The organism is Clostridium yunnanense, from assembly GCF_016595795.1.
GTDB lineage: Bacteria > Bacillota > Clostridia > Clostridiales > Clostridiaceae > Clostridium_AR > Clostridium_AR yunnanense.
Window position 1 is genome coordinate 1 of record NZ_JAENHN010000032.1, and the last position, 40,411, is coordinate 40,411.

General features: G+C 31.3%; 35 protein-coding genes and 1 other annotated feature. Of the genes, 30 read left to right on the plus strand and 5 right to left on the minus strand.

The window, feature by feature from the left end; genetic code table 11:
* Positions 1 to 226 precede the first annotated feature (226 nt).
* Positions 227 to 3,364 (minus strand): DEAD/DEAH box helicase, encoded by a 3,138-nt coding sequence (locus tag JHL18_RS10520; RefSeq protein WP_200268889.1) that lies wholly within the window; start codon positions 3,362 to 3,364, stop codon positions 227 to 229.
* A gap of 629 nt (positions 3,365 to 3,993) precedes the next feature.
* On the opposite strand from JHL18_RS10520, the gene JHL18_RS10525 reads away from it, so the two are divergent.
* The 10 genes from JHL18_RS10525 (at position 3,994) to JHL18_RS10565 (ending at position 16,116) form a co-directional block, all read left to right on the plus strand.
* The gene (locus JHL18_RS10525) at positions 3,994 to 5,385 is read left to right on the plus strand and encodes a PTS mannitol transporter subunit IIBC (RefSeq protein ID WP_200268891.1); all 1,392 of its coding nucleotides are present in this window, start codon (positions 3,994 to 3,996) and stop codon (positions 5,383 to 5,385) included.
* A 23-nt stretch (positions 5,386 to 5,408) separates the two neighbouring features.
* Positions 5,409 to 7,463 carry a BglG family transcription antiterminator gene (locus tag JHL18_RS10530; protein ID WP_200268893.1) on the plus strand — a complete coding sequence of 685 codons (2,055 nt, stop codon included), beginning with the start codon at positions 5,409 to 5,411 and terminating at the stop codon, positions 7,461 to 7,463.
* Positions 7,464 to 7,907, plus strand: coding sequence for a PTS mannitol transporter subunit IIA (locus tag JHL18_RS10535; protein ID WP_200268895.1), 444 nt, complete (start codon positions 7,464 to 7,466; stop codon positions 7,905 to 7,907). It begins immediately after the preceding gene.
* Positions 7,907 to 9,064: a mannitol-1-phosphate 5-dehydrogenase gene (locus JHL18_RS10540; RefSeq protein WP_200268897.1), complete on the plus strand. Its 1,158-nt coding sequence runs from the start codon at positions 7,907 to 7,909 to the stop codon at positions 9,062 to 9,064. Before JHL18_RS10535 ends, JHL18_RS10540 begins: the two co-directional genes overlap by 1 nt.
* Before the next feature lie 1,153 nt (positions 9,065 to 10,217).
* Positions 10,218 to 12,050 carry a glutamine--fructose-6-phosphate transaminase (isomerizing) gene (glmS, locus tag JHL18_RS10545; RefSeq protein ID WP_200268899.1) on the plus strand — a complete coding sequence of 611 codons (1,833 nt, stop codon included), beginning with the start codon at positions 10,218 to 10,220 and terminating at the stop codon, positions 12,048 to 12,050.
* A 1,144-nt stretch (positions 12,051 to 13,194) separates the two neighbouring features.
* Positions 13,195 to 13,641: a MarR family winged helix-turn-helix transcriptional regulator gene (locus tag JHL18_RS10550; protein ID WP_200268901.1), complete on the plus strand. Its 447-nt coding sequence runs from the start codon at positions 13,195 to 13,197 to the stop codon at positions 13,639 to 13,641.
* A gap of 18 nt (positions 13,642 to 13,659) precedes the next feature.
* The gene (gene arsM / locus JHL18_RS10555; RefSeq protein ID WP_200268903.1) at positions 13,660 to 14,478 is read left to right on the plus strand and encodes an arsenite methyltransferase; all 819 of its coding nucleotides are present in this window, start codon (positions 13,660 to 13,662) and stop codon (positions 14,476 to 14,478) included.
* A 177-nt stretch (positions 14,479 to 14,655) separates the two neighbouring features.
* A complete protein-coding gene (locus tag JHL18_RS10560) occupies positions 14,656 to 14,973 on the plus strand; it encodes a GNAT family N-acetyltransferase (protein WP_200268905.1) in 318 nt (105 codons plus the stop codon).
* 89 nt (positions 14,974 to 15,062) lie between these two features.
* The gene (locus JHL18_RS26230; protein ID WP_274600951.1) at positions 15,063 to 15,185 is read left to right on the plus strand and encodes a hypothetical protein; all 123 of its coding nucleotides are present in this window, start codon (positions 15,063 to 15,065) and stop codon (positions 15,183 to 15,185) included.
* Positions 15,175 to 16,116 (plus strand): ATP-grasp domain-containing protein, encoded by a 942-nt coding sequence (locus tag JHL18_RS10565; protein ID WP_200268907.1) that lies wholly within the window; start codon positions 15,175 to 15,177, stop codon positions 16,114 to 16,116. Before JHL18_RS26230 ends, JHL18_RS10565 begins: the two co-directional genes overlap by 11 nt.
* A 65-nt stretch (positions 16,117 to 16,181) precedes the next feature.
* Here the strand turns inward: JHL18_RS10565 and JHL18_RS10570 are convergent, their stop codons facing one another.
* Entirely contained in the window at positions 16,182 to 16,595 is a 414-nt protein-coding gene (locus JHL18_RS10570) for a hypothetical protein (protein WP_200268909.1), read from the minus strand.
* A gap of 388 nt (positions 16,596 to 16,983) precedes the next feature.
* Between JHL18_RS10570 and JHL18_RS10575 the strand changes: the two genes are divergently transcribed.
* Together JHL18_RS10575 and JHL18_RS10580 are read left to right on the plus strand one after the other, a co-directional pair.
* Positions 16,984 to 17,268: a type II toxin-antitoxin system prevent-host-death family antitoxin gene (locus tag JHL18_RS10575; protein ID WP_338025464.1), complete on the plus strand. Its 285-nt coding sequence runs from the start codon at positions 16,984 to 16,986 to the stop codon at positions 17,266 to 17,268.
* The gene (locus JHL18_RS10580; RefSeq protein ID WP_200268911.1) at positions 17,258 to 17,563 is read left to right on the plus strand and encodes a type II toxin-antitoxin system RelE/ParE family toxin; all 306 of its coding nucleotides are present in this window, start codon (positions 17,258 to 17,260) and stop codon (positions 17,561 to 17,563) included. Before JHL18_RS10575 ends, JHL18_RS10580 begins: the two co-directional genes overlap by 11 nt.
* A 260-nt stretch (positions 17,564 to 17,823) precedes the next feature.
* On the opposite strand, the gene feoB is transcribed toward JHL18_RS10580, so the two are convergent.
* Together feoB and JHL18_RS10590 are read right to left on the minus strand one after the other, a co-directional pair.
* The gene (feoB, locus tag JHL18_RS10585; protein ID WP_200268913.1) at positions 17,824 to 19,944 is read right to left on the minus strand and encodes a ferrous iron transport protein B; all 2,121 of its coding nucleotides are present in this window, start codon (positions 19,942 to 19,944) and stop codon (positions 17,824 to 17,826) included.
* Positions 19,945 to 19,976: 32 nt separating this feature from the next.
* Entirely contained in the window at positions 19,977 to 20,198 is a 222-nt protein-coding gene (locus JHL18_RS10590; RefSeq protein ID WP_200268915.1) for a FeoA family protein, read from the minus strand.
* A gap of 167 nt (positions 20,199 to 20,365) precedes the next feature.
* Here JHL18_RS10590 and JHL18_RS10595 point away from each other — a divergent pair, with 167 nt between their 5' ends.
* From JHL18_RS10595 to JHL18_RS10680, 18 genes are all read left to right on the plus strand, one after another.
* Positions 20,366 to 20,860 carry a metal-dependent transcriptional regulator gene (locus JHL18_RS10595; RefSeq protein WP_200268917.1) on the plus strand — a complete coding sequence of 165 codons (495 nt, stop codon included), beginning with the start codon at positions 20,366 to 20,368 and terminating at the stop codon, positions 20,858 to 20,860.
* Positions 20,861 to 21,251: 391 nt separating this feature from the next.
* Positions 21,252 to 22,232: a DUF5692 family protein gene (locus JHL18_RS10600; protein WP_200268919.1), complete on the plus strand. Its 981-nt coding sequence runs from the start codon at positions 21,252 to 21,254 to the stop codon at positions 22,230 to 22,232.
* 433 nt (positions 22,233 to 22,665) lie between these two features.
* On the plus strand, positions 22,666 to 23,337 hold the full coding sequence (gene hypB, locus JHL18_RS10605) for a hydrogenase nickel incorporation protein HypB (protein ID WP_200268921.1): 672 nt from the start codon (positions 22,666 to 22,668) through the stop codon (positions 23,335 to 23,337).
* A gap of 35 nt (positions 23,338 to 23,372) precedes the next feature.
* Entirely contained in the window at positions 23,373 to 26,060 is a 2,688-nt protein-coding gene (locus tag JHL18_RS10610; RefSeq protein ID WP_200268923.1) for an FAD-dependent oxidoreductase, read from the plus strand.
* 24 nt (positions 26,061 to 26,084) lie between these two features.
* A complete protein-coding gene (locus JHL18_RS10615; RefSeq protein WP_200268925.1) occupies positions 26,085 to 26,426 on the plus strand; it encodes a hydrogenase maturation nickel metallochaperone HypA/HybF in 342 nt (113 codons plus the stop codon).
* Positions 26,427 to 26,591: 165 nt separating this feature from the next.
* Positions 26,592 to 27,308, plus strand: a complete 717-nt coding sequence (gene uppS / locus JHL18_RS10620; RefSeq protein ID WP_200268926.1) for a polyprenyl diphosphate synthase — start codon at positions 26,592 to 26,594, stop codon at positions 27,306 to 27,308.
* 182 nt (positions 27,309 to 27,490) lie between these two features.
* A complete protein-coding gene (locus JHL18_RS10625) occupies positions 27,491 to 27,994 on the plus strand; it encodes a hypothetical protein (RefSeq protein ID WP_200268928.1) in 504 nt (167 codons plus the stop codon).
* Between the two features lie 383 nt (positions 27,995 to 28,377).
* A complete protein-coding gene (locus JHL18_RS10630) occupies positions 28,378 to 29,154 on the plus strand; it encodes a phage replisome organizer N-terminal domain-containing protein (RefSeq protein WP_200268930.1) in 777 nt (258 codons plus the stop codon).
* A gap of 75 nt (positions 29,155 to 29,229) precedes the next feature.
* The gene (locus JHL18_RS10635) at positions 29,230 to 29,619 is read left to right on the plus strand and encodes an ArsR/SmtB family transcription factor (RefSeq protein ID WP_420839222.1); all 390 of its coding nucleotides are present in this window, start codon (positions 29,230 to 29,232) and stop codon (positions 29,617 to 29,619) included.
* Between the two features lie 111 nt (positions 29,620 to 29,730).
* Positions 29,731 to 30,159, plus strand: a complete 429-nt coding sequence (locus tag JHL18_RS10640) for an arsenate reductase ArsC (protein ID WP_200268934.1) — start codon at positions 29,731 to 29,733, stop codon at positions 30,157 to 30,159.
* Positions 30,160 to 30,392: 233 nt separating this feature from the next.
* Positions 30,393 to 30,743 (plus strand): ArsR/SmtB family transcription factor, encoded by a 351-nt coding sequence (locus tag JHL18_RS10645; protein WP_420839220.1) that lies wholly within the window; start codon positions 30,393 to 30,395, stop codon positions 30,741 to 30,743.
* A gap of 17 nt (positions 30,744 to 30,760) precedes the next feature.
* Positions 30,761 to 31,132, plus strand: a complete 372-nt coding sequence (gene arsD / locus JHL18_RS10650; protein WP_200268938.1) for an arsenite efflux transporter metallochaperone ArsD — start codon at positions 30,761 to 30,763, stop codon at positions 31,130 to 31,132.
* 20 nt (positions 31,133 to 31,152) lie between these two features.
* Positions 31,153 to 32,898 (plus strand): arsenical pump-driving ATPase, encoded by a 1,746-nt coding sequence (gene arsA / locus JHL18_RS10655; protein ID WP_200268940.1) that lies wholly within the window; start codon positions 31,153 to 31,155, stop codon positions 32,896 to 32,898.
* A 94-nt stretch (positions 32,899 to 32,992) separates the two neighbouring features.
* On the plus strand, positions 32,993 to 34,042 hold the full coding sequence (gene arsB / locus JHL18_RS10660; protein ID WP_200268943.1) for an ACR3 family arsenite efflux transporter: 1,050 nt from the start codon (positions 32,993 to 32,995) through the stop codon (positions 34,040 to 34,042).
* Positions 34,043 to 34,382: 340 nt separating this feature from the next.
* Complete coding sequence (locus JHL18_RS10665) at positions 34,383 to 35,705, plus strand: amino acid permease (RefSeq protein ID WP_200268945.1); 1,323 nt, start codon at positions 34,383 to 34,385, stop codon at positions 35,703 to 35,705.
* A gap of 248 nt (positions 35,706 to 35,953) precedes the next feature.
* Positions 35,954 to 36,013: a sequence feature (sodium ion sensor (DUF1646 type); this cis-regulatory element may regulate processes involved in with the transportation of sodium ions), on the plus strand.
* A 160-nt stretch (positions 36,014 to 36,173) separates the two neighbouring features.
* Positions 36,174 to 37,391 (plus strand): Na+/H+ antiporter NhaA, encoded by a 1,218-nt coding sequence (gene nhaA / locus JHL18_RS10670; protein ID WP_200268947.1) that lies wholly within the window; start codon positions 36,174 to 36,176, stop codon positions 37,389 to 37,391.
* Positions 37,392 to 37,633: 242 nt separating this feature from the next.
* Complete coding sequence (locus JHL18_RS10675) at positions 37,634 to 38,161, plus strand: PadR family transcriptional regulator (RefSeq protein WP_200268950.1); 528 nt, start codon at positions 37,634 to 37,636, stop codon at positions 38,159 to 38,161.
* A 5-nt stretch (positions 38,162 to 38,166) separates the two neighbouring features.
* Positions 38,167 to 39,531, plus strand: a complete 1,365-nt coding sequence (locus JHL18_RS10680; protein ID WP_200269164.1) for an MFS transporter — start codon at positions 38,167 to 38,169, stop codon at positions 39,529 to 39,531.
* Positions 39,532 to 39,740: 209 nt separating this feature from the next.
* Here JHL18_RS10680 and JHL18_RS10685 read toward each other — a convergent pair.
* On the minus strand, positions 39,741 to 40,411 hold a 671-nt coding region (locus tag JHL18_RS10685; RefSeq protein ID WP_207753005.1), incomplete at its 5' end, for a DDE-type integrase/transposase/recombinase.

Genomic DNA, 40,411 nt, shown 5'->3' on the forward strand with positions numbered 1-40,411 from the left:
CCAATTAACTTAAGCAGTTTTTAAAACAAAGCAGCTGATAAAACTAAAAACTCTTAGTTTTATCAGCTACTTTTAAACTATTTAAATAAATCGCTCCTGAAAAACTAAAGTTTTTCAGTGCCCTCAAATATTTGTGGGTGTTTTTATATAAGGTTAAATTTTTAAATTAAGCTATGTTCAAAAATATTGTTTAAATAAAGTAATCTATTCAATTTTATTTTAGCGTTTACTCAGTTCTATCGAAAAGTTTAATAAGGTCTTCTGTACTTAACCTATCGAAAGAATCGCTATCTTTTAATTCGCCTGTTAGAATTGAGTCTATCAATTGTTTCTTACTATGCTGAAGAGTTAATATCTTTTCTTCTATGGTTCCCTTAGCAACTAATTTAATCACCTCAACAATATTCTTCTGACCGATACGATGTGCTCTATCTGTAGCTTGATCTTCTACAGCGGGATTCCACCAGGGATCAAAGTGAATAACTAGATTTGCAGAAGTTAAATTAAGTCCAGTTCCACCAGCCTTCAAAGAAATTAAAAATACACCAGTGGTATCACTTTCATTAAATTCATTTACAAGTCGCAGTCTTTCCTTTGCAGGAATTGAACCATCTATATAGTAGTAGGATATGTTTAGTTTTTTAAGATCATCAGCTATCTTTCCTAGAGCAGAGGTGAATTGTGAAAATAAAAGAACCTTTCCTCCAGTTTTAATTTGATTTTCTATAATATCCATAGCTGCTTTTAATTTACCACTGCCGCCAGCATAATTAGGTACTACCAAAGAAGGATCTAAGCAAATTTGACGAAGCCTTGTAAGGTAAGAGAATATTTCAATTTTCCCTTTCGAAGCATCCCTTAAACTTTGTCTTATGTCTTTTATATAGGAACTATATATTGATTTTTGCATTGATGTCATCTCTATCAGCAACTTCTTTTCGGTTTTATCAGGCAATTCATCTATAACTTCTTGTTTAGTTCTCCTTAAGATAAAGGGGGAAATAAGAGTTTTAAGAAGATCAATGCTTTCATTATCACTAGCTGAAAACTTCTTTTCAAAACTTTCTCTAGAGTGAAGATAATTTGGCATTACAAAATCGAAGATAGACCAAAGTTCTGTTAAAGTGTTTTCTAATGGTGTTCCAGTTAAAGCAAAATGAACTTTTGCTTTTATACTTTTAACTGCTAACTTAGTTTTTGAGGCTGAATTTTTTATATTCTGAGCTTCATCAATTATACAGTAATCAAAGTAAGAATCTATATAGTTATGCACGTTATTTTTTAGTGTACCATAAGTAGTCAAAATCACTGTATTAGCTTCTATAAGTTCAGATAAGTTTTCGGTTCTATTTTTATTTCCGTGTATTATGTTAAATTTAATATTAGGAGAAAACTTTTCTAATTCATCCTTCCAGTTATATATTAGCGAAGTAGGGGTAACTATAAGGAACTTTTTATCTATTTCTGAAGTTATAAAAGCTATGGTTTGCACAGTTTTACCTAGTCCCATTTCATCTGCTAAAATGCCACCAAATCCTAAACTAGCTAAGTTTTTGAACCACTTGAAGCCCTTGATTTGGTAATCTCTCAAAGATGCCTTAAGTTCGATAGGTATAATGATTCTATCGGTTTTTAAATCAAATAAACTCTGCTCTATGTTTTGTAGCTGCTTTGAAAAGTTATTCATTACATAGTTGTTATTGTTAAGTAAATGACTTGCATATGGAAGTTTATCTTTATCTATATACAAGGTTCCATCATAGGTTGTTTTATTAGTTGATAGTAAATCAAGTAAATTGAAAAATCTTAAAACTCCTTCATCTCTAAAATCTAGAAAGTTATTATTGCTATCTTTGTAGAAGTTGTCTCCAGATTTGTATGCCTCCTGAGCAGAATTAAGCTCTGATATGGGCATATCACCAATTTTATATATTATCTTCACATAAGAATCTTCATCATAAAAGTCGATCTTTACATTAGTAGAATTATATATCTTCACTGTTTCAAAACCCTTGCCGAAAGTAACCTTGCCAAGCTTATGAATATTATTTTCTTTATTAGCTAATAGATCGAATAGATCATGATCTTCACCTATGAATAGTAACTTATCCTCTCTGCATATAAATCGTAGAGCTTCTAGCTTCATTAAAATTTTATTTTCCTTAGTATAATCCCTTATATTGTTTAAAGTATTTTTCTTTTCAGCAAGTATATCAATTTTATTGCCAAAATATAGACCGTAAACTTTGCAATATATAGTTGTAGCTTCTTTAAAAATGACAAATTCAAATTTCAAATAATTTAAGCTAAAGTTCTTCACTCCTTCACTTAAGCTTATATCTTTTGATATACTAGTAACCTTAGAAATCAGCATATCATAGTTTTTTTGAGTTTTATCAAAGATTAAAGTATATTCTTCAGTAAATCTATTATACAAAGGTAAATAATTAAAAGTCTGATTTTTGCTAGGCAAATATATATTGCTATTAAAGAAAAATACATAAGCTTCACTATCAAGCATAGTTGGTAGCTTTTTATGAGTCGTTAATAGAAAATGCTTGTTATCATCTTTTAAAGTGAAGCTTAGTGGCAAATCTTCATTTAATATAGTAGGAAAGTAGTCTATACTTTTATATTTAAATTGTATTTTCTCATTGACCAATGCTTTAAAAAACTCTTCAAGTTCTGACGAATCTAATAAGATAGAGCGTCCATTAAGAGAAGTGTAAGCATTTAGTTGTAGGCGCAGTTTTAGATAGTTTAGTAACTTTCTATGATTTTCGCTGATTTCATATTCTTTAAGGTCATACCTAATATGATCATCTATATAGATATAGTCTTTATTATATATAGAAGAAATAAATTGATTTAAATTAGTAATTAAATATTTATGTTTTATCCCAATACGGAACTCAGCCTCATATGTTGAGTATTCTTTAAAGGATTTAGAAATAAGTGAAACTTGTATTGTGAGAATCGATTTATCTTTAGTGTTTATATTAGGTTGATTCTCAGAATAAGCATGTGTTTCATTACGCTTTTTTATAGAATCTATAAATTTGTATGATGTAGCAGTTAAATGATCACACATAAACAGTGGTTTGTTTTGAGAAAAATCTTTAAAAAGATTGCAATTACATCTGGTGCTTATCACAGTTCCTTTTGCTAAATCTATTTTTATGTGTGTACTAAATTCAGTTGTGTTATCCTTATTTTTTATGTCACCATAAATATGATAAATAGCATCTATTCTTTTTCCTCTAACTTTTCTAACAAAACCTTCTTTGAATAATTCATTTCCTTTTGCTTTCATTAAATTAGAAGAAGGCTTGAATACTATTTGCTTTAAACTCATAATATCCATTATCTCACCTCGTTTTGCAGAGTATTTTGGCATATTTAGTAATTATGTGGTATTATTAGTATTGATTTTAAAGATGAACTACTTAAATCCGAAATCTATTAGTTTTAAATTCTCTCTTTAAGTATTGAAGTAATTCATCCATTGCTATATGAAGCAGGTAATATTATAACATATTTTTATAAATTATTTTTATCCACTATGTGTCAGTTTATATCTTAAAGATTATGTAAACTATATATATAGGGTTCAGTGATTTAATAGTTTAGTTAGGAACTCTAGAACGATAAATTACTTCATATTTAAACCTATCTGAGTGGAGTTTAAAGAATTAAGTATTACATCAATGAAATAATTAAATAATACATAAAAAATGCAAGTTTATTTAATTTAGATTTCAAATTTGTCGTAAATGTTCTTTGTCAAAAAAATATAAAAAAAGAGGCATGTCTTGTGAGGCTAGTATTTAAGCCGTTTTTGACAACTTTAAAATTGTCATTGAAAACGTACCACAAAATTGAAGTTAAATGAATTGAAAACGAATACTTTTTATTTTATTATAAGTACATAGCAATTAAACATTATAACATTATAAAAAATAATAAAAAATTTTTTAAACAGGAGGTCTCATAATGGCAAATAATTCATCAGCAAAAGCCAAAGTTCAAAGATTTGGTAATTTCCTTAGTTCAATGGTTTTACCAAACATCGGAGCATTCATTGCATGGGGTTTAATCACAGCATTATTTATCCCAACAGGTTGGATGCCAAATGCATACTTCGCAAAATTGGTAGGTCCAATGATCACTTACTTACTACCATTACTAATAGGTTACCAAGGTGGTAAACTTGTATATGATACAAGAGGAGGAGTAGTAGGTGCTATAGCAACAGCAGGTGTTATAGTAGGAGCTTCAATCCCAATGTTCTTAGGAGCAATGGTAATGGGTCCACTAGGTGGATGGGTAATCAAGAAGTTTGACAAACTAGTAGATGGAAAAATCCCAACAGGATTTGAAATGTTAGTTAACAACTTCTCATCTGGTATATTAGGTGGAGGACTTTCATTATTAGCTTTCACTTACATAGAACCACTTGTTGCAGGAGTTTCAACTGGTCTAGGTAATATAGCTCAAGCAATTACTGATGCTGGATTACTTCCATTAATTGCTATAGTTGTTGAACCAGCTAAGATTCTTTTCTTAAACAACGCTATAAACCACGGAGTATTATCTCCTTTAGGAATTCAACAAGCAGCAGAAGCTGGAAAATCAATATTCTTCTTATTGGAACCAAACCCAGGTCCAGGACTTGGTATACTTCTAGCATTCTGGTTATATGCTAAGGGAACTGCAAAACAATCAGCACCTGGTGCTATCATAATCCACTTCTTAGGTGGTATACATGAAATTTACTTCCCATATGTATTAATGAAACCACTTTTATTATTAGCTGTAATAGCTGGTGGAATCGCTGGAGACTTAACATTTGTAGCTTTAAATGCTGGTCTAGTAGCAGCTCCATCACCAGGAAGTATAATTTCCTTAATGGCAATGTCTCCAAGAGGTGGACAATTACCAGTATTAGCTGGTGTTGCAGTAGGAACAATAGTATCATTCTTAGTTGCTGCAGTAATAATTAAGAGAGATCCACAAGGTGGAGAAGACATTGAAAACGCTCAAGCTAAAGTTAAAGAAATGAAAGCTGAAAGCAAAGGTCAAACAATAGCAGAGGCAACAACTGGCGACGTTAAGTTAATAGTATTTGCTTGTGATGCTGGTATGGGATCTTCAGCAATGGGAGAATCAATACTTAAGAAAGCATTAAAAGATGCTGGAATAACTGGTGTTGAAGTTAGTCACTCTCCTGTAGATAGTATTCCAGGAAATGCTGATGTAGTATTTACTCAGGAAAACTTATACGAAAGAGCTAAAAAATCAGCTAAAACTAATAGAATCCTAACTGTGAAGAATTTCTTAGATCGTGCTAGATATGATGAATTTATAAGTCAGTTAAAGAAATAAACTAAAGCTAGGTGTTTAAGTTAATGGAGAATTTCACTCCTAGGCAACAGTTTATATTAAGTAGAATTTTAAATGAAGGCTCTTTGAATATAAAGAGCCTTCTTAAACAATTAGATGTCAGCACGAGAACAATTCTAAGAGAAATCACAGCGATAAATAAGGAACTGAAAAAATACAGTGTTACCATATTTTCGCATGAAGATATGGAATTATCTATTTCAGGTAATAAAAAGAGTATTGAAGAATTAAAAATATCCTTAAATCAAGTTCCTATGCAATGGCTATTTAGCAAAGAACAAAGGCAGATAATAATGGCTTGTGAGCTGCTTATAACAAAAGAACCATTAAAAGCAAGTTATTTTAGTCACAAATTCAATGTTGTTATGGGAAGTATAAGTTTAGACTTAGACAATATTGAAAAGTTATTGCTTAGTAAAAATTTATGTTTATTAAGAAGAAGAAATCAAGGCATAAGTATAGAAGGTTCTGAATGGAATATAAGAATAGCATTAGTTGAGTTTTTATTAGAACTTAAACCTTATGAAGATCTCTTAGCAATATTATATGATGAAAAGGTTGATCAAACAGTTCAAGCTTTTTTTGAGATAATATTTGGAACTAAGCTTATAAATCTTGTAAAAGCAATATTCAATGGTTCTAAGTTTAGCTATATAAGAGTAAATGATGTGAAGTATTTTACATTATTTATACAACTTCTTTTAGCAATTAGGAGAACAGAATCTGGTGACAGTATTAAGTTGCCGGAAAAGATGAAGAATGAAATAATTAACTCCGAAGCTTATGAAAAGATAAAGATTATTGATGAAGCTTTAAGAGAAAATGAAATAGCTTTACCTGAAGAAGAGTTGGTATATTTAACTTTGTATTTAAGTGAATATAACTATTTTCTAAATAATAGTAATAATCTTATGCAATCAGATGTTAATTATGAAGATATTGCTTTAGAATTAATAGCTGATGTATCAAAAAAAGTACAAGTGGATATCACTGGCGATGTACAATTAATTAAGGATTTATCACAGCATTTTAAGCAAACTTTTTATATGCTTAATATAGGACTTGTGGTAATAAATCCGTTAGTAAATGAAATAAAGGAGCATTATAGTGAGCTATTTAAGATTATAAAAAATAGGTGTAAGCTCATTTTTTCAAGATATAATTTGAAAATTCCTTCTGATGAAGTAGGATATATTGCTATGCATATAGATGTGGCTCTTCAAAGGCAGCAAGAAGCCTCTAGAAAGATAAATGCCTTAATAGTATGTCCTGGTGGAATAGCTACAGCTAGGATACTTTCAAGCAAGGTGAACTCGCTTTTTCCAGATATAGGCGAACTTACTGTTTCATCTATAAATAATATGAATAACAAAATTGAAGAGGATTTATATGATTTAATCATATCTACAGTAGCTATTAATTCTCATACTAAAGGGAAGGTTATTGTTGTTTCGCCATTTATGTCAAAAATAGATATAGAAAAGATAAGTAATTTCATATTTGATTTTAAGGTGAATGGGGAACAAAGAACCAAAACACTTTCCAGTTCTTTAAAAAATGAGGAAGTCACAAGTTTAGATTACGAGCTTGCAGATGATCTTCTTAAAAACTTTCGTTTGGATAAAACAAAAGTTGATAATTTCTTAGAACTAATAGATTTTGTTGCAGAAGATGTATACAAAAGTAATCTTACTAATGATAAGCAAGCTATTAAGTTTGGGATACTGAAAAGAGAAGAAAAAGGAAATGTAGTTGTTCCGGGAAGTAATATTGCATTGCTTCATACGAGAACTGACAAAATGATAAAGCCTTTTATAGGCGTATATAGAATTACTGAACCATTAAGCATGACCAGTATTGGTTTTGCAACAGAGCAAACAGGAACTTTTCTTGTACTTATTGCAAGAAGAGATGAAAGCAATTATATCTTGCAGCTTTTAGGTAAGATAAGTGTTGCGTTAATAGAAGATAAAAATTTTGTAAAAATATTAAAACTAGGTGGAATAACTGATATAAGAAACTATCTAGTTAATATCGTAAATAAAGAGGAGGACATTTGAATGAACAAAAACGTTTTAGTCGAAGAAAATATTGTATTAAATCTCCCATCAGAAGGTAAATATGAGGCGATAGAAAGAGCAGGAAGATTACTAGTAGCGAACGGATATGTTAATGAAAATTATATCCAAGGAATGAGAGAAAGAGAAGATGAAGTTTCAACATTCATGGGAAATGGAGTAGCTATTCCACATGGAATGAACGAATACAAAAAACAAATATTAAACTCAGGAATAGTTATATTACAATACCCAAATGGTGTTGATTTTGGTGACGGAAATACTGCATATATGGTAATAGGAATAGCAGGTGTTGGTGATGAACATATGGCTATACTTTCCCAAATAGCATTAACTATACAATATGAAGAAAATGTAGAAAAATTAAAAGAAGCTAAAACTCCAAAAGCAATAATGGAGATTATACAAGAAGAAGGTGAAATGTAATGAAAGCTATACATTTCGGAGCTGGAAATATAGGTAGAGGCTTTATAGGATACCTATTATCAAAATCAGATTATCAAGTAACCTTCGTGGATATATCAGACTTTTTAGTTGATGAAATCAATAAACACAAAGAATATACAGTAATTACTTTAAGTACTTCAGAAAATAAAGAAAAGATAAATGGCGTTGATGCTATTCATCTTAAAGATTTAGAAAACTTAGAAAAGGCTGTAATAGAAGCAGACTTAATCACTACTTCAATAGGTGCTAACAACCTAGGCAGCACTGGAAAGCTATTAAAAGGCTTACTAGAAAAGAGAATGGCAGCAACTGATAAGAAAGTTGACATAATTGCTTGTGAAAATGCAATAATGGCTACTGATATGATCAAGAATGCTATACTAGAAGATGCTAGCGAAGAACTTGCTAAGTATTTAGATACTTATGTAGGTTTCCCTAACAGCGCAGTTGATAGAATAGTTCCTAATGTAAATATAGAAAAAGAACTTCCTATAGACGTTGCAGTTGAAGACTTCTATGAGTGGGATATAGAAAAAGGTAAAGTAAAGGTAAATGGATCAGTTGCTGGTGCAGAATACGTTGAAAACCTAGCTCCATATCTTGAAAGAAAGTTATTCCTTTTAAATGGAGCTCATGCTACTACAGCATACCTTGGATATTTAATGGGATATAACTTCATACATGAAGCTATAAAAGATGAATATATAAGAGCTGTTGTTGTTGACTTCCATAAAGAAGCTGTTAAAGCTTTAAGTGAAAAACATAAGATGGATTTCAATGCACTTACTGAATATTCTCATAAACTTATTGGTAGATTTGAAAATCATTATCTTCAAGATGAAGTTTTCCGTGTAGGACGTGATCCAATAAGAAAGCTATCAGCTAACGATAGATTAATAACTCCATTAAAGCTTTGCTATGAGTTAAATTTAGAGTGTGGCAATATAGTTACTGGTGTAGCAGCAGGTCTTTTATTTGATGCTAAGGATGATGATAAAGCACAAGAAATCCAAACTGCTATAAACACTAAAGGTATAAAAGAAGCTATCGTTCAATTTACTGGTTTAGAAGTAAATAGTCCTTTAGTTGACTTAATTGCTAAGAAGTTCGAAGAATTAAAGAAATTAAAAAAGTAGTTATATAATGAACAATTATATATAGATATAGCCCTATATTCATAATATCTTTAGTTAGATGCTATAGATATTAAGCTACTATATCATTAATAGACCTACAGAAACTATATTTATAGTGACTGTAGGTCTATTTGTTACGTCTTTCAACCAAGTCTTGAAAAACTGTGTTGAAATTAAGTGGTTAGTTATCCGATGCTTTAATGAGCTTACGCAAAGAATTAATATGATTTTGTCATATTCCATGGCTAAAAATGTAAACTCACTACGTTCGAACAGTACATTTTCTTAACGCCATTCCATCTGAAAAAATCATTTAATTCTAGTAGCTCGCTCATATAGCATCTCCTACATAACCACTTAATTTCAACAATGCTATTAAACCTATGTTGAATATTATGATCGAAAATTAAGTGATTTTGCATAAAAAACTAGTAGATTTATTGTGATTATATATAATTATAGTTGACTATACCAGTGAAATTTTGTTTATCAATCAAGAAAATTTTTCCGTAAAATGGATAGCTTATATCCGTTTATAGTACAAAAAAATGATAGATTTATAAAAATAAATTGATGCTTGTCTAAAATGTAACAAACAAATTGACTTTAAATACTATATAGTATAATATATAAAATTGTGAAGGCTGAAGAGACCATAATTATATAAATATAGTAAAAAGGAGGATAGAAATACAATCAGTATTAAATTAAGCGCTTGGGGTTAAACATTTGGGACGTGCAGTGTTTAACCAGACGAGGATGAGGAGTATCGGAAATTCAGCGGGTGCCTCACGGTATGATACTACCGTTAAAGCCTGGTAAACCTAAAAAGTGATTTTTAGAACAAATCCAGTCAGGTATCAAGATATTTAAATATATCTTTATATAGGAATCCTAACTCAACTATATAAGTTATACATGCTCAATAATCCCCAAAATCCGGGATTATCAAACAAGTATAACTTAAGTTTCGATATAGGAATCCTTAGCTTCAGCTTTAGAAAAGCCTAATTTTTAAAAAAAATTGAATATTAAAATTTTGCTTCTAAGGTTGAGCTGAAACATTAAATATATTAAGCCTTCCATGGATAAAATAACTCATATAATTATGGTTGCAATAAACGAATAATTGATATGAAAGGAAGATTTTTTTATGTGTGGAATAGTAGGATATTTAGGAGAAAAGAAAGCAACACCAATATTAGTTGAAGGTTTAAGCAAACTTGAGTATAGAGGTTATGATTCATCAGGAATAGCTGTTGTTGAAGATGGAGAAATAAAGATCGAGAAGTGCAGAGGAAGACTTTCAAACCTTAAAGACAAAGTTGCAGGTAAAGAGTATGCTGGTAGCATTGGTATAGGTCATACAAGATGGGCAACTCATGGAGAACCATCTGATGTTAACTCACATCCTCATAGCAATGAAGATGAAACTATAGCAGTTGTTCATAACGGAATTATTGAAAACTATATAGTTCTAAGAGAATGGTTAATATCAGAAGGATACAAATTTGTTTCTGAAACAGATACAGAAGTTATACCTCATTTAGTTGATTACTATTTTGATGGAAACTTAGAAGATGCTGTAATAAAAGCAACTAAGAGAATGGAAGGAAGCTATGCATTAGGAGTTGTTGCTAAGAATGATCCTGGTAAAATAGTAGCTGTAAGAAAAGACAGTCCACTCGTAATTGGTGTAGGTGAAGACGGAAAAGAAAGCTTCATAGCTTCAGATATTCCAGCTGTATTAAATATGACAAGAGACGTTTATCTTCTAGAAGATAAAGAATTTGTTGTTATGACTAAAGATGGAATAACAATATATGATGAAAACAAGAATAAAGTAGAAAAACAAATATTCCACGTAACTTGGGATATAGACGCGGCTGAAAAAGGTGGATATGACCACTTTATGCTTAAAGAAATATATGAACAACCAAAGGCTATAAAAGATACTTTAACTTCAAGAGTTGTTAAGGGAGAAAAGATTAAGCTTGATGGTATTCATTTAACAAAAGAGCAAATAGAAAACTTCGATAGAGTTTATATAATAGCTTGTGGAACAGCTTATCATTCAGGTGTAGTTGGTAAGTACGTAATCGAAAGATTAGCAAAGATACCAGTAGAAATAGATGTTGCATCTGAATTCAGATACAGAAATCCACTTATAACAGATAGAACTCTTATGATCTGCATCAGCCAATCAGGTGAAACAGCAGATACTTTAGCAGCTTTAAGACTTGCTAAAGAAGAAGGTGCTAGAATAATAGCTATAACAAACGTTGTAGGAAGTTCAATTTCAAGAGAAGCTGACGATGTATTCTATACATGGGCTGGTCCTGAAATAGCTGTTGCTTCAACAAAAGCTTATATAACTATGCTTATAGCTCTTTATATAATAGCTTTATACATGGCTGAAGCTAAGCACACAGTAAGAGAAACTGAAATAGAAAAGATAAAAGATGGTTTATTAAATCTTTCTGAAAAGACTGCTGAAATATTAAATGATGTAGATACAATAAAATCATTTGTAGATCATTTATACAGCAAAAACGATGTATACTACTTAGGAAGAGGTCTTGACTACGCAGTAGCAATGGAAGGATCATTAAAGCTTAAGGAAATATCATACATCCATTCAGAAGCATATGCAGGTGGGGAATTAAAGCACGGAACAATAGCTTTAATAGAGGAAGGCACTTCAGTAATAGCTCTTGCAACTCAAAGCGAGTTATATGACAAGCAAATCAGTAATATAAGAGAAGTTAAAACAAGAGGGGCAAACGTACTAGGAATAGCAATGGAAGGACAAACAGAAATCGAAAAGACTGTAGACCAAACAATCTACATTCCAAAGGTTATGTCAATACTTGCACCAGTACTTTCAGTTATACCGCTACAAATATTAGCTTACTACACAGCTGTTCAAAAAGGCTGCGACGTTGATAAGCCAAGAAACTTAGCAAAATCAGTTACTGTTGAGTAATAGATAATATGAAGACCCATGAACATTATTAAGTCAATCTTAATGTGTTCATGGGTCTTTTTTGCACGTGGTAATATTATAGCCATAAGTTAGATATTTATTCATCTATAGAGTTATTATGTAATAAATTATTTAAAAAATATTATAAACTAGATAGCTTAACCATTTTAGATATATTGGTATTGAGGTTGAATATGTTCTTTTTACTAAAATAGAAGTAAGCTATAGTTAAGAAAAGAAAAACTTCACACCCTTAAGTTAGGTGAAGCTGCTTATAGAGAACTTATAGAACTTAATCCTCCTTTTAACTAAATATCTTATAGGTAATAAGCTTGGAAAATCAGCTAAGATAGATAAATGGTTAGATAAATTGCCAAGCACGCAAGTGTATTTAAAAGAAAAATGTGAAACTGTAGAAGAATTTCAACTCAGAATGTAAGGATGATTTAAAGGCTCTCTATGCCGGAGCTTTATTCCCAGCAATTATAGAAAGGATTGAATTAATAGAAATTAACTCAATCCTCTTGGGGTAATAGATAATAAACTTGAGATTATCAATAAGAATTGGAAATCTGCCTCAAGTATATTTGAATGGCTGAAGATACTAAAAGATTTTCTAGATGGTGAAGTGACTGGTAAAGTTCATCAAAGGAAATTCCTGTACCGTCTGAAGAAAGAGACAGTAAAGTGTTAAAAGGACAAATTTTCTGGTTATGATTCTCATCAACAAATAGGTATCAGTTATTTAATAAGGAATTTGATATAGGGAAACAAATATTTATAATAACTAATGCAGGGGTTATAGATGTGACTAATGAGAGCATTAAGGTAAGAGGTACCGTAGATTCTATTAACTTGCGGTATCGCGTAAATATTATGGTAATTACTCAGTTGGAGAAATAATTGGAAAAGAGTGTAGATATTTCATTTTAAATTTAAATATAACTAGTTACTCAATTATATTACTTATTAAAATATCTGTTAGAGTGATTAAGCCTATTGAAGAAATTGTAGTACTTTCAATAGGTTTAATTTTTAAAAAAATATTTATTATTTTAAGTAGATTGGGATACAAAAAATTTTAAAATAATAGTTAAATATTACAACTATTGTGTAATACAATAGTTGTAGGAGGTAATCAAGTATGAACTTTATAGATTATGCAAAACAATTAAGAGAACTAATAAGGGTACTTGAAAGAAAGCTTGGTATATTAGAGGATAATGGTTTCTCATGTTGTGGAATAACTATATCTCAATGCCATGCTTTGGTAGAGATAGGTCGTGCAAATAGTATTTCGTTAAATCAATTAGCAGAATTATTAAACTTAGAAAACAGTACTATGAGTAGAACAGTAAATAATCTTGTTTCCAACGATTTAGCTAAGAGAGATATTGATCCACAAGACAGAAGATATGTAACCATATCGCTTACAGATAATGGACAGAAGGTTTATGAAGGAATTGAAAAAGATATGAATCTATACTTTAAGAAAATCTATGATACAATTCCCCAAGATAAGAAAAAGCAAGTTTTAGAAAGTATTGAAATACTTCTTGAAGCTATAGATAAAAGTGAATGCTGTAAATAAATTTAAGGAGGATTTTATATGGAATTTGATGTTAAAGGAAAAGTAAAAGAATACTACGGTGGAATAGCAAGAAAAGTGAACAATGGTAGTGGAAAAAGCTGTTGTTCTGGTACTTCATGTTGCAATGAAGTAAGTAAGACTTCTTTAATTTACAATGGAGAGAGCCTAACCTATCTACCTAAAGAAGCATTAGAAGCATCATTAGGATGTGCAAATCCTGTAGTTTTTGCAAAGCTTAAAGAAGGCGAAACAGTACTAGATCTTGGAAGTGGCGGGGGAATAAATGTACTAATGGCAGCAAAGCACGTAGGTACTACTGGTAAAGTTTATGGTCTTGATATGACTGATGAGATGCTTAATTTAGCAAATAGTAATAAAGCTAAAATGGGAGTTACAAATGTTGATTTCTTAAAAGGATATATTGAAGATATCCCACTAAAAGACGAACTTGTAGATGTAATCATGTCAAACTGTGTTATAAATCTATCTGAAGATAAGGAAAGGGCATTATCAGAAGCATACCGTGTATTAAAAGAAGGTGGAAGATTAGCTATAGCTGATATCATTACACTGAAAGAAGTGTCTACAGAATTAAGAGCTGAAGCCAACATGTGGTGTGGATGTTTAGGAGGTACACTAACTATTGCAGAGTATAAATCTATTCTTGAAAATGTCGGATTTAAGGATATAGAAATAGAAGTAGCTCATATATATACTAAATCAATTATTGAAAATACCTACCTTAAAGATAAAGATTTAGATGATGTAGCGAATAAGCTTAATTTAGATGAAGTAGATGGCGCCTTTGCAGGGGCATATATCAAAGCTCGTAAATAAGGAGGTATTTATGATGTTAATAATCGGATTAATAGTTGTAGCTATAGCTTTATAAGTATAAGTATAAGTATAAGTAACACTGAGGAAAAAGCAATGGAAGAGTTCTGCAAAATTGATTGTAAGAAAAATATACTAAGTAAATATCAATTTTGTTGTTAGCAAAGAAGGAGAGCATAAATGGAATACAAAATTGAGGAAATGAAACCATCAGATTGGGATCAAGTAAGAGAAATATATTTAGAAGGTATTAGAACAGGTTTAGCTACCTTTCAGACAGAAGCACCTAACTGGGAGGAGTGGAATAAGGGCCATCTTGAATCCTGTAGATTAGTTGTAAGATTAGAGGATGAAGTAATGGGATGGGTTGCTTTAAGTCCAAGTTCTATTAGCTGTGGTATTACTTATACTAGGAGAAGGTCTTGGAGGAGTGTTTATTCCAATCATGGTCTCTGCATATATGGGGCTTCATTACAAAATGGTATTATATTGGGATAAATGATATAATTGTTATTGAAATACTGTAGCTTATAGTATGTATGTAAGATATTGCAAGGGTATTTCTAGTTTTGAATGAGGCTTTTGCTATGGATATAATATTTGAAGATTTAAAAAACTGGATTAATAGTAAAATAGATTTATGGAAAGAGCAAGGCTTGATTATAGATGAAATTCAATACGGGGACTGGGAGGCATTAAATGGAAAATAATTTTGTGTTAAAAGGTGAAGATATATTTGACATCAAAGAGCTGGGAAGATATAACACTATTTTTCTATTTTGTAGTGATCCACTAAATAGAAATAAGCCTGATATGGATTATTTAGATGAATATGAACAAGCAAAAAGTCTTGGATTTAAGGTGCTTTTATTTAGTTATGAAGACTTAGTAGAGTTTAAGAAAGTAAAGCTTCTTATGAGTGAAGAGATAAACAGGGTAATTTATAGGGGATGGATGCTCAAACCTAAGGACTATGAATGTCTATATAATAACCTTGCGGATAAAAACTATTATCTTATAAACACTCCAGAGGAATATGTAAATACTCATTACTTACCAAACTGGTATGAGCATCTTAAAGACTTAACGCCTAAAACAATTTGGAGTGATGGTATTCCTGAACAGGAAGAGATAATAGATATGCTGAGAAAGTTTAATGAAGATCCATTAATTGTTAAGGATTATGTTAAATCTCGCAAACATGAATGGTTTGAAAGTTGTTATATTGGCAATTCTAAAGAGACAGAAAAAGCACTGCAAGTAGTAAATAACTTTATTAATAGACAAGGTGAGTATCTAAATCAAGGTGTTGTTTTTAGGCAATTTGTTGAATTGGAGCCAACAGGGTTTCATGAAAAAAGCGGAATGCCTATTTCAAATGAATTAAGATTATTTATATTTAATCATAAAGTAGTGTGTACAATTGGATATTGGAATGGTGAAAATATGAATCAGTATCCTAAATTTGTTGATGATATAATAGGGGAATTGATGAACATAAAAAGTAACTTCTTTACGGTTGATATTGCTAAAAAATCAGATGGGCAATGGATTGTAATGGAATTAGGAGATGGTCAAGTATCGGGTCTTCAAGAATACGATGTTGAGTCCTTTTACTCAAATTTAATGAAACTTTTATAAGATAAAATTGACAAAACCATAAAGGAGTTATCTTGAGATAAATGTTAAAGGGAAGACAATAATTATTAGCCTTCCCCAATGTCTCTTATAATCCATCTATTATTTTCATTGTCTTTAAATAAAGTTATAAATTTTGAATTAATACCATTCTCGCCAACCATATCTTTACCCTTTTTTAACTGCAAGCTGTATTTTACCCTAAAGGTAACTTTTTCATCTGTGTAGGTATATTTATTTAATTCTAAAAGTTCAGCACTGACTAAATCAGATGTTTTTGTTCTTATATGACTATCTTTATCTGTTATAGTTGTTTCAATAAACTTACTATCTTTATTATTTAATGCTAAAAAATAAACTTTTACTACTGCTTCTGGAGACGATATATCATAAGTTGGTTGTATATTATCTTTTCTTAAATACATCCCTATTGTTATTGCTAATATTATTAATATTGATGAAAATAAAATCAGTTTTTTCAATAACTCACCTCTTAAAATAAGATAAAATTATAGTTTAATATATAGATAACTATAACATGCAATTATTATTTATCCCAATTATATATAATACGGATAATTATGTAAGAAAGTTCGTCTTAAGATAATCATCTAATAAAGCAAATAGTAATATAGAAAAATTGATATAACAAATACAAAAACAAGTTTCAAGTTTTTAGGATTAAGAAAAGATATTAAATACAAATATAGACACTTTAAATAATAAACTTAATAATCTTGATGAATATAATATTAAGGTTAATATCATAAGACTTTAATTTAAATAAACAACAGGGATTTTCTGTGAGGTCTTCCTATGGAATAATGACAATATACAAATAATATGATATGATTATATCATAAAAGAGATATGGAGGGAGAGTTTAATATGATTATTAAAGCATCGGCAGCTCTTCGAAACGACTATTCATTAATTTCTAATCTAGCGAAAAGCACTAAAGAGCCAATTTTTATAACAAAAAATGGTGAAGGCGATGGGGTTTTTATGAGTTTAGAAGCTTATGAAAAAAGAGAACAAACGTTACAACTTAGAGCAAGAGTTTTGCAAGCGGAACAGGAACGACTTGAAGGTGCAAAGACTAGAAGTATTGCGGAAGCAAGAAAGGAATTAAGAGAACGGTTTAATGAAATATAAGCTAGAAATATTACCTACTGCCTGGGAAGACTTAAAAGCTATTGAGGATTATTATGCAGTACAATTTGATGTAAAAACTGCATTTAAGGTTAGTGAAAGTATATTAGATGCAATTGAACGATTGGAACAGTATCCGGATTCTGGATCTTTGACGCCAGACTCTTGGTTGAATGATATGGGATATAGAATGATTATTAGTGGAAAATATGTTGCAATTCATAGGCATATAGGTGATTCTGTATTTATTTATCATATCGCAAATACGCAGACAGAATATACAAAACTGTTTTATTGAATTGATATTGAATAATTCAAGAATTATTGAAGTATGTTTTTAGATATATTAGAATAAATCAACTAATGGGTAATTAAAGTATAAATCAAAGTTTAAAGATTTATAATAAACAATAAAATAAAAAAACAAATATAAAAAATGAAAGTGTCAATTATTGATATTTTCATTTTTCTTTTGACAAAAATATTAATACGAACGATATTCATAAAAAAGCATAAAACGCCTATAGCTGCTATTTGTAGATACAGGCGTTTAATTTTCTAACTTAATCCTAATATCCTAAATATTGTGGTAGTAAAAAAACATACTATGAAAGCCACGGCAGTAGGAATAAGCATAGCAAGAAGTGTCCACTTAATGCCTCCAGTTTCTTTTTTTATGGTCCATAAGGTTGTTGAACATGGCCAATGTAATAAACTAAATAACATTGTATTTAAGGCAGTTAGATAAGTCCAACCATGTGAGATAAGAGTCTGGCGCAATGAATCTATGCTTTCAAATTCTGTAAGTGTTCCGGTAGATAGATATAACATCAAAAGTACAGGTAATACTATTTCATTGGCTGGAAGCCCTAAAATAAATGCCATTAGGATAAAACCATCTAATCCAATTAATTTTCCTAATGGGTCTAAGAAATTAGACACATGTGTAACTATACTCATATCACCAATATAAATATTACTAAGTATCCATGTAAATGCACCTGCTGGTGCTGCTACCAGTATTGCTCTTACGAGAACAAACATGGTTCTATCTAAAATCGATGTATATAATACTCTTCCTACCTGAGGCTTTCTATAAGGCGGAAGTTCTAACGTAAAAGTAGATGGTATTCCTTTTAAGAGTGTTTTTGATAATATATAAGATACTAATAAGGTTATACAAATTCCAATCACAACAAGAAGAGTTATCGAGAGTGCAGGTATAATACTGGTCATATATTTATTGGAGGCTACAGCAAAGAATACAGTGGAAATGGCAATGAGTGTTGGAAATCTGCCATTACAGGGAACAAAGTTATTTGTTAAGATTGCAAGTAGTCTCTCACGAGGTGATTCGATAATTCTGCATCCAATAACTCCAGCGGCATTACATCCAAACCCCATGCACATAGTAAGGCATTGCTTTCCATGGCAACAGGCTTTTTTAAATAAATGATCAAGATTGAAGGCTACTCTAGGCAAATATCCTAAGTCTTCTAGTAAGGTGAATATTGGGAAGAAAATAGCCATAGGGGGAAGCATTACTGATACTACCCATGCCAAAGTTCTATATAAACCTAAAACGATAATACCATGAAGCCATGAAGGTGCATTTATTTTTACAAACCAATCTGTAAGTGTATCTTGAAATTTAAATAATATATCAGCAAGAATTGCTGAAGGAACATTTGCTCCTTGGATCGTAAGCCAGAAAACTGTTCCAAGAAGCAATAGCATTATCGGAATTCCAAACTTTTTTGATGTAATTATATTATCAATTTTTTGATCCCTATTAGAGTTTCTCACATTTTCTTTTACGTATTTGTCTCTAATATATTCAGCCATTTTATAAATTTCTTCTGTTATAAGCTCTCTGATTTTTTCCTTAGCAATATTTAAGTTAAGATCTTGAATTAATGATTTTATCAACTCTAAATCAGTGGTATCTAAATATTGCCTCATGGAGGTATAAATACTTTCATCACCATCAATAAGTCTTAGAGAAAGCCATCTTGAGTTTGTTACTGGTATCTTTTCTTTAAGAATAGGCTGAATTATATCTACCATTTCTTCAATTTGATCACTGTATTTTATTATCTTCTGGTTAAATTTGTATTCATCAGATATTACAGTATCTAATACCTGCTTTAAATCTTTTAGACCTATACAATTTCTTGCTGCAGTTAATACAACTGGTATTCCAAGTTCGTTTTCAATCCCTTTGGCATCAATTATGATATTCTTTTTCTTTGCTTCATCAATGAGGTTTATGCATAATATAACCTTGTCGCTTAACTCCATTACTTGAAAAACAAGATTGAGATTTCTTTCAAGACAAGTTGCGTCAGTTACTACAATTACTGCATCAGGACTACCGAAACAAATGAAGTCTCTAGCAACTACTTCTTCTACCGAAGTAGCAAAAAGTGAATATGTTCCTGGAAGGTCTGCCAGAATATATTCTTTATCTTTGAACTTAAAATCACCACGGGCATTTACAACAGTTTTTCCAGGCCAGTTTCCAGTATGCTGATGAAGTCCTGTTAATGAATTGAACACTGTGCTTTTACCTGTATTAGGGTTTCCGGCCAAAGCTATAACATATTCATTATCTTTCTTATCTATATTAAACATATCTTTCATTGAACCTTTTTGTGTACAATTACAAGTTAATCCCATTTAAAAATACGCTCCTTATTGATTACTATCTTTTAAAGCACTGTTATTAGGGAGGCTTCTTCTTTTCTTAAAGCAATCATTGCTCCTCTTATTTTATAAACTGTAAGGTTATCTTTTGGGCCTTTTCGCATAACTTCTACAGAGACACCTTTTGTTAGTCCTAGAGCAAGTAATCTTTCTTTTAATAAGTCTTTTGCGGATAAGTTATATACTTTAACAATGTTACCAACTTCAATTTCATATAGTTTTTTCATCATATTCACCTCGTAATTAAATTCTTAGCTTAGGCTATAACTTTTAGCCATGGCTAACTTAGGCATAATATATAGTATGAATTTATATATTTATATGTTACAAGTGACTAATATTTTTAAAAATAAATGAATATGCTTGAATATATAATTAAAAAGGGGAAAGCGATATGTCAGAAGAGTTTTATACATTCCGTGAATATATGAATAGTGCTAGAAATTCTCTAAGTGCATGTGAAGAGGATTATATAGAAATGATATATAGACTTTGTTCGCAAAATAATGGATATACAAGAGTGAATGATTTAGCAACGGCTCTTAACGTAAAACCTCCCTCTGTGACTAAGATGATAAAGAAATTAGGAGGAAAGGGTTTGATAATATATAAAAAATATGGAATTATTGAATTAGAGCAAGGTGGAGAAAATATAGGAAAGATACTTTTAAATAGACATAATACCATAGAACGTTTTCTTCTGCTATTAGATATAAAGAGTGGATTGTTAGAAGAGACTGAAAAAATTGAACATACTATAGATACTGAAACTTTATTGGAAATAAAAAAATTAGTGAATTTTTTTTATGATAACCCTGATATAAGACGGAAGTTTGATTTGTACAAAGATACGGCTAAGGCAGAAACTGCTGAAAATTTTGGAAAGTAAAGCGTAACCAGATTAAATTTCCAACCTAATCTATTTTTAAAACTCTCATGGCTTCTGGTGAGAGAATTTAAGTATAATAAGTTAATTATGAAGTGGTACATCCATAATAGCCTAAAGATGAGAATTATTTAACTCTTAATCACTATTTATGTGAAAATAAAATTAAAAAAGAAACGACAAAAAAGTGAAAGTGTCAAATGTTGACGTTTTCATTTTTATTTTTATTGAAGAATAAATGGTTGAGGTGTGAAATAGATTTTACTAAGGAGTTCCGTATAGAGACTTAATTTATGTTCGAAAATCTAGATTTTTTGGGATTTTGAGGCATGTATAAATTAATATTTGAGTGTGGAGCTCTAGAAAATTAAATATATATTAGGGGGAAGGTATCATGTTTGTTTTCAACTATGCAGATGGTGCGTCTGCATTAAGTGTATGGGGAGTTTGGATTATTGTTTTTATCGCACTTTTTACCTTTAATGAGGTAGCCCGCAGATGGAAATATGTTGGTTTCTTATGTTTTATTGTTTTACCACTAGTACTTTCAATATTATGGTTTACGGTATTAAGTGATACAACTTATACAGATTGGTTTCATTTAGCAAAGGTGTATTCGTCTACAGCTGGATGCATTGGATTTTGGTGTATCAGACATGTTAAATGGAAGAATAAATCTACAGGTAAGGAATGGATATTATCAGATAAAAAGTGGGCGGTGTGTTTTCCTCCACTTATCCTTGCAGTAAATATTTTAGAGGCAGTATCTCGTGATTTTCAAGTTGGTATTCAATATGCAGGAGGAGGAACATTAGCTGATGAAGCTATGTATGTACTTGGAGGCTCCTGGAATTTCATGAATGGGATAGCTGGTATCTTAAATATTATAACTATAACTGGTTGGCTAGGGATTTGCATAAAAAAACAGACTAATAAAGACGGCAGCAAAGATATGCTATGGCCTGATATGCTATGGTTTTGGATAATAGCTTATGATTTATGGAATTTTGCTTATACTTATAATTGTTTACCAGGACATGCTTGGTATTGTGGTTTTGCTTTACTATTAGCACCAACAATTTGTTCCTTTACTGTGGGAAAAGGAGCATGGCTACAACATCGTGCACAAACTTTAGCAATATGGTGTATGTTTGCGCAGACCTTTCCGTACTTTATTGATAAAGGAGCCTTCGCTGTTGCATCATCTTATAACACAGCACCGCTATTTGGATTTAGCTTTGCAGCATTAGTTTCTAATATAGCAGTGTTTGTTTACATGATTTATAAAGTTGTTAAAACAAAAAAAAATCCTTACGGTGGGGAGCTTTATACAGATTTAAAAGGATATAAGGAAATTAAAGCACTTGCTGAGTAGATATTGAAATAGGAGAAATTTGTATAAAGTAACAACTTGTGATCATAACTAGACAAACAAGCCTTTTTGTCTATTGCTATGTTTTCAAAACGTTTTATAATTAAATCGTAAGATTATTTGGGATTATTTTACAGATGACAACATGCTGTAATTCGTGGAGCATTTACTTAACTTTAAAAAAATATAGGTTCTATTTATTTGTTAAATAAATGTTGGTGATGATTAATATTTAACAACATTTAATTAATATATAACTGTATGAAGAAAAAATACGCTATACCCATATAACTTCTACTAATATTAGTGTAGTTATTATGATGATTCTATGAATTAAACCTATATAAAGAAATCTAGCATAAGTTAAAGGTTAATTTATTATATTTTTAAAATAAATATAAAGTTAAAAAATTAAGATTAAGAAAGGGTAAATACTATGGAGGCATATAAGGTTCTTGAAATTAAGAAAAGTGTTTTTGAAAATAATGACCGAGAAGCAGATTTACTTAGAGAACAACTAAAAAAAGATGGGACGTTTTTATTAAATTTAATGTCATCACCTGGTTCAGGTAAAACAACAACTGTTTTAAGGACTATAGAGGCTTTAAAGGATCAAATGAAAATTGGTGTTCTAGAAGCGGATATCGATTCAGAGGTTGATGCAAATACGGTTGCTAAAACCGGTGCAAAGGTGATACAACTACACACTGGTGGTATGTGTCATCTTGATGCTGGTATGACTAAGCAAGGACTATTAGGGCTTGGAACTGAAGATGTTGATCTTGTTATCTTAGAAAATGTGGGGAATTTGGTATGTCCAGCAGAATTTGATACTGGAGCATCAAAAAATGCTATGATTTTAAGTGTACCAGAGGGAGATGATAAACCTCTTAAATATCCACTAATGTTTTCAATTGTTGATGTTTTACTTATTAACAAGATAGATGCAATAGCTAGTTTTGATTTTGATTTCGAGGCTGTAAAGGATCGAGTAACGAAATTAAATCCTGATATTAAGGTTATTCCAATCTCCGCTAAAACAGGTGAGGGAATTAAAGAGTGGGCTGAATGGCTAAGTACAGAAGTGAAAGATTGGCAGGCTAAATAGCACCTTAATGATATTTTATTTGGGAGGTAATTAATATGGTCAAGCAAAAAGTGCTTCAACTAGCAAATAAGATTGCTGCTGGGATTACTGGCGGATTAGTTAAAGTAAAACCAACAGATCCAGAGTATAGAATTCTTGAACCAGTTACTACAGATGAAATGGCAGAAATAGCACTGCACTTAGAGGTACGTAAACCTAAAAGCTTAAAGGAAATTGCAAAACTCAGTGGCAAATCTGAAGAATATGTAGAAAAAATTCTAGATAAAATGGCTGTTGATGGCTCAATTAAGTTTGAACGTGAAAATGATGCTAATATGTATTTTCTTGAACTTTTTGTTCCTGGAGTAATGGAGTATATGGTTGCAAATAAAGAAAATGTTGAAAAATATCCAGTAATCGCTGAATGTTTTGAAGAATATACAAGAAGATTAAGTGGCTTGATGGCAGGAAACCTTCCTGTGGGAATGGGAGTAATGAGAGTTATTCCAATTGAAAGTGCAATTGAAGGAGATACAAGAAAAGCTTCTTATGAAGAAATTGCATATCTACTTAATACCCACGAAATTTTTTCTGTTGCGGATTGTGCCTGTCGTACATCCATGAGAGTTAAGGGTGAAGGATGTGGACATACTGTTGAGGAAATGTGTATTCAGCTAGGACCTGCTGCAGACTATTATATTCGTACAGGAAGAGGTAGGAGTATTACTAGAGAAGAGGCTATTGAGATTTGCAAGCAAGCAGAAAAGGAAGGTTTGGTTCATCAGATACCTAATCTTTCAGGACCTGGAAAAGCACTTGCCATTTGTAATTGCTGTGGATGTTCTTGCTTTGGACTAAGAAATACCACATTATTTAGAAATCCTGATTTTTCTAGATCAAACTATGTAGCACAAGTGGATACAGATAAATGTGTTGCTTGCGGAGAATGTGTAGAAAACTGCCAAGCTAATGCATTAACACTAGGACAAAATTTATGTACAAAGAGACCGGTTGAGGCGCCAAAGGAAATGGATACTCCATACGATACGAAGTGGGGAGAAGAAAAATGGAATATTAATTATCGCCATCGTAAAGTTGTTGCTGAAAGCGGAACAAGTCCATGTAAAACTGAATGTCCGGCTCATATAGCTATCCAAGGGTATATCAAGATGGCTTCTCAAGGAAGATATAGAGATGCTTTAGAGCTTATAAAAAAAGAAAACCCACTTCCAGCAATTTGTGGACGTATATGTCCTAGAAAGTGTGAATCTGCTTGCACAAGAGCAGGAGTAGATGAACCACTTGCAGTAGACGAAATCAAAAAATTCATTGCTGATCAAGACTTGAAAGCTGAACATAGATTTGTACCAGAAAAAAAGGCACAAAGAGAAGAAAAAATAGCTGTAGTAGGTGCAGGTCCAGCTGGTCTTTCTTGTGCATATTTCCTAGCAGTAGAAGGATATCAAGTAACAGTTTTTGAAAAGCAAAAGGTGCTTGGGGGTATGCTAACGCTTGGAATTCCATCCTTTAGATTAGGAAAAGAGATAGTAAACTCAGAGATAGAAGTCTTAAAAGAATTAGGCGTAGAGTTTAAAACAGGTATTGAAGTTGGTAAAGATGTTACTCTAAATGGACTTAGAAACTTTGGCTATAAAGCTTTTTATATGGCAATTGGTGCTCAAGGCGGCAGAAGGCTTGGACTCGAGGGTGAAGAAGCTGAAGGAGTAATAACAGGTGTAGACTTTTTGAGAAAGGTTAACCTAGGGGAAAAACTAGAAATGGAAGGTTCAGCAATAGTAATTGGCGGAGGAAATGTGGCCATTGATGTAGCTAGAACCGCTGAAAGAGTTGGAGCTTCTAAGATAGATATGTATTGTTTAGAAAGTAGAAAGGAAATGCCAGCACTAGAGGAAGAAATTGAAGAAGCATTATCTGAAGGAATTGCAATAAATAATTCCTGGGGACCAAAATCAATTCATTATGAAAATGGTAAAGTTGTAGGGGTAGAATTTAAAAAGTGTATTTCTGTTTTTGATGAAAATGGAAGGTTTAATCCTAAATTTGATGAAGAAGAAACTAAGTTCGTTAAGGCTGAACATGTGCTAATTTCAGTAGGACAAGGGATAGACTGGGGATCACTATTGAAGGATTCTATGCTCACTTTAAATCCTAATAAAACTGTAAAGGCAGATCCACTTACCTTCCAGACCGGAGAAAAGGATGTATTTGCTGGTGGAGATGCATTAACAGGTCCTAAGTTTGCTATTGATGCTATTGCTTTAGGAAAACAAGGTTCTATCTCTATTCATCGTTATGTACATGGCGATAATTTGTCTATAAGTCGAGAGAGAGAATATCATGCTTTAGATAAAGAAAACCTAAATATGGATGGTTATGATCGTCTACCTAGACAAAGAGCACTTCATGTAGATGGAAGCAAGTCGAAAGAAACCTTTAAAGATTTACGTAAGACTTTTACAGAAGAGCAAATAAAGAAGGAAACAGAAAGATGTCTTGGCTGTGGAGCTGTAGTTGTGGATCAATATCAATGTGTGGGTTGTGGTGTTTGCACTACAAAATGTAAATTTGATGCAATTTCGCTTACAAGAAAATATAATAGCGCTGGTGCAGAGCTCAATGAAATGAAACCTATAGTCATTAAACATGCCATAAAACGTCAAGGAAGAATTGCAGTGAAAAATGCGAAAAAATCCTTAGGATCAATCTTTTCAAAGAAAGAGTAAGAGTAGTGGGGTGAGGTGAGGTTTTTGCATGAAGTTGGAGTTATGATTGAAGTGGTAAAAACTGTGGAGAATTTCGCGAAAGAAAATGGATTAACTAAAATAGATAAGTTGGTTATCCAAGTTGGTGAACTTTCCTCCATGATCCCAAGATATTTAGAAGCTTGTTATCCAGCTGCAGTAGAGGGTACTTTATTACAAGAGACTGAATTGAAAATTGATATATTGCCTGGCAATGCTTTCTGTAAGAAATGCAATAAGGTTTTTAATCTTATCGACAATAATAACAAGTGTCCTAAGTGTGGAGGCAGACAATGGGAGATTTTATGTGGAAAAGAGTTCATGATTAAGGAAATTGTTGCTTGCTAAAAAGGCGTGCATTTATCAAAAAGGATTGAGTTATAAATTCTTAAAGAATAAAATAGCTCAATCCTTTTTATTCAGCTATATACCAAAAGTTGACAATGATTATGTATTTGGGTAATAATAGAATAAAATATTTATATTGGAAAAACAAGAGTGGAAGTGAGTCTAATGTTGAAAAATCAAATAGATAAAGAAAAAGATATTATACCAAGGCATATAGCTATAGTTTGTGACGGAAACGGAAGATGGGCTAGAAAAAAAGGACTTCCACGAACTTTTGGACATAGAGCTGGTACCAAACCAATTGAAAACACAATTAAAGAATGCTTTGAACTAGGGGTTGAGGTGCTCACGTTTTATGTTTTCTCTAGTGAAAATTGGAATAGATCTAATGAAGAAGTTTCTTTTTTAATGAAACTTTTCGTAGAATTCTTTACAAAGCTACGTAATGAGGTAGGAGAAAATATTAATGTTCGTCATATCGGTAGTAAGAATAATCTTTCTAAAGAACTGTTAAATGAAATTAAAAAAACAGAAAAGGAATCTGAAAAAAATTCTGGTTTTGTCCTAAATATAGCATTGAATTATGGAGGACGTTTAGAAATAGTAGATGCTATGCAAGAAATGATGGAAGATATTAATGAGGGAACACTTGATGCTGATAAAATAGATGAAGCTTTAATTAGCAATTATATGTATACTTCAGGATTGCCTGACGTTGATTTAATCATAAGAACAAGTGGAGAGAAGAGAATAAGTAACTTCCTACTTTGGCAATCTGCCGAAGCAAGGCTATGGTTTACTAATGATTTTTGGCCTGATTTTAATCACAACCATTTAATAGATTCAATTAAATATTATAATAAAATTACCCAAGAAAAATGATAAAGATGAACCACTTCAATCCGAAATCTATTTTCAAAACTCCTCTGGGTTCTGAGAGGAGAATTTGAAAATATAAATTCAATTATGAAGTGGTTCATCTATATAAGAAAGTTATTTGAAATTAGAATATATAAATAAAAGATTATATGAGTGTAAAATGATGAATTTATAGTGGGGATCGTATGGACAAATTAATAAAGTTTATAATTTATTCTGTAATTGCAATTTGTGTTTTATACGTTAGCTTTAATATTATATTTTTTATCGGTATGGTTAGTACCAATGGCCGTAAGGAAGTTGATAAGAAGTTTGTATTAGAATGTAAAGATGATTTAAAAGCTATGGATAAAGATTTTAATCTATCTAGGTTAGAAATTTATTATCAGCAGGGAGAATATAAGTTTACCATAGATTATAAAAAAAATTTATCTGAAGAAGATAGTAAAGTAATAGTAAATCATATGAAAGAACTATTACTGAAAGATAATGTAAATAAGTATTTGGAAAGCAAATATTCATCTGCATGTATATATTTAAAGATTATAGGTAGCAATAACCAGTATCATTATCAAAGCCCGTACTATTTACCATCAGATTCTAATGCCATAAATGAAGTGAATAATTACAAGTTTTGGTATTTTGTTAAAAGTACAGGAGAAACAATTAGTACTATTGAGGTTGATTAACTATAGCTTTGACATGCAAATAATTTTTGTTTTTTGCTGATATCCATATGAAAAACTTTAAAAAGCTTTGGAGACTATAAGCCTTGCTAGCTTGAAAATTTTATAAAGCTCTATATAGTTAAAAAGGATTGAGTTAATAGAAAATAACTCAATCTTTTTTGCTGTTTAATTATGATAAAAAGTTAAAAAAATATATAATGAACCCTGTAATTTTTCTTACTACGGCATATATATCTTTTAGAAAACAAAATAAAGATGTACCACTTCGAAACTAAATCTATTTTTAAAACTTTCACGGCTTCTGGTGAGAAAATTTAAGAATAATAAATTCCATTACGAAGTGATACATCCATAAAAATAAAGTGTTAGGGAGAATGAGAGATATGAGAGAAAGAAAATATGTAAAATTCAGAGCTGATATGTATGAGGATACTAAATTCAAAATAATAGATATGAAGCCAGAAAGAGATACAATTCATTATATATGGAATAGGATTGTGCTACTTGCAGGCAAGGTTAATTTAGAAGGGAACTTGTTTCTTTCAAAAAGCCTTCCATATACAATAGAAACTTTAGCAATAGAGTTTAATAGAGAGGTTCATCAAGTTAAGCTTGCTTTAGAGCTTTTTATTGAGTTAGAAATGGTTGAATTAACTGATGATAACATATATATAGTGAAAAATTTTGCTAAGCATCAAAATATTAAGGTGAAAGAAAAAGAAATATCTAAGGATAAAAAAGCTGAATTAAAGGCTATAGATGTTCCATTAAATGAGGCTTGTGACAATAAAGTTGATACTGAGAAGGCTGAAGAAAAGAATAATAAAGAGTTTGAGGATAACGCTTTGCTTAAGATGGAAAATAAAGAGGAGGGTAGTGCAGGAAACTTAGAAATTATAAATAAAGACCTCAGTACTTCTAAGAATAGTGAAATAGATAACAGTAGTGACAATATAGGAGGATATAGCACTGATGTAATAGAAGTTAAAAAGAGTAAAAGGGGTAGGAAAAAGAAGAAAAACAGTAATTTAAATGCTGAAGTCATTGGCGAAATATTTACAGATGATGAATTTACTGATGATACAATTGGATGCGTATATGAAGGAGAAAGACCTTTAGGTAAAGGTGAAGTTAGTGTTGCACAATGGTCCTTTGGTTGATAGTTGTTTTAAACATTGACATGTGAACATATTTAAATTATCATATGATTATATTTGAATATGTTCATATATGAGGTGAGAAATTTGGATTTAATACAAGTGATGAAAGCTTTATCTGATGAGACACGAATAAGAATATTAAATATTTTAAAAGATGGGGATCTATGCGTATGTGAGATTGAGTCTATTTTAGATATAAGTCAATCAAATGTATCAAGACATCTAAATAAACTCACCAGTGCTAAAGTTATTGATTATTATAAGGTAAATAAATATGTATATTACAAAATTAATAGTGAAGCCATGGAAGAATTTAATTTTATAAAAGAATTAATTCAAACTCAAACAATGAAATTAAAAAAATGTCAATCTGATATGGAAAAGCTAAAAATATATAAAAGTAGCGGGTTAGGGTGTGAAGACCTAAAAGAAGGTAAAGTGTGTTTTGAAATTATAGATAAATAGACCTAAATTGAAGCACCAAATACCGTGCTTTTAAAGTTAGATTCATATTTAAGAGAAAATATTTTATTTATATCTAAAAATAACTAAGAGTTAAAAGATGGAGGAATAATAATGAAACCAAAAGTAGCGTTTATATGTGTGCATAATTCTTGTAGATCTCAGATGGCAGAAGCCTTGGGAAAAATGTTTGCTTCAGATGTATTTGAATCTTATTCAGCAGGAACTGAATTAAGACCACAGATAAATCAAGATGCTGTGAGAATAATTAAGGATTTATATAATATTGATATGAATGAAACACAAAAATCGAAGCTACTTACGGATATACCAGAAGTAGATATTGTTATAAAGATGGGCTGTAATGTAGTTTGTCCTTTCTTGCCTTCAAAGCATGAAGAAGATTGGGGCTTAGATGACCCATCAGGTAAAAGTGATGAGGAATTTATTAAAACTGCTAAAGCTATTGAAGAGAAAATACAAGATTTAAAAAGAAGAATTGAAAATAATAAAATTAATTTAAGTACTATAGGGGGAATTTAGTAGCATATAACTGAATAAATATGATTTTAAGCCAGTGAAAACTGGCTTTTTTGTTTTATCTCTTGGATATCTAATAGAATATTAACCAGCATCAATATTTCTATATTTATTCACATTATTTTTATGAAATCATAGTATGAATATAGATGAATACATATGTTTGTGTTAAAGAATTGTGATGATTACAAAGCAGATGTTGACTATACATAGATAATCATCTATATTATATATAGATGATTATCTATGTAGGGAGTGATAAATTGAAAATTGATTATAATGAAAATGCAAAAATAATTAAAGCTCTTTCTGATGCAAATAGATTAAAGATAATTGATATACTATCTTGTGGAGAAAAATGTGCTTGTGATATATTAGAAAACTTCGATTTTACTCAGCCAACACTTTCTCATCATATGAAGGTTTTGATGGAGTGTGGTCTTGTAAATAGTCGAAAAGAAGGTTTATGGAATCACTATTCATTAAACGCTACTAACTGCAACAAATTAATGTTATTTATAATGAATCTTATTACTGATACTGAGGATTGTATATGTAAAGATAAATCTAAATGTGAATGCAAATAGAAAAGGGGATATATATTATGAAGAAAATGATTATTTTTGATCCAGCAATGTGTTGTTCTACAGGAGTTTGTGGTCCGAGTATAGATCCAGAGCTATTAAGAGTGTCTACTGTTTTAAATAATTTAAAAAGTAGAGGTATTATAGTTGATAGATTCAATTTAACTAATAATCCTCAAGCTTTTGTAGATACCAAAGTTGTTAATCAGTTATTAAACAGTGAAGGAATAGAATGTTTACCTCTAACTATTGTTGATGGAGAAGTGGTTAAGACTAAAGCATATCCAACAAATGTGGAATTCTGTGCTATGCTTGAAGTTCCTGAAAATTACTTGAAACTTCAAATTAAGAAAAAAACAAATGACTGTGGATGTAAAGGCGGATGTTGTTAGCGAAGGAAGGATATTTAAATATGTGGAAATTATTTAATCCAAATCATATAGAATTAACTAAATATTTATTTTTTACTGGAAAAGGTGGAGTAGGGAAAACATCAACTGCTTGTGCTACAGCTATGACTTTAGCTGACCAAGGTAAAAAAATCATGTTGGTAAGCACAGATCCAGCTTCAAATCTCCAGGATGTATTTAACAGAGAGTTAAACAATAAAGGAGTTAAAATAGAAGAAGTACCAAACCTTACGGTTGCTAATTTTGATCCTATAGAAGCTGCAAATGAATACAAGGAAAGTGTTGTTGAACCGTTTAGAGGTAAGCTTCCTGAAGTTGTTATTAAAAACATGGAAGAACAGCTTTCAGGTTCATGTACAGTTGAAATTGCAGCTTTTAATGAGTTTACTAACTTTATAACTGATGATAGTATTCAAAAAGAATTTGATCATATAATTTTCGATACAGCGCCTACAGGTCATACCTTAAGAATGCTCCAATTACCTTCAGCATGGAGTAATTTTATAAGTGAAAGTACTCATGGAGCATCTTGTCTTGGACAGTTAGCAGGACTTGAAGACAAAAAGGAAATTTATAAAGAGGCAGTGGACACATTAGCCGATGGAAGTTCTACAACTCTTATTTTAGTATCAAGACCAGAGATAACACCTTTAAAAGAAGCAGAAAGAGCATCTATGGAGCTTAGAGAAATAGGGATAAATAATCAGATTTTAGTTGTAAATGGAGTACTTAATAATGCAGATGATGAGTTATCCCAAAGTATTTATAATAAACAACAAAGGGCTCTTGAACATATTCCAGAAAAACTAGAAGGTCTAAAAATCTTTGAAATTCCATTAAGACCTTATAATATTACTGGTCTCGAGAATGTAAGAGCTTTTTTAAAGGAAGATAATATTAAGATAAGCAATGAAGAACTTAAGGTAAGTACGATGTTAAGTCTTAAGGATATCATTAATGATTTATATAATTCAGATAAAAAGGTCATATTTACAATGGGAAAAGGCGGAGTTGGTAAGACAACAATAGCTGCTACAATTGCTTTAGGATTAGCTAATAAAGGCAAGAAGGTTCATCTTACTACTACTGATCCAGCAGCTCATTTGAAATTTGTGTTAGATGAAGGGCAAGGGATAACCTTGAGTAATATAGATGAAAAGAAAGAATTGGAAAAATACAAAGAAGAAGTATTAAGTAAAGCTAGAGAAACTATGACAGAAGAGGATATTGAATATATTGAGGAAGATTTAAGATCTCCATGTACTCAAGAAATTGCTGTTTTTAGAGCTTTTGCTGAGATAGTTGAAAAATCAGAGGATGAAGTGGTTGTAATTGATACAGCTCCAACAGGACACACTCTTTTACTTTTGGACTCAACAGAAAGCTATAATAAGGAAATATCACGCTCTCAGGGTGATACTCCAGAGTCAGTTAAGAAGCTTTTACCAAAGCTCAGAAATCCAAAGGAAACAGAGGTTGTGATTGTAACTTTGGCAGAAACTACACCGGTTTATGAAGCGATGAGACTTGATGAGGATTTAAAACGCGCAGGAATAAACAGCAAATGGTGGGCTATAAATTCAAGTTTGTATGCAACCAGCACAACAAATAATATTTTAAAGGCAAAAGCGAGGAATGAAGTACATTGGATTAATAAAGTAAATGATATATCTAGTGGTAACTTTGCAGTTATAGAGTGGAAACCTGAAGAAATAAAGGGTGAGGAACTTATTGAGCTTTTAAAATAAAGGCGCAGTTAAGGAACCGTGGTGAAATTAAGTGGTTTTGAATTCGATGCTTTAATGAGCTTAAGCAAAAACAAACTTTAAGGGGGAATTTTATTTGAGAAGTAAATCAAGACTTTCATTACTTGATAGATATCTTACACTTTGGATTTTTCTTGCTATGGCTTTAGGTATTACTTTGGGCTGGGCAGTACCAGAGTTATCAAAAGTGTTATCAAATTTATCTGTTGGGAGTACTTCAGTACCAATTGCAGTTGGATTAATAGTTATGATGTATCCACCTCTAGCAAAGGTAAATTATAAAGAACTAGGAAAAGTATTTAAAAACCCAAAAGTATTAGGTTTATCTTTGGTTCAAAATTGGGTTATAGGACCAGTGTTGATGTTCATACTTGCTATGGTATTCCTAAGATCAGATTCGGCTTTAATGACTGGATTAATACTAATAGGACTTGCAAGATGTATAGCTATGGTTATAGTTTGGAATAGTTTAGCTGATGGAGACAGTGAATATGCAGCAGCATTAGTAGCTTTTAACTCAATATTCCAGGTTATCTTCTATTCAGTTTTTGCCTATATATTTGTTACAGTATTGCCGCCAGTATTTGGGCTCACTGGATATAAAGTTAATATCTCCATGGGCGAAGTTGCAAGGTCTGTGGCGGTTTACCTGGGAGTTCCTTTCGCATTAGGAATGTTAACTAGGTTAATATTGGAACCAATGATGGGAAATGAATGGTACACAAAAAAATTCATACCTAAGATTAGCCCAGTAGCATTAATTGCGTTATTATTTACAATTATAATTATGTTTACTTATAAAGGTCAGTACATTGTACAATTGCCATTAGAAGTAGTGAAAGTAGCAATTCCACTTTTAATATACTTTGTTATCATGTTCTCAGTATCTTTTTATATAAGTTACAAATCAGGCATTGATTATAAGAAAACTACAACATTAGCATTTACAGCTGCAAGTAACAACTTTGAACTTGCTATTGCTGTTGCAGTTGCTGTATTTGGAATAGAATCTAAAGAAGCTTTTACTGCGGTTATAGGACCACTTGTGGAAGTACCTGTAATGATAGGATTAGTTAATGTAGCTCTTTATTGGAGAAAGAAGTATTTCCAAAAGCAACAGCAATAATTAAAGAACAGTATTTAATATCGCAATGTCACGCTTTAGTAGAAACAAGGTCTAGTGAAGGAAAATCTTCAATAGACCTTGTTTTAATAAAAATACAGAAATAGTGCCAAAATTTAATTATTGACAAAATTCGAGTTTTTATGCATAATGTTAATGCAATTATGAATAAATATAAGATAGAGATGAGTTATAATATTAGTAAAGTACAGATAAGCGCTATCAAGCCTTAGAAAAGAAAATGATGCCACAGTGCGCAGTTGAAACTTTAGTACGGTGAAGTTATGCATAGGTTGGTTTGCTTAGGGTTTGATTAAAATTTATACCTTTAGGAGGAATAATCGTGGAACAAAAGACAAATTTAAAAAAGGATATTGGACTACTTATTGCTACAGCATTGGTTGCAGGTAATATGATGGGATCTGGTATATTTATGTTGCCTGCTACTCTGGCAGGAATTACCGGCCCTGGTGGCACAATTATGGCTTGGCTTATTTCAGCGGCTTGTTCTATATGCCTTGCTATAACCTTTGCAAGATTGGGATCAAAGTATCCAAAGACAGGTGGACCTTACGAGTATTCAAAGGTTGCTTTTGGTGAATTTACAGGATTTATGAATGCATGGCTTTACTGGAATGGGTCGTGGATTGGAAATGCTGCAGTTATTCTCGCTATATGTACTTATACATCTAGTTTAGTACCAGCTTTATCTAATGGACATGTTGCCTTCATATTTGGAACTATTGTATTATGGATATTTACTGGTATTAACATTCTTGGAGTAAGAAGAGCGGGTAAAATTCAGACAGTCATTACTATATTTGAGATATGTTTTTTTATATTCTTTATTATAATTACAGCACTTCATTTTAATGTAGCAAATATCAAACCATTGTTTCCAAGTGGAAAAGGATTATCAACAGTGAACGGAGCAGCTGTTAATACACTTTGGGCCTTCATTGGTCTTGAAAGTGCAGCTATTACTGCTGGTGAAATAAAAAATCCGGAGAAAAATGTTAAAAGAAGTACAATACTTGGTATTTCTATAGCTGCGGTTATATATATATGCATTAACTTTTTTGCTATGGGTTCCATTTCTCAAGAAGCTTTGGCCAACAGCAAGGCACCTTTTGCAGACATTCTTTCCCAATACTTTGGAGGAGGAGTATCAACATTTATCACTTTAGCAGTTATAATCAGTATACTTGGTACAACTGTAGGCTGGCTGCTTTCAACAGCACGCGTAGGCTTTGCAGCTGCAGAAAACGGGGTGTTTCCAAAGGCTTTTGGAAAAGTTCACCCAAAATTCGAAACGCCTTATGTATCATTAATAATAGGTTCGGTATTATTAAATATTCTTTTATATATGAATTACAATAAATCTCTAGTAGGAGCCTTCACATTTGTAATTTTATTGGCTACACTGGCATATTTACCGGTTTATGCTATGACAGCTCTCGCAGAGATAAAAATTATGATGAAAAATGGACAAATTAAAAATTTCTCAACTTTTATTAAGTGTGCATTGATTCCTCTAATAGGATTTGTATATGCATGTTGGGCTATATATGGTTCAGGCTGGCAAGTAATTGGTTATGGAGCATTATTGGCAGCACTTGGAGTGCCATTTTACTTCTACATGAAGAAAAGTGGAAGGCGTTGCTAGATACAGAAGAATTAGATTGATGTTTATGGTTCTTTTACATTTTAGAAAGTTGACAATATAATCTTATTGGGCAATATCAGAGTAAAATACATATATTGAAAAAAAGATAGGAAATGAGTCTCATGTTAAGGAATCAGATAGATAGCAAGACATATAGCAATAATTTCTTTAAGTAATGAGTTAATTGTTGACCTCTTATGTGGTATTTGATATAATGTGGTTGAACATAAATGAATATAATTAGTTTCGGTTGGGTAAATATATAATATAATTTACTTTCAAGCAAGCAGTTTCTGGGGTGGGAAGCTTTATTTAAGCTCTCCACTCTTTTTTACTTGTCTAGAAATATATTTTTTATAAAAAGATAAACTAAAGTATTAGGATTTATTACTTATATGGTAGTTCCATATAACAGCTAAATTAAAATAATATTTAGCAAAATACATAACAAAAGAAAGGATATTAAATATGCGAAACACAACAAATGATAGAAGCTATAACTTATTTTTAAACTTTTTTAGGAGTGAAGCTTCTAGTGGAATAATATTATTAATCTGTTCTGTAGCTGCAATGATACTGGTTAACTCTGGTTTTGCTCCGATTTATAATGAAATATTACATAAACACATTACAATTGGGTATGATGAGATTTCTATTTCCATGCCTATCTCACATTGGATCAATGATGGACTGATGGCAGTATTTTTCTTTGTAGTTGGTATGGAAATCAAGAAAGAAGTTTTAGTTGGAGAACTTAAATCTATAAGAACAACTATATTGCCAATTGCTGCGGCTATATTTGGAATGATTGTCCCAGCTGGTATTTATGCATTATCTAACTATAATCAGCCAATGATCAATGGATTTGGGATACCAATGGCAACAGATATAGCGTTTGCTTTAGGCATAATATCTTTAGTTGGACAAAAGGCCCCTAAGGGAATTGTTGTTTTTCTTACAGCCTTAGCAATAGTTGATGATTTGGGGGCTATTATTGTAATCGCAATATTTTATAGTACTGAGATATCGTGGATATATCTTTCAGTAAGTTTAACTATCTTTATATTACTTTTGATAGCCAATAGACTAAAAGTTAAGTCAACATTTGTTTTTGTTATACTGGGGATTGTTTTATGGTTTACAATGTTAAAATCAGGTATACATGCTACCTTTGCAGGAGTGCTGCTTGGTATGACAATACCTGGTTCAAAGGATCTAGAAAAATTTAAAAAATCAATGTTATACAAACTTGAAAGTACAATATCTCCATGGTCTTCTTATTTCATAATGCCAATATTCGCATTGGCTAATGCTGGGGTAGTTATAAATGCTAGTAGTCTCTCAACTATTATGGTTAAACCAGTTAGTATTGGAATAATATTAGGTCTTGTTTTAGGAAAACAATTAGGCATATATCTTATTTCTATATTGTTAGTAAAATTTAAGATTGCTAAACTGCCTTTTGGAGTAAATAAAAGACATCTATATGGTGCAAGTGTTCTTGGTGGAATAGGATTTACAATGTCAATATTTGTTTCATCGTTATCATTTGTAGATGAAGCGGTATTAGCTACAGCAAAAATGAGTATAATAATAGCTTCACTTTTATCAGCTATATTAGGATTGATAATTTTTAAATTTAGTAATATTGAAGATGATAATACAGCGCAACTCAACACTAATTAGAGTTACTTCAAAGATCTTTACCCTCTCATTTTGAGAGGGTTTTTTGTGATGTGATTACATTGAAAAAGAATGAAAACATCAGGATATAATACTATAAATACGCAAAAATATCTTATATGATAAAGTGCTTTTAAAATTTTTTAATATTTTTATGCAAAAATATTGCATTATGTATCTAAAAGATATATACTAAACATATCTTTTAGATACATCTTTTAGATATATAGGAGTGAATAAAAATAATGAATGAGCTTTTTATTTTAGGTGAATTAATGGAAGAACCGCAAAGTGGGTATTATCTACGAAATGCATTGCAAGCGTCGCTAGGCCGTCATCGTAAGATTAGTTACGGAGTGATTTATCCATTACTTGAAAAGTTAGAGAATCAGGGTTTTGTTGAGATAACCAATATTGAATCAGACAAAAAAAATAAAAAAGTAGCTAGCATTACGGAAAAAGGGAAAGAACGTTTTTTTGAGTTAATGAAAATGCCTGTTCCAAGTGGTGCTCACAATTCTGATATCTATTTAATTAAAATTGATGTTATGCAGCATCTTGCTGTAGATGAACAAATTCAATTATTGGATGAATTTTATAAGGAGCAAAAAGAGATAGTAGAAGATACTCAAGATATACTAAAAAAACTAGCGACAGAAGATTCAAAAGATCATTGGTATGCAAGCAAAAAGTTTGGACTACGATTACAGCAAGCTATTATTGCAGTTGAGTGGATTGAAAGATTTAAAGATGAATTGAAGAAAGAATGGTGATAACAATGACAAAAGAAATAAAAATAGCTTTATTAATGGCTGCTAGTCTCTTTATGGAGATTTTGGATGGAACTATTGTAACTACAGCATTACCTAAAATGGCTGGATATTTTCATACCAGTTCAGCAACAATTGCATTACTTGTCAGCGTATATTTAATTACAGTTGCTATATTTATCCCTTTAAGCGGGTGGATAGCCAATCGATATGGAAAAAAGAAAGTTTGGATTATTGCTGTCATAATCTTTACCCTTAGCTCATTAGGTAGTGCAATTGCACCTAATTTTTCTTTTCTTTTGATAATGAGAATTGTACAAGGTATCTCTGGTGCTTTGATGACACCTACAGCAAGACTAATTGTATTAGAAAAGACACCGGCTTCACAGCTATTGAAAATGATTAGTTATCTTATTTGGCCTGCTTTAATAGCACCTGCAATAGCACCGGTGGTTGGAGGATTTATTGTTACTTACTGGAATTGGCAGTGGATTTTCTTGATTAATGCACCAATTGGCTTAATTATTGCATTAATCGGAGCAAAATTAATAGATACTGATAAAGTAAAAAGCAAAACTTCATTTGATCTTTTAGGATTTATAGAGATTGCAGCTTCAACAGGCATAATCTTAGTTGGAGCAGAGCTAGCTACTCGTGGAAAAGATTATTGGCTTAGTGCATTAGGTTTAAGTGTTTTAGGAGTGTTGTTAGGCTTTATTGTTTTTAAACACTTAAAAAAATCAACTAATCCATTGTTTTCGCTCGATTCATTAAAAATAACTTCCTTTAGAATCTGCCAAACAAGTGGTTCTATTCTGTGGCTATGCGTTGGAGCGTTGCCTTATATACTAACTATTTTTTTACAAACCGTCTTTCATTGGTCAGCAGTAAAAGCAGGAAGTTTTGTGATATTTATTTTTATCGGAAATATTGGAATTAAACCTTTTACTAATGTAATTATTCGTAAGTTAGGATATCGTGGTGCGCTATTGTCATCATTTGGGATGGTGTTTATTACATCTATTGCTTTAGCATTTATTCAAATTAATACTTTACCTATTTGGATAATGTTCCTAGCATTAGTATCAGGGGCAGGACGTTCATTAGCCTTAACTGCTTACAGTGGATTGAGTTTTTCAGAAATAGAGCCTAAAGACAGAAATAGTGCAAATACCTTGAATTCTGTGGTATCAACCTTAGCTCAGGGGATGGGAATATCACTTATTACAGTTGTTGTAAATTTGTTGCAAAACTTCTTCCCAATTACAACCGCTTATGAATTAGGTTTTATTTTTCTTGGTTTATTGATGATATTACCAGCAATTGAAATATTGTTCCTACCTAAAAATATTGGACATACTACAATTAATTAGTTTTAATAATTGAATATATAAAATACTTATATTTTCACTTATTAGTTCTAGTTTGAATTGGCTGATTACAGCCATAAATAAAACTGTATGTGCTTCATCTATCTACAATCTATTTGCTTTAGAATATTAACTGCTAACTAAAAATCAAACACCTTATCAAAAGTTGATATGAAGTTGTCAATCTAAAGTAGACAGCAATAAAAGCAATATTAACCAAAGCCTCGTTCAGTTCTATACTGAATGGGGCTTTGATAATTTAATGCATATGCAGGTCTATCATTATTATAATAATAGATGTATTTGTCCACGAATTTGAATATATCATCTTCTTCATAAAAATTAAAGTCAACAACCATCTCATCTTTTATCCAACCATTTATTGATTCAATAATAGGATTATCCGTTGGAGTTCCAGCTCGCGACATTGAGTGAATTATGTTACAATTATTATGAGCTTTTGCGAATGCTCTTGAAGAATAGACAGCTCCTTGATCCGTGTGCAAAACGACTGGAGTTGTTTGTTCTTCAATTTTTTTCTTTAAATCCTCTAAACATAAAAGATAGGTGCGCCTATCGCCTTGCTTAGATGTCAGGTGATGTGAAATAATCTCATTATTGTATGTATCCATAATATACGTCAACTCGTAAGAGTGCCCCTTATGGTTAAGGCAAGTCATATCTGAAACCACCAATTCTAGTGGTTTTGAAGCATTCCACTTCCCATTGACTATATTCGGATAAATGATATTCTCGCTTCCAGGTCGCCTATATTTATAACCTCTAACTTTAGACTTTATACCACTGATTTTACAGCACTTATGTGCAAGATTGTCCGAAAACAACCACCCGGTTTCCTTGCGGATTACGGTAGCTAGTCTAT

What these genes read in the sequence shown, in the direction of transcription:
- JHL18_RS10530 (WP_200268893.1), top strand. Translation starts at nt 5,409, where the DNA reads ATGGAGAATTTCACTCCTAGGCAACAGTTTATATTAAGTAGAATTTTA.
- JHL18_RS10600 (WP_200268919.1), top strand. Translation starts at nt 21,252, where the DNA reads ATGTTTGTTTTCAACTATGCAGATGGTGCGTCTGCATTAAGTGTATGG.
- JHL18_RS10595 (WP_200268917.1), top strand. Translation starts at nt 20,366, where the DNA reads ATGTCAGAAGAGTTTTATACATTCCGTGAATATATGAATAGTGCTAGA.
- JHL18_RS10640 (WP_200268934.1), top strand. Translation starts at nt 29,731, where the DNA reads ATGAAACCAAAAGTAGCGTTTATATGTGTGCATAATTCTTGTAGATCT.
- JHL18_RS10535 (WP_200268895.1), top strand. Translation starts at nt 7,464, where the DNA reads ATGAACAAAAACGTTTTAGTCGAAGAAAATATTGTATTAAATCTCCCA.
- arsA (WP_200268940.1), top strand. Translation starts at nt 31,153, where the DNA reads ATGTGGAAATTATTTAATCCAAATCATATAGAATTAACTAAATATTTA.
- hypB (WP_200268921.1), top strand. Translation starts at nt 22,666, where the DNA reads ATGGAGGCATATAAGGTTCTTGAAATTAAGAAAAGTGTTTTTGAAAAT.
- JHL18_RS26230 (WP_274600951.1), top strand. Translation starts at nt 15,063, where the DNA reads ATGGATATAATATTTGAAGATTTAAAAAACTGGATTAATAGTAAAATA.
- JHL18_RS10675 (WP_200268950.1), top strand. Translation starts at nt 37,634, where the DNA reads ATGAATGAGCTTTTTATTTTAGGTGAATTAATGGAAGAACCGCAAAGT.
- arsD (WP_200268938.1), top strand. Translation starts at nt 30,761, where the DNA reads ATGAAGAAAATGATTATTTTTGATCCAGCAATGTGTTGTTCTACAGGA.
- JHL18_RS10560 (WP_200268905.1), top strand. Translation starts at nt 14,656, where the DNA reads ATGGAATACAAAATTGAGGAAATGAAACCATCAGATTGGGATCAAGTA.
- JHL18_RS10625 (WP_200268928.1), top strand. Translation starts at nt 27,491, where the DNA reads ATGGACAAATTAATAAAGTTTATAATTTATTCTGTAATTGCAATTTGT.
- JHL18_RS10645 (WP_420839220.1), top strand. Translation starts at nt 30,393, where the DNA reads ATGATTATCTATGTAGGGAGTGATAAATTGAAAATTGATTATAATGAA.
- JHL18_RS10575 (WP_338025464.1), top strand. Translation starts at nt 16,984, where the DNA reads ATGGAGGGAGAGTTTAATATGATTATTAAAGCATCGGCAGCTCTTCGA.
- JHL18_RS10580 (WP_200268911.1), top strand. Translation starts at nt 17,258, where the DNA reads ATGAAATATAAGCTAGAAATATTACCTACTGCCTGGGAAGACTTAAAA.
- JHL18_RS10610 (WP_200268923.1), top strand. Translation starts at nt 23,373, where the DNA reads ATGGTCAAGCAAAAAGTGCTTCAACTAGCAAATAAGATTGCTGCTGGG.
- nhaA (WP_200268947.1), top strand. Translation starts at nt 36,174, where the DNA reads ATGCGAAACACAACAAATGATAGAAGCTATAACTTATTTTTAAACTTT.
- JHL18_RS10565 (WP_200268907.1), top strand. Translation starts at nt 15,175, where the DNA reads ATGGAAAATAATTTTGTGTTAAAAGGTGAAGATATATTTGACATCAAA.
- JHL18_RS10590 (WP_200268915.1), bottom strand. Translation starts at nt 20,198, where the DNA reads ATGAAAAAACTATATGAAATTGAAGTTGGTAACATTGTTAAAGTATAT.
- glmS (WP_200268899.1), top strand. Translation starts at nt 10,218, where the DNA reads ATGTGTGGAATAGTAGGATATTTAGGAGAAAAGAAAGCAACACCAATA.
- JHL18_RS10550 (WP_200268901.1), top strand. Translation starts at nt 13,195, where the DNA reads ATGAACTTTATAGATTATGCAAAACAATTAAGAGAACTAATAAGGGTA.
- arsM (WP_200268903.1), top strand. Translation starts at nt 13,660, where the DNA reads ATGGAATTTGATGTTAAAGGAAAAGTAAAAGAATACTACGGTGGAATA.
- JHL18_RS10630 (WP_200268930.1), top strand. Translation starts at nt 28,378, where the DNA reads ATGAGAGAAAGAAAATATGTAAAATTCAGAGCTGATATGTATGAGGAT.
- JHL18_RS10525 (WP_200268891.1), top strand. Translation starts at nt 3,994, where the DNA reads ATGGCAAATAATTCATCAGCAAAAGCCAAAGTTCAAAGATTTGGTAAT.
- JHL18_RS10540 (WP_200268897.1), top strand. Translation starts at nt 7,907, where the DNA reads ATGAAAGCTATACATTTCGGAGCTGGAAATATAGGTAGAGGCTTTATA.
- feoB (WP_200268913.1), bottom strand. Translation starts at nt 19,944, where the DNA reads ATGGGATTAACTTGTAATTGTACACAAAAAGGTTCAATGAAAGATATG.
- uppS (WP_200268926.1), top strand. Translation starts at nt 26,592, where the DNA reads ATGTTGAAAAATCAAATAGATAAAGAAAAAGATATTATACCAAGGCAT.
- JHL18_RS10520 (WP_200268889.1), bottom strand. Translation starts at nt 3,364, where the DNA reads ATGGATATTATGAGTTTAAAGCAAATAGTATTCAAGCCTTCTTCTAAT.
- JHL18_RS10680 (WP_200269164.1), top strand. Translation starts at nt 38,167, where the DNA reads ATGACAAAAGAAATAAAAATAGCTTTATTAATGGCTGCTAGTCTCTTT.